45 protein-coding genes, 4 pseudogenes and 10 riboswitches (1 of these 59 running past the window's edge) are annotated in these 57,671 nt (G+C 62.2%); of the genes and pseudogenes, 30 read left to right on the forward strand and 19 right to left on the reverse strand.

Annotated elements, in window-relative coordinates:
- Nucleotides 1-501: HNH endonuclease signature motif containing protein (locus OQ789_RS19275; RefSeq protein WP_324687702.1), on the forward strand; the 501-nt coding region annotated here is incomplete at its 5' end.
- A 112-nt stretch (nt 502-613) separates the two neighbouring features.
- Here the strand turns inward: OQ789_RS19275 and OQ789_RS19280 are convergent.
- The 5 genes from OQ789_RS19280 to OQ789_RS19300 form a co-directional block, all read right to left on the reverse strand.
- On the reverse strand, nt 614-1,936 hold the full coding sequence (locus tag OQ789_RS19280) for an aromatic ring-hydroxylating dioxygenase subunit alpha (protein WP_324687703.1): 1,323 nt from the start codon (nt 1,934-1,936) through the stop codon (nt 614-616).
- A gap of 5 nt (nt 1,937-1,941) precedes the next feature.
- Entirely contained in the window at nt 1,942-3,702 is a 1,761-nt protein-coding gene (locus tag OQ789_RS19285) for an N-acyl-D-amino-acid deacylase family protein (protein ID WP_324687704.1), read from the reverse strand.
- Nucleotides 3,703-3,830: 128 nt separating this feature from the next.
- Nucleotides 3,831-4,967: a phosphotransferase gene (locus OQ789_RS19290; protein WP_324687705.1), complete on the reverse strand. Its 1,137-nt coding sequence runs from the start codon at nt 4,965-4,967 to the stop codon at nt 3,831-3,833.
- 215 nt (nt 4,968-5,182) lie between these two features.
- Entirely contained in the window at nt 5,183-5,617 is a 435-nt protein-coding gene (locus tag OQ789_RS19295; RefSeq protein WP_324687803.1) for an ATP-binding protein, read from the reverse strand.
- A 59-nt stretch (nt 5,618-5,676) separates the two neighbouring features.
- Nucleotides 5,677-6,054 carry an STAS domain-containing protein gene (locus OQ789_RS19300; protein WP_324687706.1) on the reverse strand — a complete coding sequence of 126 codons (378 nt, stop codon included), beginning with the start codon at nt 6,052-6,054 and terminating at the stop codon, nt 5,677-5,679.
- 527 nt (nt 6,055-6,581) lie between these two features.
- Here OQ789_RS19300 and OQ789_RS19305 point away from each other — a divergent pair.
- Nucleotides 6,582-7,475 (forward strand): fructose bisphosphate aldolase, encoded by an 894-nt coding sequence (locus OQ789_RS19305; protein ID WP_324687707.1) that lies wholly within the window; start codon nt 6,582-6,584, stop codon nt 7,473-7,475.
- Nucleotide 7,476: 1 nt separating this feature from the next.
- Here the strand turns inward: OQ789_RS19305 and OQ789_RS19310 are convergent, their stop codons facing one another.
- Both OQ789_RS19310 and OQ789_RS19315 read right to left on the reverse strand, forming a co-directional pair.
- Entirely contained in the window at nt 7,477-8,556 is a 1,080-nt protein-coding gene (locus tag OQ789_RS19310; RefSeq protein WP_324687708.1) for a DUF190 domain-containing protein, read from the reverse strand.
- Nucleotides 8,557-8,697: 141 nt separating this feature from the next.
- Nucleotides 8,698-8,997: a hypothetical protein gene (locus tag OQ789_RS19315; protein ID WP_324687820.1), complete on the reverse strand. Its 300-nt coding sequence runs from the start codon at nt 8,995-8,997 to the stop codon at nt 8,698-8,700.
- Here OQ789_RS19315 and eno point away from each other — a divergent pair.
- Nucleotides 8,903-10,135, forward strand: coding sequence for a phosphopyruvate hydratase (gene eno, locus OQ789_RS19320; protein ID WP_324687805.1), 1,233 nt, complete (start codon nt 8,903-8,905; stop codon nt 10,133-10,135). The two genes, OQ789_RS19315 and eno, sit on opposite strands and share 95 nt — an antisense overlap.
- 122 nt (nt 10,136-10,257) lie before the next feature.
- Here the strand turns inward: eno and OQ789_RS19325 are convergent, their stop codons facing one another.
- The 4 genes from OQ789_RS19325 to ettA form a co-directional block, all read right to left on the reverse strand.
- Nucleotides 10,258-10,500 (reverse strand): hypothetical protein, encoded by a 243-nt coding sequence (locus OQ789_RS19325; protein WP_324687709.1) that lies wholly within the window; start codon nt 10,498-10,500, stop codon nt 10,258-10,260.
- Nucleotides 10,501-10,917: 417 nt separating this feature from the next.
- A riboswitch (Fluoride riboswitch) is annotated at nt 10,918-10,978 on the reverse strand.
- 310 nt (nt 10,979-11,288) lie between these two features.
- The gene (locus OQ789_RS19330; RefSeq protein WP_324687710.1) at nt 11,289-11,786 is read right to left on the reverse strand and encodes a hypothetical protein; all 498 of its coding nucleotides are present in this window, start codon (nt 11,784-11,786) and stop codon (nt 11,289-11,291) included.
- 59 nt (nt 11,787-11,845) lie between these two features.
- Nucleotides 11,846-12,115: a DUF211 domain-containing protein gene (locus tag OQ789_RS19335; protein WP_324687712.1), complete on the reverse strand. Its 270-nt coding sequence runs from the start codon at nt 12,113-12,115 to the stop codon at nt 11,846-11,848.
- A 107-nt stretch (nt 12,116-12,222) separates the two neighbouring features.
- Nucleotides 12,223-13,899, reverse strand: coding sequence for an energy-dependent translational throttle protein EttA (gene ettA / locus OQ789_RS19340; protein WP_324687806.1), 1,677 nt, complete (start codon nt 13,897-13,899; stop codon nt 12,223-12,225).
- A 276-nt stretch (nt 13,900-14,175) separates the two neighbouring features.
- On the opposite strand from ettA, the gene OQ789_RS19345 reads away from it, so the two are divergent.
- From OQ789_RS19345 to OQ789_RS19405, 13 genes are all read left to right on the forward strand, one after another.
- Nucleotides 14,176-14,505, forward strand: coding sequence for a hypothetical protein (locus OQ789_RS19345; RefSeq protein ID WP_324687714.1), 330 nt, complete (start codon nt 14,176-14,178; stop codon nt 14,503-14,505).
- An 861-nt stretch (nt 14,506-15,366) separates the two neighbouring features.
- Nucleotides 15,367-16,035: an ABC transporter ATP-binding protein gene (locus OQ789_RS19350; protein ID WP_420716155.1), complete on the forward strand. Its 669-nt coding sequence runs from the start codon at nt 15,367-15,369 to the stop codon at nt 16,033-16,035.
- Between the two features lie 25 nt (nt 16,036-16,060).
- Complete coding sequence (locus OQ789_RS19355; RefSeq protein WP_420716153.1) at nt 16,061-16,675, forward strand: NUDIX hydrolase; 615 nt, start codon at nt 16,061-16,063, stop codon at nt 16,673-16,675.
- A 28-nt stretch (nt 16,676-16,703) separates the two neighbouring features.
- Complete coding sequence (locus tag OQ789_RS19360) at nt 16,704-17,192, forward strand: inorganic diphosphatase (RefSeq protein ID WP_324687808.1); 489 nt, start codon at nt 16,704-16,706, stop codon at nt 17,190-17,192.
- Nucleotides 17,193-17,308: 116 nt separating this feature from the next.
- Nucleotides 17,309-18,583 (forward strand): class I SAM-dependent methyltransferase, encoded by a 1,275-nt coding sequence (locus tag OQ789_RS19365; protein ID WP_420716156.1) that lies wholly within the window; start codon nt 17,309-17,311, stop codon nt 18,581-18,583.
- A 678-nt stretch (nt 18,584-19,261) separates the two neighbouring features.
- Nucleotides 19,262-20,215, forward strand: coding sequence for a respiratory chain complex I subunit 1 family protein (locus OQ789_RS19370; RefSeq protein ID WP_324687716.1), 954 nt, complete (start codon nt 19,262-19,264; stop codon nt 20,213-20,215).
- Nucleotides 20,212-20,892, forward strand: a complete 681-nt coding sequence (locus tag OQ789_RS19375; RefSeq protein ID WP_324687717.1) for a hypothetical protein — start codon at nt 20,212-20,214, stop codon at nt 20,890-20,892. The genes OQ789_RS19370 and OQ789_RS19375 overlap by 4 nt, the downstream gene beginning before the upstream one ends.
- Nucleotides 20,889-22,373, forward strand: a complete 1,485-nt coding sequence (locus tag OQ789_RS19380; protein WP_324687718.1) for a proton-conducting transporter membrane subunit — start codon at nt 20,889-20,891, stop codon at nt 22,371-22,373. Before OQ789_RS19375 ends, OQ789_RS19380 begins: the two co-directional genes overlap by 4 nt.
- A complete protein-coding gene (locus OQ789_RS19385; protein WP_324687719.1) occupies nt 22,370-23,902 on the forward strand; it encodes a nickel-dependent hydrogenase large subunit in 1,533 nt (510 codons plus the stop codon). Before OQ789_RS19380 ends, OQ789_RS19385 begins: the two co-directional genes overlap by 4 nt.
- Nucleotides 23,903-23,940: 38 nt before the next feature.
- Nucleotides 23,941-24,270, forward strand: coding sequence for a hypothetical protein (locus tag OQ789_RS19390; RefSeq protein WP_324687720.1), 330 nt, complete (start codon nt 23,941-23,943; stop codon nt 24,268-24,270).
- Between the two features lie 177 nt (nt 24,271-24,447).
- Entirely contained in the window at nt 24,448-24,981 is a 534-nt protein-coding gene (locus tag OQ789_RS19395) for an oxidoreductase (RefSeq protein ID WP_324687722.1), read from the forward strand.
- Nucleotides 24,978-26,999 (forward strand): proton-conducting transporter membrane subunit, encoded by a 2,022-nt coding sequence (locus OQ789_RS19400; RefSeq protein WP_324687723.1) that lies wholly within the window; start codon nt 24,978-24,980, stop codon nt 26,997-26,999. Before OQ789_RS19395 ends, OQ789_RS19400 begins: the two co-directional genes overlap by 4 nt.
- Nucleotides 27,000-27,045: 46 nt before the next feature.
- The gene (locus tag OQ789_RS19405; protein ID WP_324687724.1) at nt 27,046-27,732 is read left to right on the forward strand and encodes a PhzF family phenazine biosynthesis protein; all 687 of its coding nucleotides are present in this window, start codon (nt 27,046-27,048) and stop codon (nt 27,730-27,732) included.
- A 372-nt stretch (nt 27,733-28,104) separates the two neighbouring features.
- On the opposite strand, the gene OQ789_RS19410 is transcribed toward OQ789_RS19405, so the two are convergent.
- Both OQ789_RS19410 and OQ789_RS19415 read right to left on the reverse strand, forming a co-directional pair.
- Nucleotides 28,105-29,640 carry a MutS-related protein gene (locus OQ789_RS19410; RefSeq protein WP_324687725.1) on the reverse strand — a complete coding sequence of 512 codons (1,536 nt, stop codon included), beginning with the start codon at nt 29,638-29,640 and terminating at the stop codon, nt 28,105-28,107.
- Nucleotides 29,637-31,172: a MutS-related protein gene (locus OQ789_RS19415; protein ID WP_324687727.1), complete on the reverse strand. Its 1,536-nt coding sequence runs from the start codon at nt 31,170-31,172 to the stop codon at nt 29,637-29,639. The genes OQ789_RS19410 and OQ789_RS19415 overlap by 4 nt, the downstream gene beginning before the upstream one ends.
- 32 nt (nt 31,173-31,204) lie before the next feature.
- Nucleotides 31,205-31,265, reverse strand: a riboswitch (Fluoride riboswitch).
- A gap of 354 nt (nt 31,266-31,619) precedes the next feature.
- On the opposite strand from OQ789_RS19415, the gene OQ789_RS19420 reads away from it, so the two are divergent.
- The gene (locus OQ789_RS19420; protein WP_324687728.1) at nt 31,620-31,991 is read left to right on the forward strand and encodes a hypothetical protein; all 372 of its coding nucleotides are present in this window, start codon (nt 31,620-31,622) and stop codon (nt 31,989-31,991) included.
- Here OQ789_RS19420 and OQ789_RS19425 read toward each other — a convergent pair.
- Together OQ789_RS19425 and OQ789_RS19430 are read right to left on the reverse strand one after the other, a co-directional pair.
- Nucleotides 31,970-32,542: a histidine phosphatase family protein gene (locus OQ789_RS19425; protein ID WP_324687729.1), complete on the reverse strand. Its 573-nt coding sequence runs from the start codon at nt 32,540-32,542 to the stop codon at nt 31,970-31,972. The two genes, OQ789_RS19420 and OQ789_RS19425, sit on opposite strands and share 22 nt — an antisense overlap.
- Nucleotides 32,539-32,976: a universal stress protein gene (locus OQ789_RS19430; protein ID WP_324687731.1), complete on the reverse strand. Its 438-nt coding sequence runs from the start codon at nt 32,974-32,976 to the stop codon at nt 32,539-32,541. Before OQ789_RS19430 ends, OQ789_RS19425 begins: the two co-directional genes overlap by 4 nt.
- A gap of 27 nt (nt 32,977-33,003) precedes the next feature.
- A riboswitch (Fluoride riboswitch) is annotated at nt 33,004-33,078 on the reverse strand.
- A gap of 230 nt (nt 33,079-33,308) precedes the next feature.
- Here OQ789_RS19430 and OQ789_RS19435 point away from each other — a divergent pair.
- The 12 genes and pseudogenes from OQ789_RS19435 to OQ789_RS19490 all read left to right on the forward strand — a co-directional run bounded on the left by OQ789_RS19435 (nt 33,309) and on the right by OQ789_RS19490 (nt 45,194).
- On the forward strand, nt 33,309-34,184 hold the full coding sequence (locus OQ789_RS19435) for a metallophosphatase (RefSeq protein ID WP_324687733.1): 876 nt from the start codon (nt 33,309-33,311) through the stop codon (nt 34,182-34,184).
- Nucleotides 34,184-34,258, forward strand: a riboswitch (Fluoride riboswitch). (Overlaps the previous gene by 1 nt.)
- Before the next feature lie 64 nt (nt 34,259-34,322).
- Nucleotides 34,323-34,781: an NUDIX hydrolase gene (locus OQ789_RS19440; RefSeq protein ID WP_324687810.1), complete on the forward strand. Its 459-nt coding sequence runs from the start codon at nt 34,323-34,325 to the stop codon at nt 34,779-34,781.
- A gap of 35 nt (nt 34,782-34,816) precedes the next feature.
- Nucleotides 34,817-35,737: a respiratory chain complex I subunit 1 family protein gene (locus tag OQ789_RS19445; protein WP_324687734.1), complete on the forward strand. Its 921-nt coding sequence runs from the start codon at nt 34,817-34,819 to the stop codon at nt 35,735-35,737.
- A complete protein-coding gene (locus tag OQ789_RS19450) occupies nt 35,737-36,420 on the forward strand; it encodes a hydrogenase (RefSeq protein WP_324687735.1) in 684 nt (227 codons plus the stop codon). Before OQ789_RS19445 ends, OQ789_RS19450 begins: the two co-directional genes overlap by 1 nt.
- Before the next feature lie 3 nt (nt 36,421-36,423).
- Nucleotides 36,424-37,935, forward strand: coding sequence for a proton-conducting transporter membrane subunit (locus tag OQ789_RS19455; RefSeq protein ID WP_324687737.1), 1,512 nt, complete (start codon nt 36,424-36,426; stop codon nt 37,933-37,935).
- A pseudogene (locus OQ789_RS19460) lies at nt 37,932-38,249 on the forward strand (NADH-quinone oxidoreductase subunit C); the annotation flags it as partial. The gene OQ789_RS19455 and the pseudogene OQ789_RS19460, both read left to right, overlap by 4 nt.
- A gap of 162 nt (nt 38,250-38,411) precedes the next feature.
- Nucleotides 38,412-39,452, forward strand: coding sequence for a hypothetical protein (locus OQ789_RS19465; protein WP_324687811.1), 1,041 nt, complete (start codon nt 38,412-38,414; stop codon nt 39,450-39,452).
- Nucleotides 39,453-39,779 (forward strand): annotated as a pseudogene (locus OQ789_RS19470) (4Fe-4S domain-containing protein); the annotation flags it as partial.
- A 12-nt stretch (nt 39,780-39,791) separates the two neighbouring features.
- Nucleotides 39,792-40,256 carry an oxidoreductase gene (locus tag OQ789_RS19475; protein WP_324687812.1) on the forward strand — a complete coding sequence of 155 codons (465 nt, stop codon included), beginning with the start codon at nt 39,792-39,794 and terminating at the stop codon, nt 40,254-40,256.
- Nucleotides 40,250-42,283: a proton-conducting transporter membrane subunit gene (locus OQ789_RS19480; RefSeq protein ID WP_324687738.1), complete on the forward strand. Its 2,034-nt coding sequence runs from the start codon at nt 40,250-40,252 to the stop codon at nt 42,281-42,283. The genes OQ789_RS19475 and OQ789_RS19480 overlap by 7 nt, the downstream gene beginning before the upstream one ends.
- A 560-nt stretch (nt 42,284-42,843) precedes the next feature.
- Nucleotides 42,844-43,917: a DUF190 domain-containing protein gene (locus tag OQ789_RS19485; protein WP_324687740.1), complete on the forward strand. Its 1,074-nt coding sequence runs from the start codon at nt 42,844-42,846 to the stop codon at nt 43,915-43,917.
- A gap of 386 nt (nt 43,918-44,303) precedes the next feature.
- A riboswitch (Fluoride riboswitch) is annotated at nt 44,304-44,370 on the forward strand.
- A 128-nt stretch (nt 44,371-44,498) separates the two neighbouring features.
- Nucleotides 44,499-45,194 (forward strand): DUF732 domain-containing protein, encoded by a 696-nt coding sequence (locus OQ789_RS19490; protein ID WP_324687742.1) that lies wholly within the window; start codon nt 44,499-44,501, stop codon nt 45,192-45,194.
- A 572-nt stretch (nt 45,195-45,766) separates the two neighbouring features.
- On the opposite strand, the pseudogene OQ789_RS19495 reads toward OQ789_RS19490, so the two are convergent.
- From OQ789_RS19495 to OQ789_RS19510, 4 genes and pseudogenes are all read right to left on the reverse strand, one after another.
- Nucleotides 45,767-47,695: pseudogene (locus OQ789_RS19495) on the reverse strand (APC family permease); the annotation flags it as partial.
- Between the two features lie 355 nt (nt 47,696-48,050).
- Nucleotides 48,051-48,112, reverse strand: a riboswitch (Fluoride riboswitch).
- A 559-nt stretch (nt 48,113-48,671) separates the two neighbouring features.
- A pseudogene (locus OQ789_RS19500) lies at nt 48,672-50,612 on the reverse strand (APC family permease); the annotation flags it as partial.
- Nucleotides 50,613-51,445: 833 nt separating this feature from the next.
- Nucleotides 51,446-51,529: riboswitch (Fluoride riboswitch) on the reverse strand.
- Nucleotides 51,530-52,084: 555 nt separating this feature from the next.
- A complete protein-coding gene (locus tag OQ789_RS19505; protein ID WP_324687745.1) occupies nt 52,085-53,674 on the reverse strand; it encodes a Na+/H+ antiporter in 1,590 nt (529 codons plus the stop codon).
- 206 nt (nt 53,675-53,880) lie between these two features.
- Nucleotides 53,881-53,942, reverse strand: a riboswitch (Fluoride riboswitch).
- Between the two features lie 312 nt (nt 53,943-54,254).
- The gene (locus tag OQ789_RS19510; protein ID WP_324687746.1) at nt 54,255-55,973 is read right to left on the reverse strand and encodes an NAD-binding protein; all 1,719 of its coding nucleotides are present in this window, start codon (nt 55,971-55,973) and stop codon (nt 54,255-54,257) included.
- Nucleotides 55,974-56,410: 437 nt separating this feature from the next.
- Nucleotides 56,411-56,486: riboswitch (Fluoride riboswitch) on the reverse strand.
- Nucleotides 56,487-57,206: 720 nt separating this feature from the next.
- Nucleotides 57,207-57,269: riboswitch (Fluoride riboswitch) on the forward strand.
- A 383-nt stretch (nt 57,270-57,652) separates the two neighbouring features.
- Between OQ789_RS19510 and OQ789_RS19515 the strand changes: the two genes are divergently transcribed.
- On the forward strand, nt 57,653-57,671 hold the 5' portion of the coding sequence (locus tag OQ789_RS19515; protein WP_324687747.1) for a PPE family protein. It continues 1,355 nt past the right edge of the window; only the first 19 of its 1,374 coding nucleotides appear in the window; it begins with the start codon at nt 57,653-57,655; its stop codon lies off the right edge, out of view.

Raw genomic sequence — 57,671 nt, forward strand, 5'->3', positions numbered from 1 at the left:
GCCTTGCATCGGGGTGCGCTGCTCTCTGATGCCGAGCGCCGCTATGTGACCTGCGAGGCCACCGCGGAGGTGTGGTTCGAGCGGGCCGGTGAGCCCCTGGGTGCCGGGCGGGCGACGCGGGTGATCAGCCGGCGGCTGCGCCGGGCGCTGGAGTATCGCGACCGCAGCTGTGTGGTTCCGGGTTGTGGCGCGACCCGGGGTTTGCACGCCCATCACCTGCGGCATTGGGAGGACGGCGGCCCCACCGAGTTGGCCAATCTGGTGCTGGTCTGCCCGTATCACCACCGGTTGCATCATCGCGGCGCGATCACCTTGACCGGGCCCGCCGACGCACTGCTGGTGACCGACGATGACGGCCGGGTGCTGAGCCCGGGATCGCTGGCGCGTCCACCCACCCAGCCCCCGCCCGCGGTGGCGCCGTGCCCGGGGCCTACCGGCGAACGCGCCCAATGGTGGTGGTATCAACCCTTCCAACCCCAACCACCCCCGGCCACCAACTAGCCCGGTCACCCCACACGGTATCGAAGTCCAAAACCGCTGGGGTACAGAATAATTCGGGACGGCAGCCAAACCGCTCCGCACGAACCCAAGGCAGGCCCGCGCGCGAAAATCTTCAGCCGCCGGTCATCCGCTCCGACTCGGGCAGGTCGAGGTAGCGCTCCAGATTGCGGTGCATATTGATCACCCGGCGTTCCTCGTTGGAGAGCACCAAGTGGGTCAGCCCGGGCTGATGCAGCCCACGCTGCAGACCCGGCAGCACCTTGAGGTCCTGGGTCAGCACGATGCCGGGTTCGGCCTCATCAGCCGTCATCCGCATGTCGGCCGGCTTGTTGTACGGCGCACCGGGGGCCATCCGAGCGGTCAAAAACATCGTCAGCTCACCGTGATCCGGGTCCGCGCCGGGCCGCGAGGTCATGATCGTCAGGTGGTCGGCGTTGACCAGGAACGTCATGTTCGGGAACACATTGTATTGATGCAACCGGGTGACCCGGTCGGTGTCGGCCCAGCCCAGATCCACCCCGCGCCCGGCCGCGAACTCGCGGGTGCGCGAGGCGATCAGGTCGGGCACCGTCTGACCCGGCTGCCGGTCCGCGCGAATCGGGGTGCCCTCGGCCGCGCCCATCAACATGCCCTGGGTGTAAACGTAAGCGTCCCAGACCTCTTCGTCGCTGAGTGCGCCCTCGAAACGCGGGCTCGGCACGCCGTAGGGCTGGTCGGACTTGCCCGCATGAATCCAAATCTGTTGTGGCGCGTGGATATCGTCGACGCAACGTAGTAACTCCGGGTGCAGCGTCTGAATGTGGTAGGTCTCGCTGTAGCCGTCGGCGATCGTCTTCCAGTTGGCCTCGACGTCCACGGTCAGCGTTGCGTAGCAGCGGAAGTCCTCGATGTGGCACCAGGCGATGTCGTCGGGAACCGCGTCCAGGTAGTCCGTCAACGGCATCGCATCGACGTCGAGGTTGACGAAGACCATGCCCGCGGAGGTCTCGACCCGCGCCGGCAGCAACGGAAAGTCGGACATGCGCAGCGCACCGAACCCCTTGCGGTTGGGCACCCGTTTCAGCGTGCCGGCCAGGTCCCAGGTCCAGCCGTGATAGCCGCACTTGAGCTCGCGGAGCCCCGAGCCCGAGCCCACGCACAGCGAGTTACCGCGATGCCGACAGGCGTTCTGGAAGGCGCGCAGCACCCCGTCGTCGCCGCGAATTATCAGCACTCCGTATGGGCCGCAACGGTATTCGAAGTAGTCGCCCGGTTGCGCCACGTGGTCGACCATGCAGGCGACCTGCCACACCTTCGGCCACATCCGCTCGACCTCGAGCGCGGCGAACGCCGGCGAGTAGTACCGCTCGGCCGGCACCAGGGTCGGCGACGCGGGCGGGACGCCGATCGCGTCCTCCGGGACGTGGGCGCGCGCCGGATTTCCGGCAACAGGCATGTCTCTCAGCGCGCTCCGCGGACCAGGCGGCCCGGGCGCGCCCCGGTGTCTACGTCCTTCCGACGGGTGACGGTCCCGCTGACGATAGTGGCCGCATAGCCACTGGCACCCTGCAGGATTCGGCGTCCGCCGGCCGGTAGGTCGAAGGCCATGGCCGCGGGGTGCAGCCTCAGCGCGTCCATGTCGATCACGTTCAGGTCGGCCTTCTTACCGCGCTCGATGGTGCCGCGGTCGGTGAGACCGAACAACCGCGCGGTGTCGCGGGACTGTTTGCGGATGACGTACTCCAGCGACAGCTTCTCGCCCCGGCGGCGGTCGCGCGTCCAGTGTGTCAGCAGGAAGGTGGGATACGAAGCGTCGCAGATCATTCCACAATGCGCGCCGCCGTCGGACAGGCCCAGCACCCCGGCCGGGTGCAGCATCATCTCGCGAATCGCGTCGCAGTTGCCGTCCGCGTAGTTGAACAGCGGCAGCATCAGCATCGATGTCGCGTCCCGCTCGAGCATCAGGTCGTAGAGGGTCGACAGCGGGTCCTCGCCGCGTTCCTTGGCGATCGCGGCCACCGTGCGGTCGGGCGTGGGTTCGTAGTCCGGCGGGTTGCCGATCGCGTAGAGCCGGCCCAGTGAGTGCTGCACCATCGCGAACATGCCGTCGAATATCTGCGACGGGTCGACGGGCAGGTCGTCCTCGGCCAGGATCGCGGCTTTGACGGCCGGCTCGGCCAGCCGTTGGGCGAGTTCCTCGCGGCTGCATTCCGCCTTGAGCCTGCGGTAGGTGGGCCGATGCGTGAAGCCGTGGTGCCCTTGGAAGCCGATCATCATGCCGAACGGGCGCGACGCGATCTGCGGGTGCAGCCGAGCGCCCTCGGCGGCTGCGGCGGCCGAGACGTCGAGCTGCTCGCGCCACAGGTTCGGGTCGGCGTCCACCTGGATCAGCGCGAAGGACACCGGCCGGTCGATCTCGGCGCTCAGCCGCCGCATCCAGTCGAGTTCTTTCTTGGGTCCGACGATGTCCTCGCCCGCCGCACCCTGCGGTGCCAGCTCGAACACCGCCTGGCCGCCGGCCGCCATCGCGCGGCCCAGGCCGAACAGCTCCTCCTCGGCGGCGAACGTGCCGGGCACCGGTTCGCCGTCCATCGCGGTGTGGGCCAGCGTGCGCGACGTCGAGAAGCCCAGGGCGCCGGCCTCGATGCCTTCCCGGACGAGCCTGCTCATCGCCTCGATGTCCTCTGGCGTGGCGGGTTCGTTGCGGGCGCCGCGTTCGCCCATGGCGTACGCGCGGACGGCGCCGTGCGCGATCTGGCTGCCGACGTCGATGGAGAACTGCTGCTTGCCGATTGCGTCGAGGTATTCGGGATAGGTTTCCCAGTCCCAGGTGATGCCCTCGGTCAGCGCGGTGCCCGGGATGTCCTCGACGCCCTCCATCAGCTTGATCAGCCAATCCTGGGTGCCGGGGCGCACCGGCGCGAAGCCGACCCCGCAGTTGCCGGTGACGATCGTGGTGACGCCATGGCCGCTGGACGGTTCCAGCAGGCCGTCCCAGCTGACCTGGCCGTCGTAGTGGGTGTGGATGTCGACGAAGCCGGGCGCCACCACATGCCCTGTCGCGTCGATGGTTTCGGCCGCCTCCCCGCCCATCGTGGGGCCGTCGGCGGCGCGGCGCACGACGTCGACGATCTTGCCGTGGCGGATGCCGATGTCGGCGAGATAGCGTTGGGCGCCCGTTCCGTCGACGACCGTGCCACCGATGATCTTCAGGTCGAACATGAGACTCCTCTTCGCCGTCGTGGGATGTCTGCGAGGGCATGCCGGTCGAGGCGCCAGCATTTCGCTACGGTTAGTAGCGTAACTCTTACTGTGACGAAGGCAATAGCCTCGGCTCAATTGGGCCGGTGTTACAGGGAGCGCTTGAGGGCGGCGACGGTATCCAGGTCGTCGAGCGCCGCCACGCCACGCCGCAGGCCTTCCATCGCGATGTTTTCGACCTGCATTCCGCCCATTCCGGCCGTGATCAGGGGCGCGACGTATGCGTAGAGCGCGCCCTGGCGGAACCGCAGCCACAGGTCGTCGCGGTCCAACTCGGGTCCACCGGCCGCCCTCAGCGCCCGCCGGTAGTCGTCGAGCAGTTCACGCTGGCTGGCCTGGCGGTCCTCCGGCGTCAGGCTGGTGATCAAGGTGTAGGCGATTTCGCGCGAGGGGTGGCCCCGGCGCACTGCCTGCCAGTCCAGCAGCCCGGCCTTGCCGCCGTGGAAGTACATGTTGCCCGGGTGGGCGTCGCCATGCATGACGGTGTGCGGCGGCCGGTCGGTGATCGTGGCGACGGCGCGGTAGTTGTCAGCGATGAAGCGGCCCGTGCCGACCGGCATGGTGGTGCGCTCGGCGAGACGCTTGATGGAGGTGTGCATCAGGGAACCGGTCAACAGCGAAGTGACGTCGCCCGACGGCGTATACAGCCATCCCGTCGGACCCTGCCCATCGTGCCGCAGACGGCCCCAGAACGCGGCGTGCAGTTCGGCCAGCAGCTCAATGATCGAACTCGCCTGATCGGCCGACAACGGGTGCAAGGTATCCGGAAATTCGCATGATTCGGCCGGCAGGTCCTCCAGGACCAGCAGGTACCGGCCCGTCCAGGCGTCGAACGTTGCGCCGTAACAAGAGGGGACGCCGGAGACACGCCGAGCGAGCTCACGGTAGAACCGCACCTCGGTATGCCCGAGGCGTCCGAGTTCGCCCATCAACCGGGTGGCGGCAGTCTGGGCCGCGACCTTGACGAACACCGATTCGGGGACGTTTGTGCCTGTCAGCACCAGCCGGCCACGCGAGGACGTCCCCGCGTCCCGGCTCAAAACGCGGATCGACCGAACGGTGGTTCCCATGACCCGGGAAAGCACCGCGGGATCTATTCCGTCGACCGTGCGCGGTAGACCGAACCTGTCTCCCACGACCGCGTCGGCGGCCACCCGGCCCGCACCCCGAGCCAGGTGAGCGGCCAAGCCGAGGAGAGAAATGGCTTGTCCCACGGAAGGTTTCATATCGATCCATCCTCATTTACGAGTCCGTCGCGGTGCTGTGCTCTCAACAGCTTTTCGAGCGCGATGAATCACATTGCAGCACAACGTCTTGGGCGCCTCGCTACCGGCGCCGGGCTCACCGCACTCGGGATGGATGAATCCCCGACGATGCTCCGGTGCTGCCGCGCGAAGGATGTATCCAGCAGGTTCTGGCGAAGCCGGACTGAGCGGGCGTTCTACGCCGGCCGCGTTAGGCGGTTCCAGGTCAGCGTGACGCGGGTGCCTTGCTGCGTGCGGTCGATGGCGACGCCGTCGGCGAGCGCCTCCATCAGCGGGATTCCGCGGCCGCGCATCTGCTGCTGGTACTGGACCGGCATTTTCTGCCGCCACCGGCCACGGTCGTCGACGGACACCGCCAGGGTGTCCGAATCGACGTCGTAGGCCGCCCGGACGTCGACCGTCCCGCGCTCGGCGGCGTCGATGTAGGCGAATTCCGCGGCATTGGCGATCGCCTCGTTCACCGCCAGGAGCAGATCACTGAAGCGGTCGCCATCCAGCGAGAAATGTCGTTCGAGCCACACCCCGAACTCGGCGCGGGTCTGGGCCGCGTTGCGTGCATCGGCGGCCACTCGCGTCCGCACGAAGCGGGATCGGTCATCGATGTTCGACACGTTATGCGGCTGATCAGAGCGGCCCATCGTCCCCAGCTGTGTCTCCACCTCGTCGATGCTCACTCACCGGCAAGACCGCTCAGTGCACCGTCGAGGGTGCTGTAGAGCGAGAGCACGCTGTCGATTCCCATCAGTTTGATCGGACGGCTGGTGGCCGAGCCGTTGGCGACCACCGCGAACTGCGTCGGCGGCTCAATCTCGGCCTGAGCGGTCACCAGGACGGTCATCCCGGCCGAGGCCAGAAAACCGACCTTAGTTAGATCGACGATCAGGGCCGCGGGCTTGGTGGCTGCCGCGGTCTGAATGGCGTCGGCCAGCAGCGGCGAGCTGAGCATGTCGACTTCCCCGGACACGGTGAGCACAATAGCCTGGTCTACCTGGTGTTTGCCCACTTCAAAAGCGGTTGGATCGACGAAGTCGCCGGATTGCTCGCCCATGGTCTATCACTCACATTCGGTCCCGTGCGGGACACCGCTAGCTCTGAAACAGCCACTGCCATATCCGGGGGCTGCTGATTCAACCCCTCGGTAACACGTTTGCCTACGGAGGAGACGCACCCCGTCGATCCGCACTACTAAAAGCAGCTACAGATACAAGTGTTTAGTCAATGGTAGGACACGCGGTGCATCCCGCTCAAAACGCCGAACGATTTCCGGTGCCGTGGTGTCGTCCGCAGGTGTGACGGCCGGCGCGGAAGTTGGCCGTGATGTGCTCGGAGCACCTACCCTCGGGCGTGTTGCTGGTGCAGCCCGCGATCGCTTCTCGACCGCACGGAGCGGTGGTGCACCCAAAGCCGCCACCGGGCAGGCAGGCGGAGACTGAGGCCCAGATCGCAGTCTGACGACCTGCCTGCTCGGGCGCGACGTGGCCGAATATGATCGGCACGATTCTGACTTGAGCGTGCGCCTGGTCGCCGGCCGTGCGCGCTGTGCCCGTGAGGGCCACGAGGAACGGGGAGAGTCCAATGTCGAACCAGCAGCAAGCGGACCGAATGACGTCGGGGAAGGGCTTCATCGCAGCGCTCGACCAGAGCGGCGGCTCGACGCCCAAGGCGCTGCGCCTCTACGGCATCGAGGACGGTGCGTATTCCTCCGAGACGGAGATGTTCGACCTGATCCACCAGATGCGCTCACGGATCATCACGTCTCCGGCGTTCACCGGTGACCGCGTGCTGGCGGCGATCCTGTTCGAGCAGACCATGGACCGTGAGATCGCGGGCAAGCCATCGACCACCTATCTGTGGGAGACCAAGGGCGTGGTGCCCATCCTCAAGATCGACAAGGGTCTGGCTGAGGCGTCGGACGACGTCCAGCTGATGAAGCCGATCCCGGGCCTCGATGAGCTGCTGGACCGAGCTGCCGGCTTGGGGGTTTTCGGCACCAAGGAGCGGTCGGTGATCGGCGGCGCCAACCCCGCTGGCATCGCGGCGGTGGTCGCCCAGCAGTTCGAGCTGGGCCACCAGGTGCTCTCGCACGGATTGGTGCCTATCATCGAACCCGAGGTCACCATCTCGATTTCGGACAAGGCGCAGGCCGAAGGCATCCTGCGCGACGCGATCACCAAGCAGCTCGACGCGGTGCCCGAAGGCCAGCGGGTCATGCTCAAGCTGAGCCTGCCGACCGAGGTCAACTTCTACCGTCCGCTGATAGAGCATCCGAAGGTGATGCGAGTAGTCGCCCTTTCCGGTGGTTACTCCCGCGAGGAAGCCAACGAGTTGCTGGCGAAGAACACGGGTTTGATCGCCAGCTTCAGCCGGGCTCTGACCGAGGGCCTGACCGCCGACCAGTCCGACGAGCAATTCAACGCCACCCTGGACAAGGCGATCCAGTCCATCTACGAAGCCTCCGTCGCCGGCTGACCTAGTAGGGGTGCTGAGCCATGCGCGGCAGCCAGTGTCCGCTGTCGCCCTCGTCGGAGACCAGCGCCGGAACCATTTCACTGGTCACCAAGCCCTCGTTCGTCGTCAATTCGTCGATGATGTCGAAGGACGCGGCGATGTTTGCTGGAGTGTCGATGACGATGGTGACGACGGGTACGCGGCGGGTCAGCGACAGCAGTTTGTCGCCGTGAGGCTGGTGATCCCCGTGGAAACCCCAGACGCCGCGTAACACGGTCGCGCCATCGGCGGTCTTGGCCTGGAGCAACCGCTGGACGATCGCGCGGTGAATCGGTGCACCATTGTGGTGCGCCGCCTCGGAGGTGTAGATAGTCAACTTCTGCCACAGTGGAAGGCCATGTTCGTCCACGCCGGGCAGGGCATGCGGTCGTTCCAGTAACTGACCGTCGCGCTTGCACACGCGGACCCGCTCGAGGGTGAACATGGGTCTACGGAGTAGCCCACCAATCTCCGGCAGCACGCGACCGATGTGGCCGCCAGAACCGACGGCCATGATCATCATCGGAACGTCGGCATTGCGGCTGAGGAAGTGGGCGCGTTGCCGTTGTCCCTGAGATACGCCGTCGACCCCCAGCAGCACCGTCACACCGGCGATTCGTCGCCGATACAGCAAATCGCAGATCGCGATATAAGCCGGCACCCCGTAAACGCGTTCCTTGCGTCCCACATAAATCGTCAACTTGACGGCTTCGCGCAGATCGTCGGGTAGCTCGGCAGGCGCGATATCGTCGCGCAGCAACCGTGCGCGCTCCAGGGTCGCCAGGCCGCGTTGCTTGATGGACAGCACCGGGTTGAGCAGCGGCTCGATCTTCGTTCTGGTGTCGACCGCAATGATGGCGACGGGCGGATCCTCTGACAGCGTCAAGGACTCGTCGGTGCGTAACAGGCGCATGGTGCCGAACCCGCTGATGCCGCGCAGGACGACGCTACAAGCAATGCGGTGCTGCTCATACAGCCCGAGCAGCACATCTGAGACAAAGCCGTCGTCTGTCCGCCGGCGCTCGGCCAAATATGTGGTGAGTTTCAGACAGTCTTCATCCACTGCCGCTCCTCAAGTGTTGGTATACAAGCGCTTTCACATCGCCCCGATGGGGACAACGCTCGGGCTCGTCCCTTCGCCGAAATACTACGCCCCAGGATGCGCATGTGATGAGTCGTCGATACCCGATTGTGGTGGAGTTCGCTACAACTCCGCATCGTCGAGGTGTCTCCCGATGCCGTAACCGGCTACTTGCCCCCGCTGGTAGTGTTTGTGTCCGATGGCGGTGGGGCTCGCCAGAATCGCGGCGCCGCGGAAACTGCTGTGGTTGCGCGCCAACGGTCCCTGGTCGGCTCGATGCAGGAGAACCGTTATGTCGGTAAGGTTTTCGGCCGTTTCGGCGATGGAGATGCTCGATTCGCGCGGGCGTCCCACCGTGTCGGTACGGATGGTGTTGTCCAATGGCCGCGAGGTCCGCGCCGGTGTGCCGTCGGGGGCATCCACCGGCAGCGGGGAAGCGGTCGAGCTGCGCGACGGTGACGCGGCGCGGTACGGCGGCCGTGGTGTTACTCAAGCGGTGTCACATGTCGGCAGCGCGATCGCCGACGCGATAGTGGGCCGCGCGTTCGACACCCTCGAGCAGCTCGATACCGAGCTGATGCGGCTGGATGGTACGCCGAACAAGTCGCGGCTGGGCGCCAACGCGATCGTTGGTGTGTCGATGGCGGCAGCGCGCGCGTTCGCCGCCGAGTCTCAGCAACCGTTGTGGCGGTGGCTGACACCCGACGGCGTGACGCCGCGCTTGCCGGTGCCGCATTTCAACGTGATAAACGGCGGTGTGCACGCCCCAAATCCGTTGGAATTTCAGGAGTTCATGATCGCCCCGGTGGGTGCTCCCTCGTTGCCTGAGGCGATTCGCGCCGGGGCTGAGGTCTATGCGCGGTTGCGCGCCACACTGCATGAGCGCGGGTTCGGCACAGGTTTGGGTGACGAGGGCGGCTTCGCGCCTGATATCGCATCCCCGGAGGAGGTGCTCACGCTGCTCGTCGAGGCGATCACAGCGGCTGGCTACACGGCTGGGCTTTCCGGGGTGGCGATTGCGTTGGACCCGGCGGCCAGCGAATTCCACCGTGACGGCAGCTACGAGGTTGGTGGTCAATCGCTTTCGAGTGGCGAGCTGATAGACCGGTATGCGCAAATGGTGGAGGAATTCCCGATCTGGAGCATTGAGGACGGCATGGGGGAGTCGGACGCCGACGGCTGGCGCGCGTTGACCGAACGGCTGGGTGAGAGCATCCAATTGGTGGGCGACGACAACTTCGTCACCGATCCGGCGCTCATCCGTTCGGCGATCGGCGCCGGAATCGCCAACGCGGCGTTGATCAAGGTCAATCAGATCGGCACGGTCAGTGAGACGATGGAGGCGCTGCAGGTGTGCCGCGAAGCCGGCTACGGAGCGATGATTTCGCACCGTTCGGGTGAAACCTGTGACGCTTTCATCGCTGATCTAGCCGTCGGATCCGGTTGTGGGCAAATTAAATCCGGCGCACCGGCACGCGGCGAGCGTGTCGCGAAGTACAACCGGCTGGCGGAGGTTGCCGCCGAGGCCCCCGATTGCGTGTTCGGTCTGCTGCCGCGCTGACGGCTCGACCGTGGTCTGCAAGGAGTCGGATCCGACGCCGTGGTGCACGCTCGGCGACACCAACGGCCGATGCTCAACTGCCCCAGAGATCGCCGTCCTGACCACCCAAAAGCGGGGTCCAGTCAGAACTCACGCATGATGCGAAACCCGAACAGCGCCACGCCATCGACGTCGACGAACACCCCATCAGCGGCGGACACTTCCGCACCCGCCCTCGAGCAATGCCGCGTGTCAACCGTGAGATTGTCTACGGATGCCGACCCTCCGGCAGCCGCACACGCAGCCTCATAGCTGTCGTAGACCGAGACTGTGCGCGAACGGCCGGTGCAGGTGTCGGCGAAATTCGTGACGGTCAATACATACATCTTCGACGCGGTCTCCTTATGGACCCTGTTCAGACAGACGATGCGTATTGCATGGTCGCTGACGACCGGATAGCCGAATCCGCCAGTCTTCCTGTGGAATTACTGACATTGGTCGATGCCGGCGATGTGAACCGAGCTGCAGTCGCTGACTTGGATCTGCGCCGGCGCTTGCACCTGGCGTGCCCCACCACGACGCCGCCGGGCGGCTTCCAGCTAGCGATCGGACCATCCCGGGAACACGTGGATTCAATTCGTCGAGCAGGTTGACGCCGGTCAGCGCGGGGCGCGTTCCCTCCTGCCGCCGCAGTCGTCAGAGCCTCCTGCAGTGTCCTCGCCGACGTCGGTATCGGAAAAGCGCAAGTGTCCATGGCTGCCTCCCCTGCCTCGACGCAGACATTGTCCGCGCGATGCATGTGGTACAGGGTAGAAGCCATCAGCGCCTCAGGCGCGAGCGGCGAGCTTCATCGCCAACTGCGAAAATTCTTGCGGTCGTTGTCATTCTAGCAGCGCAGCACGTCAGTACACCAGATGCGGCCGGCAGGACAGTCGACTAACGGCCTCGAAGGGGAATTGACCGCTCAGCAGCCGGGGGCGAGATCGCATCTTCAAACAGAAGCTACGCAGTTGTCGCCCTCATCGGATGGCCTCGAGCCCTTCGAGCCCAAGGGTTTGGCGCGTGATGCCACTTGTTGTGGCAGAGATCAGAAAACAACGGAAACGGCCGGGTGCATTTCGCCTCGCGAACCTCAAAGCGGGCCGGTGATGTGGTGCGCGGACCGGGCATCTTGTCAAACGAGGTCCACCTGCACGCCGACGATCGTTACCAAAACGCCCGCGACGACGAGGGCGCCCGCCCACACGAGTCGACGACCGCCCACATGGGTTCCCAACACCACACCCAGGCCTCCCAAGGCAGCGACTGACACCACGAGCGCGATCCAAGAAAACCGCGGCACCATCGTCCCGACGATCAAGGGGAGTGCGGCACCGGCGAAGCTGGCCGCTCCCGCCACCGCCGCGGCAAAGGCCGATTCGCGAAAGACTGCCTTACCCAGGTTCGTAGCCGCCAATCGGCCGGATCGGGTGAACATCAGCTGGCGTTCGGCCCGCAACAACGCCAGTCGATTCTGCGTGTATTCCGCGACGAAGAGTGTCACTACAGCCGAAACAAGGGCGACAGTGCCGACTTGCAGGCTCAAGCCCAGGCTCAGGCCGACACCACGTAGCACTGATGCCGCCGCCAGGGTGAGCGCATTGAGGATTCCATCCGAGACGCCAAGCGCCACCGCGAAGACCAGCCTTCCTGAGCGCCGCAGGCGCGTCGCCCGACGGCGAAGCAGAGCATTCACCGGGTGCGAGGCACTCGTTCGATGATGCGGTCGCCCACAACGAGCTCGTCGACGCTGTGCACCGCCGCGCCCGCCTTCTCGATCTGCCTCATCAATTGCGCGGCGTCGATGGAATCACCTTCAACCGTAACCTCGAGACCGACCGTTTCCAGGTCAATCTCAGCGACGGTGATGTTGAGCGCCTCAACCCCGGAAACGTCGTTGATCGCCGCAGCCAATTCCAACAGATCCGGTCTGGTAATCGCCTTATCGACGTCCAACTGCATACGACGAATGTTCATCGCGGCTCCTCTGCTCGGCTGAGCCTCCTGACGACAGAGGCTCGATAGTGGTTGTGCACGTTCAGGTCTGAGATACCTTCTGATGCTTTGATTCAGTCGCGGGTGAGTCGACGATGGGTGACACGATGGGGCCGAGCCGCGTCCGGACCAAGCCTTGCAACCTTGCGCTGTTCGTAGCCGGCGAAGTTTCCCTCAAACCAATACCACTGTGCGGGGGATGTCTCGGTGCCTTCCCAGGCCAGGATGTGGGTGGCAACTCGATCGAGGAACCACCGGTCATGGGCAGTGACGACGACGCAGCCGGGAAACTCCATGATGGCGTTCTCCAGTGATGCCAGGGTTTCGGTGTCCAGATCGTTGGTGGGTTCGTCCAGCAGGAGCACATTTCCCCCCTGTTTGAGAGTGAGCGCCAGGTTGAGTCGGTTGCGTTCGCCGCCCGAGAACAGACGCGCGGGCTTCTGCTGATCGGCGCCCTTGAACCCGAACGCGGCGATGTAGGCGCGCGATGGCACCCGCACCGATCCGATCTGCAATACATCATCGCCGCCCGAGACAACTTCCCAGGCCGTCTGACCGGGATCGATGTTGGCCCGGTTCTGGTCCACGTATGAAATCCGCACCGTCTCACCGATTCGGATCGTGCCGCTGTCGGGCTCCTCGTGACCGGTGAGCATCTGAAACAGGGTGCTCTTACCCACACCATTGGGGCCGATCACGCCCACAATGCCGTTGCGTGGCAACGAAAACGACAAGTCGTCAAAGAGTTGACGGTCGGCGAATCCTTTGTTCACGTGTTCGACTTCGATGACCAGACTGCCCAGTCTTGGACCGGGTGGGATGTGAATCTCGTCGAAGTCGAGCCGGCGGGTCTCGGCCGCTTCGGCCGCCATCTCTTCGTAGCGGTTCAGTCGCGCGCTGCTTTTGGCCTGGCGCGCCTTGACACTCGCGCGTACCCACTCCAATTCACGCTGCAACTGGCGCAGCTGTTTGGCATCCTTGCGGCCCTCCACCTGTAGGCGGGCAGCCTTGGTGTCCAAATAGGTTGCGTAGTTCCCCCGGTAGGGGTAAGCATGACCGCGGTCAAGCTCGAGAATCCAACCGGCGACATTGTCGAGGAAGTAGCGGTCATGTGTGACCGCGATGACCGTTCCCGGGTAGGCAGCCAAATGCTCTTCCAGCCACTGCACACTCTCGGCGTCGAGATGGTTGGTTGGCTCGTCAAGTAACAGTAGGTTGGGCTCCTGTAATAGCAGGCGGCACAGCGCTACTCGGCGTCGCTCCCCGCCGGACAACTCTTCGATGCCGGCATCGGGTGGCGGGCACTGCAGCGCGTCCATCGCCTGGTTGAGACGAGTATCGAGATCCCACGCATGGTGGAGATCCAATTGCTCTTGCAGCGTGCCCATTTCGGCCAGCAACGCGTCATCGACTTCATCGGCTAACCGGGCGGTGATGTCACCGAAGCGCGCCAGCAACGCCTGGGTGTCGGCGACGGCCCCCCTAATATTGCCCAGTACATCCTGGTCCTCGTCTAGCACCGGTTCCTGCGCCAACAGTCCTACCGAGGCGTCCGGCGCCAACCGCGCGTCACCATTCGAAGGCTGCTCGAGTCCAGCCATGACCTTCAGCAGTGTCGATTTACCGGCCCCATTGGGGCCGACGACGCCGATCTTGGCGCCCGGCAAAAACGAGAGGGTCACATCGTCGAGGATGACCTTGTCGCCGCGCACCACACGCGCCCGATTTAGCTGATAGATCCACTGCACGATGGTCTCCTGCTACAAGTCGATGCTCGTCTCAGGAACCATTGGCGGTCGCCCATCACTTGTGACCGCAGTTGAGGAAGCGGGTCCCACCGCCAACTTTCTCCTCAAGCCTAGCCGGTGTTGCGCGGCTCCTGCTAGCGTCAAAGCCAGCCGCGATGACAGGTTTCGCGGTCGGCGATGAGGCTCCGCCCACTTCGCGTCGTTTGACGCTGATGGCTTCTACCCCGCACCAGATGCAGTGCGCAGAACCATGTCTGCGCTCGACGCGAGGGAGGAACCATGGATACCCGCCGTACCCCCGATATCGAGATCGTCAAATGCGCCGAACGCATCCTCTATCGAGAAAAGTGGCAAGTCTGCGAGGAACGTGCCGCAGAGCGGCTGGCACACACGACCTCGCTGGCGTGGACGCGGCTGTTTCCCAACAGCCCAGTCATCCGGGTGGTCGCCGTCAACGGCGTCGTGGTGGGTCGGGTCAGGCGCCACTGCGGGCGATGGATCGCTACCGGAGTCGGACAGCGGGGCCCGGTCGCCGACTGCAATGCCTTCGGCGCCGCGCTGGGAGCTTTGGCGACGGAGGCCAGTCGAGTCGTCGCCGTCGACTTCTAAGGGGTGCAGGACATGCCGGTGTAGCGACTCGCAGGCCTCGCCTGGGCCCGTGCGCTGAGTTTCTGCTACGGTCAAACATAGCCGTGAACCATAGGTTTTCCCGGTCGGCGATGAGGCTCCGCCCACTTCGCGTCGTCTGACGCTGATGGCTTCTACCCCGCACCAGATGCTGTGCGCAGACCCATGTCTGTGCTTGACGCGAGGGAGAGGTCATGGATATCCGCAGTCCCCCCGATATCGACGCGGTCAAGAACCGCGCCAAGACGCTTTCCAGGCAGGTGGCTGCCGGCGTGTATCAACGTCGTCCATGTCGAAGGGAGACGCGCTAATGCCTGCCCTCAGCGAGTCCGAAGTACTGCTGTTGTGGCGTGCCCTGCATCAGTTTCGCTCGGGCAGGGTTCCCGGCTGTGCAGCACACGGACGTCCGCCGAGCAGCAACTGCCCGCTCCACGCCGGCTGTGGACGCTGGAGCGAACCCGACGACTATCGACTAAGCCTGGAAGAAACCCTTGAAGAGACGATGCACCGCCGAGCGCGATGGCCATGTGGCCGCCTCCTCGAGTTGCTCGGGCCTGAAACGTCCCGAATCGGTTGAACCCATCGAGCTCAGGACGCTACCCGCGTCGTGCACATTGAATCGTTGGAACGACAACATATTCGGACTCAGCTGAGGAGACCGTGCCCATATCGAGCTGGTTAAAGCGCAATCACATACACTCCGGGCCAACGCAATTGACGCCGGTGAGTATTCGGATACGTAACGCCTGGGTCGAGTTCCCGATCTTCGACGCCAAGACACGGTCGCTGAAAAAGACCTTCCTCAGCAAGGCAGGAGGTACCGTCGGACGAACCGCGGACAACGTGCCCGTCATTGAAGCGCTGCGTGACATCACGCTCTCACTCAGCGCCGGCGACCGCGTCGGGCTCGTTGGCCACAACGGGGCCGGCAAGTCGACGCTGCTGCGGCTGTTGTCGGGAATCTATGAACCCACCCGCGGTTCGGCCGCCGTATGCGGCCGCGTCGCACCAATTTTCGATCTCGGCGTCGGCATGGATCCCGAAATCTCGGGTTACGAAGACATCGTCATCCGGGGACTGTTCCTCGGGGAGGCCCGCCAGACGATGCGGGTCAAGGCCCATGACATCGCAGCGTTTACCGAGCTCGGCGACTACCTGTCGATGCCGCTACGCACTTATTCCACCGGCATGCGGGTACGCCTTGCGATCGGAGTACTCACCAGTATCGACCCACAAATCCTGCTGCTCGACGAGGCCATCGGTGCAGTCGACACCGACTTCCTGCGAAAAGCCATGGCCCAGTTGGACAAGCTCGTCGAACGAGCAGGCATTCTGGTGTTCGCCAGCCACTCGAACGAGTTCCTCGCGCGGCTGTGTAAGACCGCGATTTGGATCGATCACGGCGAAATCAAGATGGCCGGCAGCGTCGAAGAAGTGGTACGGGCCTACGAGGGGGCTGAAGCCGCAGACTACGTCGCCCGAATCATGGCAGAGAGCAACTCGAATGAGTAAGTCAGACGAAGAGCCGCCTCGCTCAGTGGGGCAGAACCGGCCGGCCGGCCGGCCGAACATCCGCCGGATCAATGCCACGCCAAAGCCATTACCTATAGCGCGCGAGTTCTCTGCGGGCGGGCTTGTTATCCGCGATATCACCGCTGATCGGCAGTCCGCGGTAATCATCGGCCGGACCGATCGTCGCGGCCGCACCCGGTGGTCATTGCCAAAGGGCCACATCGAAATCGGGGAACGACCCGAACAGACCGCCGTACGCGAGGTTGCCGAAGAAACCGGCATCCGCGGTGACGTGCTGGCCCCACTGGGCAATATCGACTACTGGTTTCGCGCACATGCCGCCATCGTGCATAAGACCGTCCACCACTATCTGCTGCAGTTTCGCGAATGCGAGTCAGCTGCTGTCAATGACCATGAGGTCACCGCCGTTGCATGGGTGCCACTCGAGGCGCTGTCGTCGCGACTTGCGTTCGCCGATGAACGTCGGCTGGCCGAACTGGCAGTGCAGCTGACGCAGACGTTGCGCAACCATGGGCCGGCGGCGCTGCCCGCGATGCCGCGGATTGCGCCTCGGCGCTTCCCTCAAAGGCACTCGATTTCCGTACGCGCTGGCAACCAACCCAAACCTCGCCGAGGCTGACAAGAATAGAGATGAGGAAACGATGACCATGCGCTTCGACGTGACCATCGAAATCCCGAAAGGCCAACGCAACAAATATCAGATCGACCACGCTAGCGGACGAATCCGTCTCGACCGATACCTGTACACCTCGATGGGATATCCCATTGACTACGGTTTCATCGAGGACACCCTCGGCGAGGACGGCGATCCACTCGATGCGTTGTTATTGCTGCCCGAACCGGTCTTCCCCGGCGTCATCGTCACCGCACGGCCAGTAGGGATGTTGCAAATGACCGACGAGGCCGGAGGCGATGACAAGGTCCTGTGTGTCCCCGCCGGCGATCCGCGCTACGACGACATCACCGACGTCAGCGATGTGTCATCTTTCGAACTCGCAGCGATAAAGCACTTTTTTGTCCACTACAAAGACCTGGAGCCGAGAAGGTATGTGCAGGCGGGTGATTGGGTTGACCGGCGAGCCGCCGAGGCGGAGGTACAGCGCTCCGTTGATCGATTCCGGACCACGCAACACTGACAAGATGAATGCCTCAGCTGAATATCGCGTCCGTGCCGGTGATGATCGCGCCAAGCGGTCGACACTCGCGCGGCGCTGCGCCATGTAGGACTGTCGTCGTGCCCGTTAGCGACATTATGATGCCGTTGGTGCATGCCGTTTTGGGCATCGAGGCGCCGATCGCAGTCCAAGGATGGGACGACAGCCGCTCAGGACCCGTGGACGCGCAGTGGGGTTTGAAGATCAACAACCGGCGGGGACTGCGGCGATTGTTGTGGGCTCCCAACGAACTCGGCTTTGCCCGCGCCTACGTCTCGGGTGATATCGAAGTCGTCGGGGACCTAGTCGCGGGCCTGGCCACCCTCGAGCAGCTGTCAGACCCCACGAGTGGTCCTGGAGTGCGTATCGATTCCGAGACGAAAAGCGCAGTGATCAAAGCGGTACTGCGGCTCGGAGCCCTCGGCCTGCCCCCGAAGCCGCCGCCCGAGGAGGCCAAGCCGGCACGCGGCCGTCGGCACGCCAAGCAACGCGATGTCGCCGCGGTCCGGCACCATTACGACGTCGGAAACGACTTCTACCGCCTGGTATTGGGCGAAACCATGACCTATTCATGCGGCTACTGGGCCCGGCAGGACAGTGACCTGGACGTCGCTCAGTACGCCAAATGCGATCTGGTGGCCCGCAAGCTAGGTCTTGGTACGGGCATGCGGGTACTCGATGTCGGCTGCGGTTGGGGGACTTTCGCTGCCCACGCCGCGCGCCATTACGGGGCGCGTGTAGTCGGTATCACGTTGTCGCGTGAACAGGCCGACTACGCCGCCAGGCGAATGGCCGATGACGGTGTCGATGACTTGGTTGAGATTCGGGTACAGGACTATCGTGACGTCGCCGACGGACCTTACGATGCCATCTCGAGTATCGGCATGGCCGAGCACGTCGGATCTGGAATGCTGCCGTCCTACGCGGGGCACCTGTACGCATTGCTGCGTCCGCAGGGCCGACTACTCAACCACGCTATCTCCCGCCGCCCCGGTAAGTCCGCGTCGTTTTCGAAGACGTCTTTCATCGATCGTTATGTGTTCCCCGACGGCGAGATCGAGCCCCTGGCAACGATGATCGAGGCGTTAGAGGGAGCAGGATTGGAGGTTCGCGACGTCGAATCCCTTCGCGAGCACTACGCGCTCACACTTCGGGCATGGGTAGCGAATTTGGAAGCCGGTTGGGAGCACGCGATCGGGGTGAGTACCGCAGGCAGGGCAAGAATCTGGCGCCTCTACATGGCCGGCTCGGCGCTGGCCTTCGCGGCCAATCGGATTGGGATCAACCAGGTATTGGCAGTTAAGCCGACAGCACGAGGTGATAGCGGTATGCCGCGTAGCCGCGCCGAGCTACTCGCCGCGCCGGGAACATGAAACTTTAACAGCGCGCCGCTCGTCGGGCCGGTGGTCCGCGGAGTCCAGGTTCTCGTTTGACAAGGGGGGGCGTCGAGGCCCCCCGGGGTTCGTTGGAAGGCAGCCTGTACCCGGCCAACGACACGACGGGTAGAAGCCATCAACGCCCAAAGAGCGCATGTAACGGCGAGCCTCATCGCCGGCCGCAACCCGAATGGCGACGTGTTTTTGCGGTAGCAGCAACTCCGCCGGTGAGGCCAGCGTCAAACCGAAGCACTGGGCAATTGACGCGCCCTGGCCGGTGGTGCAAAGTCGCCCGGGAAGCCTGGCGTGTGAGATGCCGCGACGGGCCGTGTGTTTCGCCCTGGGATGCCCCCTCATTCGCACCAACCCTGTGGGGCGGAGAGGTAGCACGAACGCATCGCCCCAGACCCGTGGATACCCGCTGGCAAAGCACACACCACACCTCTCGGATCGTCGACGACCCGTCCCCTAACCGCGCGAATCGACGATCAGCAGATGCAGCCGTGCGGTGTCTTAGGCGCAGGTATGTGTGTAGAGTCTGGTGTACACGCAATACAGCGATGGGGCTCGCTCTACGCGCTATTGCCCGGTCTATCTGGGCCGGCCCGATGGCGCTAATGGCTTCTACCCGCGGGTTTCGACACCCGAAACCGCCCCGAAGGGTAGGAGCTGTTCATGAGTTCCGCTGTGGTCTTGCAGGTCCTGCAGAGCATGGTTGTGCTCGCGCTTTCGCCGCTGTATTCGGGGGCACTGGCACGCGCTGAAGCGGTCGTCGCGTCAAAGCGGGGCCCCAGCGTCCTGCAGCAGTATCGGGATCTCGCCAAGTGGCTACGCAAGTCCAGTGCGGTCAGTGATCAGGCTTCGTGGGTGTTCCGCGCGGCGCCGTTTGTGGCCTTTGCTTGCTACCTCACGGTCTCGGCGATCGTCCCGATTATCACCAATGAGCCTTTGCCGCTTGCCTTCCTTGCCGATCTCATCGGTGGCGCATTCGTGCTGACCCTGGCCTCGTTTGTTGTTTCACTCTCAGGGCTGGATACGGCCAGCCCGCTCGGCGGTCTGGGAGCCAGCCGCGCCAGCTGGATTGGCAGCCTGGCCGAGCCCGCCCTGATCTTGGTTTTCTTTACGGTGGGCGCCGTATCTGCCTCGGACAACCCATATTTGATGAATCACGCGGTCGCGAACTCCCCGTATGTTCTCGTCCTGCCCACCCACTTGCTGGGCACTGTCGCCTTCTTTTTGCTGGTCTTGGTCGAAAATGGACGCATCCCGATCGATAGCCCGACGGGTTCGATCGAGATCTCGATGATCGAGGAAGGCCGCGTGCTCGAATACTCTGGCCGGCCCTATGCGCTAATCAAGTGGGGTTCCTGGATGAAGCTCCTCTTGCTGTCGTCGATATTCATGAATGTCTTCGTAATGCCTTGGGGCCTAGGTGATGCCAAGTCGATCGCCCACGGCCTGCTGGCGATTCCGGTGTTGCTCGGAAAGCTCGCGATTTGCGGCTTGGTCATCATCATTATCGATACTTCGTTTGCCAAGCTGCGGTTCTTCCGAATCGCGGAATTCCTAGGCGCCTCCTTCCTGCTGGCGTTGGTGGGTATCGCGACCTCGTATGTGATCGGAGCATGAGTGTGGAGAGCCTGACAGCGACCTCGGGCGCGGGTGTGGCGCTTGACCTGTGTAGCGTGTTGATGCTGTTGTGCGCCTTTGCTTGTCTGGGCTCTAAGCTGTTTAACCGCTACCTCGCTTATTATGGCGCACAATCGTTTCTGCTTGCGATCGCCTGCGCGGTAGTCGCCTACAACTTCGGCCGCATAGAACTGTGGGTATTGGCCGTCATCACCTTGATCGTCAAAGGGATCGGGATCCCCTTGGCCGCACGACGGCTCCTTATTGAGCGGCTGGAGCTTCAGCGCGACGTCGCGATGTCCACCGGTTTATCGACCGCCATCATCCTCGGCGGTGCGCTGACTGCGTTCTCATACTTGGTGATTCGTCCCCAGGTGTTGCCACAGGGGCTGGTGGCCTCTGCGGTGGTCCCGTTGTCGACCGCGATGATTTTGCTCGGTTGCGAAGTCATGGTGGTACGACGCCACACCGTCGCTCAGCTTATCGGCTGGCTGCTGGTGGAAAATGGAGTCTTTTTGGGCGCGATCACCCTGGTAGCCACCTTCCCCTTCATCGTCGAAGCCGGCGTTTTTCTCGACATTGTCGCGGGCGTACTCATCATGGTGGTTTTTGTCTCCGGCCTGACTCGCCAACTTGCCGAAGCAAGTTCAGCCGAACTGAAGGAGTTGCGAGGATGAGTCCGCTCGTGGTGCTGCTCGCAGCATTGCCCCTGGCGACGTCATCGGTTGCGGTGGCAGGAGCCAAGGCCAGATTGGCGGGTTACGTAGCCATCGGAGCCGCATGCGGTTCGCTCGGTCTGTCAGTGTGGTTACTCTTGTGGATTCACCATCACCACGTGGTTTCCGCCCTGTCTGGATTTATCTACCTCGATGACACGAGCGCGTTCTTTGTATTCACCGTAGCCGTGGTGATATTATTGTCCTCCCTTGGCTCTGCTGCTTATATTCGGGCACAGGAGGATTCGCGGCAGCTCAGTCCGTTCCAGGTTCGGATGTACTTCGGATTCTTCGGGGCGTTTGCAGCGCTGATGTTGGCCTCGCTGAGCACGGGCAACTTGGGGATGCTGTTCGTGCTCATCGAGGGAAGCACCCTCGCGAGTGCTGCGCTGGTCGGCTTGGAAGCAAAGGCCAGTTCGCTGGAGGCCGCGTGGAAGTACATCATCATCTCCTCGCTCGGTGTCACCATTGCTCTGGTTGGCACCATGTTTCTCTTCTACTCCGGCACCGGCCTGGCTCTAACCGATAACCTCAGGCTCACCTGGCCCTACTTGTTCCAGCATGCATCCGAATTATCCCATCCTGCACTGCGATTGGCATTCCTACTCGCTGTGGTCGGCTACGGCACCAAGGTGGGACTTGTGCCGATGCATACCTGGCTACCCGATGCCCACTCCGAGGCCCCAAGCCCAACCAGCGCGATGCTCTCGGCGGCGTTGCTCAACACCGGTATGTACGCGATCATTCGCTTCCTGGCCATCGCCAGGATCGGTCTGGGAGCCCACTACGTGCGGGTGGTAATGCTGTCCTTTGGCTTCGCATCCGTCTTGATAGGTGTGCTATTCCTGGTTACCACAGCCAATTTCAAGCGCCTTTTCGCGTATTCATCGGTAGAGCACATGGGTATCATCGCCATCGCGCTCGGTTTCGGTGGACAACTGGGTTGCTACGGCGCCATGCTGCATACTCTTAACCACGCGATCGGCAAGGCGGTACTTTTTCTCACCAGCGGTGACATCGTGCTGGGATATCGCACCCGCGAAGCGACGAAAGTCCGCGGACTGTTTACGACGCTCCCGCTCAGCGGGACGGTGCTCATGCTCGCCACCTTCGCCATCCTCGGATCACCCCCGTTCGGACTGTTCCTGTCCGAATTTACGATTGTTCGAGCGGGTTTGGACCGCAGCCCCCCGTGGCTGCCTTTCGCACTCCTGCTATTGCTGGTGTTCGCGTTCGTCGCCTTCGCGCATCGTACTGTCCCGATGATTGTCGGAGAGCCGCAGGCACAAGTCCACGTGTCGAGCCCCTACGCGACTGGCGAGCAGCGGGTACTGGCGGCGGTACCCATTGTCACGGGCGTGACTGTCCTACTGGTGCTTGGCATCTGGATCCCCGCCGGGTTACACGCGGCGATCCTTGGATCAATCGGGGTCCTGACATGACCAGCGCCGATCTCGCCACCTGGCAGGCGATGCTTCCTGACCAAGCACGAACCGTCCAGGAAGATGGCGTCGTTCGCGTGCCCGTCTCCGTCGGTGAACTGCCGGCCACCGTGCAACAGCTGGGCGCCAATGCTCGCTTGGCCGATATGTTCGCCGACCACCAACCTGGCGCGGATCCAGTCTTGCGATCGGTGTGGGCACTCGACGGCAGCACGAATCGGTACCTGGTGACCGAAACCGCATGCTCCACCGATGAGTATCCCTCACTGTCGGTCGTTGAGCCGGCAGCATTCGTGGAGGAATGCGAGATTTATGAGCAATTCGGACTACGTCCTGCCGACGGCGGGCAGCTCAACCGGATCGCTCTGCCTCCTTATGCAGAAGTGGATTTTCCCCGCTTGGGCCGAATACCTACTCGTGAAGCCGCAGGTATCCGGGCCCCACATACCGTCGGGGGAGAAGCGTTCGAGTTCCCCTTCGGGCCGGTACGCGCGGTGGGCTTCGAATCGTTGTACTACGGCCTGGTCACCAGCGGGGAAGAAGTGGTCGACCTTTACCTGTTCACATGGCACAAATATCGCGGCATCGAATGGCGATTGCGCGGAATGCATCCGCGGCAAGCGCTATTCCTCATAGAACGGGCCGAGGGCCTGTCAGCGGCATCGCATGCGTGGGCGTTCGCGGCTGCCATCGAGACCGCGCTTGGCATCTCGGTAGCACCGGCAGCCAGCCGAATACGGGCCGCGGCAGTAGAACTCGAACGGATCTACAATCACGTCGCCGCGATCGCGGCATTGTGCCAGTCCACTGGACTGGCAGTGGCCCAGGCGAACAGCGAAATCATACTGGAAAGCCTTCTCAGGGTAGGTGCGCGGTTCTTCGGGCATCGCTATCTCTTCGGCGTCATCGATATCGGCGGGGTCGCGCGGCGAGCCGATCTGCGCGGACTCAGCGCCGAAACCCGAACTGTATGTGCCGATTTGCGACATGTCACCGACGGGCTCGACTCCACCAACTCCTTCCTCGACCGTTTGGAGGCGACCGGCATCATCACCGCTGCACAGGCAGCCTCGCTCGGCCTTGTCGGACCGGTGGCGCGGGCGAGCGGGCTATCTCTCGACACGCGCCGCGACCATCTGCAACCGCCGTATGACAACCACCCGGTGACTGTCGCACGTGCAAGCCGCGGCGACGTTCGGGCCCGCTATCACGTCTTTCTGTCCGAAATTAACGAAGCGGTAACACTAATCGACGAACTCGCTCTATCCGATTGCAGCATCGATGGTCAACCGGCACCAATCCCGCGGCGAGCCGGATCCGGGCTCGGCTGGGCAGAATCGCCGCGGGGCGAGGCGCTGGTCTGGGTCGAACTCGATCCCGATGGACGAATCAGTCGATGCAGGTTGCGCCCAGCGGCCGTGCGCAATTGGCGCGCTTTCGGAGACGCGGCCCGCTCCCAAAATGTGTTCACCGATGTCCCGATCATCGAAGCCAGTTTCTGGCTGACCGCAGCTGGTCGAGCGCGCTGATGGCCTGGTGGTTCCTTCGCGGATTGCGGCGTGGAGTGGTGACGACCCGTTACCCGCGCGTCGCACCGGAACCCTGGGCGCGTGACCTGCCGACCCCTCCGGTGTTCGACGTCTCGCTGCTGGACACCGCCATCGCCGATGAGCTCGTCGCAGCATGTCCGAGTTCCGCACTGCGACGTGAGGACCAGGCTTTGATTTACGACATCGGCGCCTGCACCGCGTGCGGACGCTGCTGGGCTGCGGCGCCCGCCGCGGTGCACCCCAGCGGTGTCTTCGAATTGTCCACCACCACTCGCGAACATCTTGTCAAGCGCATTGTGTTGGTTAAATCTGAGCCGCCGGAGGGACTCTCATGGTCCAAGGAGTGAGCGTCTCAGCTGCCGGCGTGTGCGGCCATCCCGGGCATGCACAGGCCTGCTGCGCATTGGTACGCGCGGTGGCGACAGTTCCGGCCACCAGCACGAGCACCGGCAACACGCATCACGCGGTGAACGCGGCCGGATCGAAGCAACCTTCAAGAAGACCCGCGAGGTGAGGATGTTCCCATGATGGAAGCCGTAAGCGCGATACGACCGCACCCGTTAGCCGAAGGGGACACCGGGCAGGCCGCGGAGGACCTGCGCCGCGCCGTCCGCAGGTTGTTCGGCCGCAGTTTGCATATCAGGACTGTCGACAGCGGATCTTGTGCGGTGTGCGAACAGGAGATTCGGCTGTTGACCGCACCGCACTACGATCTGCACCGGCTTGGATTCTTCTTCACTCCTGCCCCGCGTCACGCCGACATCCTCATGGTGACCGGGCCCGCGGTGCGCGCATTCGATGTGGCATTGCACAAGACCTACGATGCCACTCCCGAACCCAAGCTCGTTATGGCAGTCGGCGCCTGTGCGCTCGGCGGCGTATATCCCCCGGACCAGATCACGCACGGTGCGCTCGATGCGGTGCTGCCCGTTGATGTCTACGTGCCAGGCTGCCCACCGAGTCCCTTGGCGCTGCTGCAGTCACTGATGGTCGCTGTGGGTCGTCTCGCCGAAAAGGTCTCCGCGATACCGTTCGTGCAAGAAGGTGCATTGCCATGACCGAATGGGCCGTCTTCGGTACGGCGGCCATGCTGTGGGCCGGCGCGGCAATCACGGCTGTGATCTCGAATACCGGCGCAAGGCGTATTTCACCTACATTGGGCGGCGTCGGCGGCCTGGCCGCGTTCGTCGGCGGGGTCAGCCTGCTGTTCCTGCATTCGGGGACGGTGTCGAAGACATTGAGCGGCAATGACGTGGTCGGCCCGGTGACGCTGCGGCTAACCCCACTGGCGGGCGTGTTCGTCGTGGTGTTGGGCGTAGTCGCGATGGCAATCGCCTGCTATACACCCCGATACCATGCGTCGGGCCGCGGCACCTCGCTCTACCTCGCGACTTATCATTTGGCGCTGCTGGCCACGCTCACCGTGCTGATCGCGGGCACCGTCGTGGTGTTCCTGGTGGCGTGGGAATCCATGGCGCTGTTGAGCTACCTGATGATCTTGCGTCATCAACGCCGGGACGACGTCGCTGCGGGCGCATTCTGGTTTCTTGCGCTGTCCGAGATCGGCTTCGGGCTGATCGTCGCGGCCTTCGTGCTGCTGTCCGCCCGCGCCGGCAGCACGGATTTGGCCGTGATCGCGAAATCCTCAGCCCATCTTTCGCCGGGAACCCGAGACGCGGTATTCATGCTGGCGCTCATAGGGTTTGGGTTCAAAGCCGGACTAGTACCGCTGCATGTGTGGTTACCCGAGGCGCACCCGGTGGCACCTGCCGATGGTTCGGGCTTCTTGTCCGGGATGGTGGTCAAACTGGGTATCTACGGGATCCTGTTGTTCAGCACCACGCTCCTCAAAGATGGGCCGGCATGGTGGGGTCTAGCCACCATGGGGATGGGCGCCCTCACCGCGGTGGTAGGTATCCTGTACGCGCTCACCGAGCGCGATATCAAGAAGTTTCTCGCCTACTCGACGATTGAGAACATCGGAATTATCGCCATCGCGGTCGGGGCCGGAATGACGTTCACCTCCTATGGACAAGCCGCGCTAGGGGCATTTTTGCTACTGGCCGCCCTGTATCACGTTGGCAACCACGGCATTTACAAAACATTGCTGTTCTTGGAGGCTGGCGTGATCGAGCACGCCACAGGCACCCGCAATATGGATCGGCTTGGCGGGCTGATCCACCGGTTACCACGCACCGCGGTCATCAGCATGATCGGCACACTCGCGATTACGACGCTACCTCCGCTGAACGGTTTCGTGTCCGAATGGTTGATTTTCCAAGGGCTGTTTCAGGGCTTCCGCATCCCTAGTCATTTGGTGGGCATCTTGATCGTCGTGGCTGCCGCATGTCTGGGACTCACCGGCGGCCTAGCGGTGTGCGCTTTCGTTCGCGCCTATGGGATCCCGTTTTTGGGCATGCCGCGGACCAAGGCCGCAGCCGAAGCTACCGAATCGGGACAGCCCGTCTTTGGCGCGGCGCTCTTGGCGTCAGGCTGTCTTGCGCTCGGAGTCGGTGCCCCGCTGGTGATCACAGCGCTCGGATCCGCCGTCCGCAGTGTCACTTCGGTGGACGTGTTGCCCCGGATACTGATCGACAAATTAACCATCATCCCGGCGAACACCGACTTCTCGGCATTCTCTCCCACCTACCTCGCGGCATGCCTGTTCGGTGCGTTGATCGTGCCGATCGCGGTCCACATGGTGGGACGCCCCAAAACGCCGGGCCGACGGACCCCGGTATGGGACGGCGGGATCGTCACGTTCAAGCCGCGGATGCAGTACTCGGCCATGACCTTCGCTGCGCCCGTCAGAGTGACCTTCGATCGCCTCTACCAACCAAGCGTCACCGTGCAGCGGGCATCCGACGAACCCGCGGGGCGATCCGGGCCAGTGCACTACGAAGCGGAGGTCACCCCGCTATTCCAGCGTTACCTGTATCGTCCCACCGTAGTCGCCGTGCAGTATTGCGCGCGCCTGGTGACTCCTATCCAATCGGGCGATGTCAATGTCTACCTCCTCTACGTATTTCTGGCTGTACTGATCGCGTACCTGCTTGGCGCACTCGGTACCCGATGACCGCATACCGATGAGGTAACCGATCGATTCAAGGATTCTGGCACTGATGTCTATTGACGTGACCGTGTTGCGAGTGTTCACCGACAATGACGGCAAATTCGGCAATCCGCTCGGCGTGATTGATGCCGCGGCCGCCCCAGAAGCCGCACGTCAGCAGGTTGCCACCCAATTAGGCTACAGCGAAACGATTTTCGTTGATCTGCCTAGGAAGGGGCATCCGACAGCCGCGGGGCACATCTTCACCCCTAGCGTTGAATCGCCCTTTGTCGGCCATGCCGTCGTGGGGGCCGCGTGGTGGCTACGAAGCCGCGACGCGCCCGTTCGAAGCCTGCGGCTCCCAGTCGGCGTCGTAGAAGTCGATTGCACCGCGGAACTGACCGCCGTCCGGGCTTTCGCTGAATGGACGCCCGATTTCGTTATGCACGAGCTTATTTCGCCCAAAGACGTCATCGATGCCGATCCCAGCGACTATTTCGACGATTTCCCCCACTACGTGTGGGCATGGATCGACCGCGACGCCGGGCAGCTACGCTCGCGATCGTTTGCACCCGAGCTTGGCGTGCAGGAAGACGAAGCAACCGGCTCCGCGGCCATACGTCTTAGCGAGCAGCTCAGCCGCGATCTGTCCATCATCCAGGGCAAGGGATCGGTGATGCATACATTCTGGAGCCCAGTGGGCTGGGTAAGCATCGCCGGCCGAGTTAGTCATGCAGGATTGGCCCACGTCGGCTAGCCCGGTTAGGTGAGAGACGTGACCGCTGATGGCAACGACGGGTGTCGCGACCGCGACGCCGAAGCCCAACAACCGTGGCTCACAACGGTGTTGACGCGGCTACCGCGCACCGCGATTACTGTGGCGGCCCGAGAGTCGGTGCCGGCATTGGATATGCCACGCCGAGGGAGTCGGCCGCGATCTCGGAACTTCTTCCAGATAGCTTGCGCGGCTCCGGCTCCGGTCTTACTTGGCCCGGTTCGGGCGATTGGCGATCTAGTGGCGACGGCCGTCGGCAGCTTTCACGTATCTGGCTGCGCGCGGATGGCAATTGCCGTCGCCCTCGTCGGTATGTGCGTCCATCGCGGCGAGGATAACCAATCTGTCAGTGAATCAGCCGAATCCAACGGATTCGCGGCTCACGCCGCGATCTGGGGCGTGGCCGAATACCCTCTGAAATGAGTCCTGGCCGTAGCTGGTGGGCCGGGGTCGCCCTGGTTCTAATCGGAACGTCCGAACGCCATCGTCACGGCGCTGGGCCCGCAGGAACAGATAGTCAGGATCATTGCGTGAGTGCAGATGGTGTGCGAGCTCGTACAGATGGGTGACGACGACGACTTTGACTCCGCTTTCGACCATCGCTCGCACCACATCGCACGCGATCTGCGACCCTTCCCGCTCATTGGTCGAGGCGAAGGACTCATTGCACAACAGTGTTGAGGTCGAGCCGATCACGTCGGCGATGTCACTCATCCGAGCGAGCTCCTCATCGAGCTTGCCGTGGGTATGGGTGTCGTCTTCCTCACGCTTGAAGTGTGTGAAAACGGCGTCACGGACGTTGGCGCAAAACGATGTGGCAGTGACGAACATGCCGGCCTGCATCATCACCTGAGCAGCGCCCATGCTGCGAAGAAACGTCGACTTCCCCCCTTCATTGGCCCCGGTGATCACCATCAGCGACTTGCCGTCAGCATCAATGTCATTTCCGATCACCGGCTTGTTGGTGGTCAGGCAGAGGCCGATGTCGCGCAGATCGCGGCAGCAGAAACGCGCCTGATCTATAGGTGTGGGTATCGGAAAGCAGATGGGCACATCCCTTTTCGTGAGCTGTTCATGAAGGTTCGCGCAAGCCAGATAAAACCCCAACTCGGTCCGTAGCCGGCCGAAGAATCCTTCGACGTGATCCGCAGATCGAGTGACGGTGTTGGCGACCTCGTTGATCGCACGGCCGGCTAGCTCGGTAAGCGCTCGCGCGCCGGTCTCGTCACGGTCGTCAATGACGAATCCCGGAGCACCACTGTGGCTTCCGGTTAGTTTGTCCCACCAATTGCGGTAGGGCGGTTGGTGAAGAAGGTAGCCGGTGCCCTTATTGCCCAGCCCCAGAGAAGCACTGAGCATCACACCTCGGGGAAGATGCAGCTCGCGCAGGTCGGCATCGAGCTGTTCGAGGTACTCATCGCAGATTTGGTCGCCGACCATATCAAGAAGCTGCCGAAAGCCCGGCGAGCTGAACGCGGTGCCGTGTTCGTCGCACAACGTCCGCAGCTGACGCAGGTTACCGACCAAAAGTTCAAGGACCCTGACGGAACGACGCAGAATGGCCTGTGGGTCGCGAGACATCAAACCCCCGAGAAATACCTTTCGCCGAACTTCTACGCCGTCGACCGCGACATCATACAGCTGCCGTACGGCGGCACGGTTTGCCAGACAATCTGCCAAGACTTGCTGACGGTAGACGACGACACCGGGATCCGTGACCGCCAGTGGCACAATCTTTTTGGCTGTCTCGAGTAAGAATTCGTCACCGGCAGCCATGGCTTGGTAGACCCGCCTGAGCTCGAGGTCCTGATCGGCGAGATCCTGCTGTCGCCACGGAAGTCGTGGCGACAGGTCGGGGTCATCGACCGGGTGTAAAAGCCGGACTTTCACAGGCTGATCCTCCGCCCTAGAACATCGTAACTAAGCCCATATTTTTCGGCTAACGCCGCGGCATACGCCAGCCCGTCGGCGGGCCGACGAGTGAACTTGAATGTCCGCCGGGTCGGATCATCAGAGGCGACTTCGCCGACCATACTCACGCATGCCGGATCCAGCGCGGAAAGCTCGTCAAGGAAGCTGACATAGACCGCGACGCAGCGCAGCTGGATGATTCGCTCGAGCACTTCGCGGCCGATTGTCAGGGCATCGTTGATGGTGGTTGATGAGAAACTCTCGTTCATGATGATGATGCTGGCATCGGTTGCACGCGAAAGGATGTCATGGATGCGTACCAGTTCGTTGTCGAGCTTTCCATGCAGCGTTGACAGGTCCTCCTGCCGTTCGAAATGTGTGTAGATCTGATCGGGCAACGTCAGCCTGGCGCTAGCGGCAGGAATGGCGCAGCCGATCGATGCGAGGTAGGCGCATTGCCCGATGGTCCGTGCAAAGGTTGTCTTACCCCCCTGGTTCGGGCCGGTAACCACGAAGATCCGCTGTGTCCCCGATAGGTGAAAATCATTGGCAACAGGCCGATGGTGTTCTTGCACCGTGTTTATCGCCAGCGCGATGTCGAAAGCGTTGCCGACGTCCACCACACCAGGCTCGTCGGTGACGTCTGGATAGCAAAAAGAGAGTCCAGCGGCCGTGAATCGGCGCATGAAGGCCAAATATGCTAAGTAAAATTGGATCTCGTGCTCGAACCTTGCGATCGTTGGTTCGATGAAGTGTTCGTGGCGCCGGCAGAACTCATCGAGTCGCCCAAACGCCTCTGGATGAAGTTCGGCGACACATCCGAGAATCTGCTCCTCTACGTGGTTCATATCGTTGAATTCCGGAAGGGCAACACGATAGTCCCGGTTTGACTCGGTTGCGAAACGCTCGAATGTCTCGGCGATTGCTGAACTGTAATCCGTTTGCTCGTCGTATTTTTCGACGTGGACCTGCAGTCCTTCCACATGCACCATGTACCGCACTTTGCGCAGCTGCTCGTGCACCGATGTGGTCTCGCTTGTCAGCGTGGTGAACGCCTCGCTGGCCGTGTAACTCCTGATGTGTTGGATGAAATTGCGCAGGCCTGAAGACTTCACCGGGGTGTGCGTGGTCTCGTGGCGCAACAGGTCTATTGTGCGACAATAGGTTTCGATCGCATCGATCAGCCAGCCTTGTCGCTGTAGCCGATGCCAAGCGTTTCTCGCCACGTTGAGGCGACCACGCATCGCGCGCATGCCCTCAACGAAGTGCTGGATCGGCGCCATTGCCTGCTCGTCTTCCAGGTCACGAAAGACCTCGTGACGGTATTGCACCGTGCGCACGTCGTGCAGGGGAGTGCAGAAAATACCGGCGACGTCGCTGTCGTTGTGTCCAGCGGTCACCGCGTCGACGAGCTGGTCAAGGTGAAGGTCAGCGAAGAGGTCCGGCGATGGTTGTGCGGTACTCTCTGTGCCGCCGGCACCGGGATGGAGGATGCTGGTGAAGCCCGCCATTTTTCGCTCACCCGCCTTCTACCGTGAGTGTTCGCCTGGTAGAAGCCATCAGCCGGTGCGGCAGTCGGGGCGAGCTTCATCGCCGTGAAGATCATGCTACCGGAGATCGGTGGGATGTGCGTCCCGTGATTCGGTTGCGTTTCGGGCCCGGAGAGCTGGGAGGGGCGCGCCTGCCCACGCTCGTAGTCCGTGGGGGCTCTGCGAATGGCCATCAGCAGCCGGACGCGCCAGGCCGGCAACGCCGCAATGAACGGCATGCCGTGTTGCCCTGCTCGATAGTTGGTGGGGCATGCTTCATACGCCGAGCCCGTCACGTCCTATGAATATTCGATCTGCCCATGCACGAGGCTGGTGGACCCGTCATCAACGCGTCATGATGGATCATGGCGGTGGAGCTCGCCTGAGTTGCGGATGTCGCCGATAGCTCCTGCGCAACGACGAGCGAGGATGCATGCTCAGTTCAATGCCGGAGAAATTCTCATGAGCTCACCGTGGCGGCCGGTCGTGGATCCGGCTCAGTTCGACGTTGCGTTTTGGTTGCCACCCGGCGGTACCGATAACGGAGTGTTCGCCACCTATTGGGCGGAATTGGCCGATCTCGAGCCCGGCGACGTCACCGCTGTACTGGCGCTGCTCGCCGGGGCTGATGTCGGCGGGTACGTGGCGACGCCGGGCGGTCAAGTGAACCGCCGTGCACGCACGCCGGTACACCGTTTGTGGGTCGATTCGCTGCAATATCATCGCGCCGAAGATGTCCTGATGGCCTACCTCAACCGCAGGGGCCACACCGGCCACGATCATTCCGCGACAACGTCATAGGAATCCACTCGCCAACTGCCGGCGACCAGGCTGAGCTGATTCCAGCACGCCGTGCGCTGGCCTATGTGATTCAGTGACGGGTCGATCTGCCCCAGCAAAGCGGTGTTGAACGCGTCGTGTGAGACCAAGACGAGCGGGCCCTGCCTGAATTCGCTGACGAGCTCGAGAAACGCTCGCCGAGCCCGATCGGCGAGAGCTGTCCGGCTTTCCACCCCCGGGGCGGAATCAACACCGCCGTAACGGTGTTCGACGTCTTCGCGCCGGAGACCGGTGACAGGTCCGTAGTCGCGGTCGATGAGACGCGCGTCGATTGTGACCGGCGCGCTCGCGGCGGCGCCGATTGCTTCCGCGGTCGCGACCGCTCGCTGCAACGGGCTGCAGATCACTGCCGCAGGGTGCCGTGGAGCCAGCGCGTCGGCGAGTCGGGAGACTTCGGCCATACCGACTTCGTCCAGCGGTGGGTCACTAAGTCCTCGCAAACGCCCATCCGCATTGAGTGCGGTACGCCCGTGCCGGGCCAGGTAGACCCGGGTCACGCTCTCGGCGTTCACAGGTTGTCCGCGAACTCAGGGACCACTGCAACCGGGCGGGTGCTGTGACGCAGCAGGTTTCGCGCCACGGCGCCGGTCACAAGATGACTGACCACCGACCCGATGCCATGCTGTGGCCGGCCAACCACTATCAAGGTCGCGGCACAGTCATCTGCGGTCTTGAGGAGCGCCGCGACGGGATCGCCGTCCAACAGGTGATAAGTCCACCGCACGTGGGTCGCGTCGAGGATTTCCCCGACATGCCGGCGCTCGGTGCTCAGCCGCCTCTCGACGGTGTCGGCTGCGTCGGTCGACGTGGCAAAGAATGCGCTGTCGGACCTGTCCACGACATGCACGACATGGACAGGCACGTCCATTGCGTTGGCGAGTCCACCGGTGAAGAGTACGGCCGCCCGGCTGGCCGGGTGGCGATCATATCCGACGACCAATGCCATAGCGGGACTCCTGCCCAGTGGTTGCCGCGTGGCACAGGAGCCATTAGCCGGGGTGGCGGTTCGGGTGCAATACCCGGGCGGAGATCCATCGCCTTACCGATCAGGCTAGCCGGTTCGAGCACATAAGGACCACAACTGATGCGATTGACCTGGCGCGAAAAAGGCGCGTAGCCTGAACAACAGAGCAGGCGGTGGGGCTCGCGTAATTTGCGACCGCGATAAGGGGTGATCACAGAAGAGCGGCGGTTGCCAACGGTCCCTGGATTCGACAGGTGCCGTTCGCGTGTGCGTTAGAGCATGGCGCGAATCGGAAGTGAACCCAGGAGCCGACCATGAATCGATCACGACTTCCTTCCCTGCCCCCGCTGCCAAGTCAGGTGCTGGCACATTCGGTGCTCGCTCCTCCGTCACGGATCGCGATCGCGGGTGACTGGCACGCCGACACCGACTACGGGGTCGCAGCCATCGAACATGCGGCCAAGCGAGACGCGGCCGTGCTGCTGCATCTCGGAGACTTCGGCTACAACTTCACCGATCATTACCTCGATTCGCTTGACGACGCGCTTGATCGCTGCGGGATCGTGCTGGCCTTCGTCGACGGCAACCACGAGAACTTCGACCGGTTGTCCAGCTGGCCCGTCGACGCCGATGGCTTACGACATCTGCGCAACCGCATTGTCCACCTGCCAAGAGGATTTCGCTGGCAGTGGGGGCACGTCCGATGCCTGGCATTGGGCGGCGCCTATTCCATCGACCGCTTCCTACGTAAACCCGGACGGTCGTGGTGGGCCCAGGAATGCCTCACATCGCAGCAAGCTCGTGACGCCGCGGCCCGCGGCCCTGCCGACGCCATGTTTTGCCACGACTGTCCGGCTGGAATCACGGTGCCGGGTGCGGCCCGTGACCGGTTTGGGTTTCCTGCGCAAGAGTTGCGACGTTCCGAGCTCTACCGGGTGCGGCTGCGGTCGGTCGTTGATGCGGTTCGTCCGGCTCGGCTGTGGCACGGGCACTTTCACCACCGCTACCAGTCGGTGCTCTACGGTGACGGATACCGCACGGTGGTCGACGGGCTGGGCAAAAATGGTGATCCCATCGACAACAACATGGTGGTGGTCAATTTGTCGGAGCTGGGATCGCACCGGCTCAGCAGCGGAGACCCGATCCGACCAGCCCGTTCTGACTTGACCAACCGAATTGCCGTTGGTTAACTGACATCGGCGATGGAGTCCGCCGGAAAGCGATGCTTTCGAACCGCCGTGAGGCTGATGGCGCCTGCGAACCTTTGAGGAGTCGCAGGTGATTTGTGTCGATTGGCGCGCAGGGCCGGTGCATCCGTCGGCGGCGCGATGAAATCAGCAGATGATTCGTTAGTCGAATTACGTTGCGCTGTCGCAATCATCCGCAGGGACGCCGTGCTTGTCTTGCAGCGCGATTCGGGGGATTGGGTGTTGCCGGGTGGTCGCCCCCACCCCCACGAGAGCATGGGTTCGTGCGTGCGCCGGGAGACTCGCGAAGAGACGGGCCTAGACATCCAGCCCACCGACTGCGCTCTGGTTTTGGAGGTCAACGATCCCCGAAGTCACCGTCGGATCGTCGAATTGGTTTTCGTGGCAGATCAGTTCGACCCTACGGCCCCTACGATGGGTGAGCCCGGTCGCACGCCGATGTGGGTGGCCTGGGCCGACCTGAAAGACCTTGCACTGCGCCCGCCCATCGCCGGCTTCCTGAGGGACCTGTCGCGCGGCGGCGGTAAACACGCTCGATACCTGGGCAACTTGTGGCGCCCGGGGCCGGTTGTCTCATGACAAGCTTGCCGTTACCGGTCATTCAGGGGTTGCAGGTGACCACGGTCGCCGTTGGCGCACCTGGCATCAGCGGCTTCGTCGCCTGGTTCGAAGCGCGTCTGCAAGGCCGTCGCGGACCACGAATCCTGCAACCGTATTTCGATCTCCACAAACTGTTTGGCAAGGATACCCTGGCGCCGCATGGTGCGGGCCCATTCTTTCGACTGGCGCCGCTGGCGTCCTTGGCCTGCTACCTCACCGTGCCAATGCTGATCCCGGTGCTCACCAGTTACGCCTTGCCGCTGGGCTACATGGGTGACATTCAAGGCGGGGGCTTGATTTTGGCATTTGCCAGCTTTCTGGTCGCGGTCGCCGCCGCCGAGACCGGTGATGCATACGCACAGCTGGCATCCAGTCGCGCCAAGACCTTCGCCGCTATTACCGAACCGGTGGTTCTGCTCGTTGTGTTCACGGTTGCGTTGATCACCACGACGGACCTGCCCTACGTCCTGGGCGCCACCGTGCGCAGCGGCCCCGCCCAGATCGTACGTCCCGCTCACCTGTTGGCCTCAGCGGCGCTGTTCATGGTCATCTTGTATGAGACCGCACGGATACCCGTCGAAACACACAGCGGTACAACCGAATTTGGAATGATCGAAACGGGAAGATCGTTCGAGCATTCCGGGCCGGACTTGGCTTTGCTGCATTGGGGCGCCGCCGCCAAACAATTCGTGCTGTACGTGATCTTGCTCAATGTCTTCGTCGCCCCATGGGGGATGGCGTCGAGCACCGACCCGGCCGCGGTCGGATTGGCAATCCTTGCTCTATTGGCCAAGGCCGCGTTGTTGGGTTGCGTGGTCGCCGTGATCGACAACAGCTATGCGAAGCTCAGGCTATTCAAAATCACCGAATTCGTCTCGGCCGCATTACTGTTGGCGATCCTGGCGGTATTCACCCTCTACTTGGGAGGCGGCTGATGATCGCGCTGGCGAGTACGGAATCCGTTCCGACCGTCTATGAAGGCGTAGCGAACACGGTGGCACTCATTGTGCTGCTGCTTGAGTTCGGGATGCTGCGTGCGGCGCTCCTGCGTGGGCAGGTGCGGTTGTATGCGGGGCAGTCGCTCGCTGTCAGCGTGCTGGCAGCTGTCGTCGCCTTCGGGCGCGATGTCCCGGAACTGTACGCGCTGGCGGTACTTTCGCTGCTACTGAAGGTCATCGTGGTACCGCTGCTTGTGGTGAGTCTGTTGCGGGAGGCCAATCAGGAAATTGCCGGCAGCGGCGCCCTGGGGGTGGCCAACGAGGTGCTCATCTCGATTGCCGTGGCGGCATTCGGGTTTTTCGCCATCGGCGTGCTGGGAATCCATTCACCAGTTTTGCCCACTGTAGCGCTGAGTCTTTCGGTAGCAGTGATCTTGGTGGCGTTTATTCTGATGATCGTACGGCGCGATGTCGTGAGTCAGGCAATCGGATTCTTCTCGTTGGAAAACGGTGTCTCGTTGGCCAGCCTGGTGGTCGCTGCCGGAATGCCCCTCATCCTCGAAGTAGCCTTCCTGTTCGACTTGTTGGTTGCGGTAGTGGTTTTCGGAGTCCTGATGCGCACTCATCATCGACGAACACGATCGCTGTCCACCCAAACGCTCGACCGGCTACGCGGTTAGACCATGTCGACAGTCGTTGTGCTGCTCGTGATCTTGCCACTTATCGCAACGTTGGTGTGCTTGCGCGCCTCGCACCGCGTTGCGGCCGCGGTGACCGCGACAACCGGTATCACCACGTTCATCCTGGCGGCCGCACTGGTGCCGGCCGGAGTCGATCACACCATCACCGCGCTACGTTACCTGCGCGCCGACTCGCTTTCGCTTATCTTTCTTTTGGGAACCTGTTTCCTGTACGCAACCGTCGGGATCTATTCGGTCGGATACCTCGCCCATGAAGAACGCGAAGTGCGTACCGGCACAGTCGAGCAGCAAGCCCTATTCGCCCGACACAGTGCGCGGTTTTACGCCGGCCTCAACGCTTTCGCATGGTCGATGATTTGCGCGCCGCTGGTGAACGGTCTCGCACTATTGTGGATTGCAGTCGAGATTACGACAGTCATTTCGGCACTGCTTGTGGCGTTGGATGACACGGAGGGGGCCACCGAGGCCGCATGGAAGTACGTGCTGATCGCTTCCTCTGGACTCGGAATCGGTTTGCTGGCAACAATTTTCATGTACTATGGGGGCTCTCAGGCGCTGGGGGAGTCCTATGATCTGGCATTTGACCCGCTGATTGCTGTGGCTGGTCACTTACCCCAGACATCGGTGCGGCTGGCATTCGTGCTCGCGGTGGTGGGCTATGGCACCAAGGTGGGTTTCTTTCCCGTCCACACTTGGTTACCTGATGCACACGCAGAAGCGCCCACCCCCGTGTCGGCGCTGCTCTCAGGGTCCCTGCTCGCGGTGAGTTTTTATGCGATCCTGCGGTATTACCAAATCAGCGTCGCGGCTTTGGGACCCCGCTTCCCGCAGATGGTCCTGCTGGTCTTCGGGGTGCTCTCGCTGCTGTTGGCTGCGCTGTATCTGCTCGAGCAGCGTGATATCAAACGGTTACTTGCCTATTCGAGTGTCGAACACATGGGCATACTGGCGATCGGCGTGAGCTTCGGCGTGCCGATTGCGTTGTCCGGCGTACTGCTTCACGTGCTGGCTCACGCCGCAGCCAAGGGCAATGCGTTCATGGGCGCCGGCGTCTTGGTGCGCAAATTCGGAACCAAAGAACTAGCCCGGATGGCCAATGGCATCGGGGCCCTACCCTGGTCGGGTCCGCTGTTTTTGGTTGCCGTGCTGGCGTTATCGGCCATGCCACCCTTCGGCCTGTTTCGCAGCGAATTCCAGATCGTCGCCGGCGGCTTCGCCCATCCCCGCAATGTGGCCGCGGCAGCGCTGGTCTGCCTGGTCACCCTGGCTTTCCTCGGCTTGACCCTCGCGACGACTCGAATTCTGTTCCGCCCCAGCATGGTCGACTCGGCCGACGCCGAAGCTACTCAGCTTCCAGGTGAGCCCAGCCGGTGGATGGTGGTTCCGGTCGTCGCCGGTGTCCTGGCGCTGCTGGTGCTGGGACTTGCGCCGCCCTCAGACTTGGTCGATCTACTCAACCATGGCGCCAGCGAACTAGCGGCCGGTGCCCGATGACCTCGACAACCACGACCGAGGCGGTTGACCTGCCGCTAGAGCGGTGGCGGGAGCTCGTGATCGAACACGTCGCCGCCGGCTATCGCTTCGCCGGCGTGTACGGCGCCCACGATATGGAGACGGCCCAGCTACATGCACTATTGGTGGGAGGCGCTGGGGTCAGCTGCATTAGGGCTCGTCTGGTTCCGGATTCCGATGGCACAATGTCTTATCCAGCGCTGACACCCGACGTGCCGGCGGCGTTTTGGTATGAACGCGCGCTGCACGACCTGTCCGGTGTGGTGCCCATCGGGCATCCTCGGCTCGACCCGTTGTTGTTGGCCCGCCAACCCGGACAACCGTCGCCGCGGCCCGGCTACATCAACCACGCAGCGCTCGATAGCCACATCCGCTCCAGTGCCACCGAACCACGTGGACCAGTCGATGTCGGTGGCGGAGGCGTCTTCACCCTGCCGCTAGGCCCGGTGCGGTCCGGAGTGTATGAATCGATCGAATTTCTCATCGAAACACCCGGCGAGGATATACCGCACCTCAATATCCGACCGCACTATAAGCACCGCGGCATCGCCAAACGCTTCGAGACATTACCGCTCGCCGACGGCATCCTGGTGGCCGAACGTGTCGAAGGGGTCTCGTCTGTGGCACATGCCTTGGCCTTCGCGCATGCCGCCGAAAACCTCACCGGCACGACCCCGCCACGTCGGGCGCGCCTCGTGCGGGTGATCCACGCAGAACTCGAACGGATCGCCAACCACCTCGACGTGGTGACGCGGCTGTGCGATGCGGCGGGGATTGCCGTCCCCTTCGCCAGATTCGGCTGGCACAAAGAAGACATCATGCGACTGACCTCTGCCTTGTGCGGCAACCGGTTTGGCCGCTCCGTTGTGCGTGTTGGCGGGATCGGCGCCGAGCCCCGATTGGCGCCTGCCGAGATTTCCGCCCGACTGGCGCCGGTGATACAAAGGGTCCGTCGTGACCGCGATGCGCTTATGGTGAACGCGTCGTTTCTCGACCGGCTGCGCAACACCGGGCATCTGGAACCCTCGCTGGCGGCCTCGCATGGGGCGCTAGGACCGGTGGGCCGCGGATCCGGCTGTGACGATGATGCGCGCAAACGTCCTTACGATGGCTACGCGGAGCTCCCCGGTGTGGATGGCACGGTAGTCGACGATCACGGCGACGCGCTAGCCCGGTTGCGGGTGCGCTGGGGTGAGATCGATGTCGCCGCCGAGTTGATTCGCCGCACCTGCGACCGGCTCTCCCCTATCTCGGATGCCGCGATCGCGGTGCCGGTTGAGGTTGTCGACGGATTTGCGCTGGGCTGGGCCGAAGCGCCTCAGGGTGAGGTCCTCTATGGCCTGGAAGTCCGCGACGGAACCATCCGCAGGTGCTTCGCCCGCACGGCCTCCCTACACAACATGCTGCTGTTCCACGACGTGTTCGGCAGTGACATCTTTACCGACTTCCCGTTCATCGAAGCAAGTTTCGGGCTGTGTTATGCCGGGGTGGCGATGTAGATGCCGTGGGTATTGAGAGGGCTACGCGACGGCATCATCACCAGCCGGTGGCCGAAGCGCGCCGACGAATACTTCGATCAATTTCCCTCGGCAGTAGCCGTCATCGGTGATGCCGCCACCCACCCGCCGTCGCCTGCGGTTCCCGTCGCTGCCGATGCTTGTCCTACCGGTGCCATCTCCGTTGACCCCCTGCCACGGGTAGACCGCGGACGTTGTATCGGATGCGGGCGCTGTGTGGAAGTCGCGCCTCGGTGGTTCGGGTGGGAAAAGGGCTGTGCCACCGCACAATTGGATCGTACTTCACTAGTCGTCGGAGATGTTGATGAGAGCGACGAGGCGTTGATCGGGCTGCAAACCGCCCTGTCTAAGCGGGTGCGGCGGCTTCGGCGTTCGGTGCATCTTCGTCACATCGACACCGGATCCGATGGCAGCGACGAATGGGAGATCCAGGCTCTGACCAACCCCGTCTATGACCTGCATCGGTTGGGCATCTTCTTTACCGCCAGTCCCCGCCACGCCGACATCCTGTTGGTTACCGGGATAGGCGCTGCGGGAATGCTTGAACCGCTGCGACGAACCCTGGATGCGATGCCTGCGCCGACCGTGGTGATCGCAGTCGGAACAGACGCTGTCAGTGGAGGATTGATCGGCGGCGGCTACACAGGTGGCGTCGGGATCTCGGATGTGGTGCCCGTCGATGTGTGGGTGCCGGGAGCGCCGCCGTCTCCGTTCAGTATCCTGCACGGCATCTTATTGGCGTTGGGTCGTGTCCCGGTGCCCGCGGCCGGGAGCGCACAATGCTGATCGCCGGTCTCGCGTTGTTCGCCGCAGCAGCGTTGTTCAGCGCATGCGCCGGACGCGGTCGGGCTCGGGGCACCCGGGACCGATTGAGTGCTGCCGCATGGATAGCCAACATCGCCGGAGCGGCTGTCTTGGTGGTCGCCGGCGCAGCCGCGGTGGCCGGTAACCGACAACAGATTTCCCTCGACGGGTTGGCGGGCTTTGGGCCTGCCGCGCTGCGCGTCGACCCCCTCTCGGGGCTGTTCCTCATTGTGTCGTTCGGGGTGGCCGTCCCCGCCTTGATCGCTGCCGCCGCCCCGGCCAATCAGCATCGCCCACGACTGCCCGGAGCGATCGCCGTGGCTCTGATAGCAGTTGCGACAATCATCAGCGCCGACCACCTTTTCGTCCTGCTCTTCGGCTGGGAACTGCTCACTGTGGCCTTCTATCTGATAGCGGGATACGACCGCGACCTACCCGGTCGGGCACGTGGATCCGTTATCACCGTGATTTTCGGCAGGGCCAGCGGCGCGGCACTTTTCATCGGGGCTTTACTGCTCGCCGCACATACCCATACGTTCGCGTTCACCGCCGGTTCGATCGATCCACACAGTGCTGCGGGCCAGACCTCCTATGCGTTCTTACTCTTGGGGTTCGGCATCAAAGTCGGGCTCCTGCCCGCGCACATATGGATGCCGCGGGGATATTTCGCTGCGCCTGGACCCGCGCGGGCAGTGATCGCCGGTAGCGCTGTAAACGTCGGGTTTTATGGCATGTGGCGCACACTGAATGTCTTTGGCGCCCCGCCGGTTTGGCTGGTTTGCGTCGTACTGCTCGTCGGTGGCCTGACCGCAGTCCTGGGAATCGCCCACGCCGCGGTCAATCCCGACCTGGCGACGTTGATCTCGTGGTCCAGTGTGGAAAACGCCGGGATGATCACCGCCGGTTTCGGAGTGGCGTTGGCAGGGGCCGCGGCGCACGAGCCCAAGCTGGCCGCTGCCGGACTGGTGGCCGGCACCGCCCAGGTGATGGCCCACGCATTGGGCAAGACATTGATGTTCGTATCTACCTCAACAATTGAGCACACCACCGGAACGACTGAGCTCGACCGGCTTGGCGGTATCGTGCGCAGTCTGCCCTGGGCCGGCGCCGGCCTCGTGATCGGCTCGCTGACGCTGGCCGGGTTGCCGCTCACCGCGGGCTTCGCCTCGGAATGGTTCACCCTGGAATCTCTGATGCAACAGTTCCGGGTCACGAGCCTGGCAATGCAACTCTCCACCGCGGCCACCGGAGCGTTGATCGCGCTGACCATCGGCATCGCCGGGGTGACCTTTGTGCGGGTCGTTGCCCTCACCGCATTCGGTCCGTCCCGCATCAACGAGCCCCGCCTGGATCCCTCGGCCGCACGAGTAGATCGCCAGTGGCCCTACCGATTTGGCGTGGCTGTCCTGGTAGTTGGTTGTCTGGGAGTTGCGGCTGTGGCGCCGCTGCAGGTCGGTTTGATCGCCCGTGGCCTGCGCCCGATCGTGGGCGATCATGCCGCCGGCGCCAACGGCGATCCGTGGGTGTTGCAGCCGGTATTCGCCAAGTTTTCCGCATTGTCACCGAGTTGGCTATGGATTGTGTTGCCCGCGATGACCATGCTCATCGCGGCGTTCGCTACTGCGTTCGCCGGCCGCAACCTCTTCCGGGCTCGGGTGGTCTCGCCGTGGTCCTCGGCATCGCCCGGAGTCGACCGCGGCGTGGGCTATACATCCTCCGGTTACGCGAATCCCGTGCGCAACGTCTTAGCGACCGTGCTGTTGACACGAACCGCGCTTCTCGAAGCCGAGGAGGAACCCGACAATCACGAAGATTCAGCACACCGGTACACCTACCGCATCGATGTCGTCGACGTTGTCGAGCGGTACTTTTACCGCCCGTTGTCCCGTGGTGTGCTCGCTGTATCGCGGTCGGCGAAAAAGCTGCAGTCGGGTCGTCTCGACGCATACATGGCGTACATGCTCATCGCAGTACTGGCCGTTCTCGCCGTGGTGATCGCAACTTCATGATCCCCAGCAATGAGGGTCATAAGGTTCGGCGATGAACGGGAATCAAGCAAAACGGCAATTCTGCTGCGGCTGCTCTGGTTTCCCATCACTGGCCCCACTAAGCCTTGCATTTATCCCGGGGCGGGCACCACATTGGACCTGACAGCACCCCGACGCCACGGCAAGGACGGTGATGAAGGAACCGCCGCTTTTCCCGGACCGGACTAGGGCGCTGCCGCGCAACCTCACTCATGACACGGGGTAAGTATCCCAAGGGTTTCCGACACTGCTCTGGCTTGACTGACTCTCATCAGCTCGGTAGGTCGCACACGGATCGCAGACCCCGGCCGCTTCCGATTTCATCAGCTAGTTCTTGTTGCCGGCCGGCTGCGCCCGGGCGCGCGGCGCGCGGATCTCCATCCCTGTATTCCGCAGGGATTTCGCGGCCGACGTTTAGCACGCAATATGGGGAGCCCCAACGACGTCATGCATTGCCAATTCGTTGGCGAACACGGATCGCTCTTGGCTGGTACTCGCTGAGGGTCCTGAAAATGCCTGGGCGGTAGCAGCAAGGAGGAACCATGAACGAGGACTCTCTTAAGCTCAGTGCGTACTTTGACGAACGCAGACGCAGCGATGACCGTTTTCTCTCTGAAAAGGTGCTCGAACTTCTCGAAGAACGGTGCATCGCAACCAGCATCGTGCTGCGCGGTATCGGCGGCTTCGGGTCGCGGCACCATCTCAGAACCGACCAGTCGTTGACGCTGTCTGAGGACCCCCCAGTCGCGATAATCGCGGCAGACACCAAAACGCAGATTGAAGGACTCCTCGACCCCATCCTGGCGATCAAGCAGCGAGGCCTGGTCACCCTCGAGCGTGCCCGGCTCCTGCGCGACGATATCGGGCCCATGCAGCTAGCGGATGAGCTGCACGAAGCCGTCAAGCTGACGATCTATGTCGGTCGCAAGGAGCGCGTATATGGTGTGCCCGCCTATGTGGCCATCTGTGACCTGATGTACCGGCGCCGGTTCGCGGGGGCCTCAGTATTCCTCGGAGTCGACGGCACTACTCACGGACATCGGCAACGGGCCCAATTCCTAGATCGCAACACCGACGTCCCGATGATGATCATCGCTGTCGGTTCGGGCACGCTAATCGGGCGCGTATTACCGGAACTGGGAGGGCTGCTGCGACGGCCCCTCATCACGGTTGAACGGGTGCGCGTCTGCAAACGTGACGGTGAACTACTGGAACGACCGCATGCGTTGCCGGGAACCGACGAACATGGTCTTCCGCTATGGCAGAAGCTAATGGTCTACACGTCCGAAGCGGCACGCCAGGAGGGCGCACCCGTTCACCGCGCCCTCATCGAGCAACTCCGACGGCGTAGAACGTCCAATGGAGCAACCGTGATACGCGGAATCTGGGGCTTCCATGGCGATCGCGAGCCCCACGGGGACAGGTTCTTCTCACTCGCGCGTCATGTGCCCGTCGTGACCCTCATCATCGACACCCCAACCAATATCGCCGCGTCCTTCGACATCGTCGACGAACTAACCCAAGGCCAAGGATTGGTTACCAGCGAAATGGTGCCCGCCGTTGTGCCGCCTGACGGTGGCAACCAAGGCACACCCTTGGCCCGCCACCGTTACTAAAGCACTTCAGCCAACCGCGAGCCCTCCCGGCATGCGCGCTGATCATGCGCGAGGACAACATTGATGAGTCAGTAGGTGCCGTTGCTCCCGCATGGCTCCAGCGCATCCGGACACCCATCGGGCTATGCCCATAGTCATGAACCTCAAGCATCCAAGCAACGACTACCGCCAAAAGAATTTCACTACACCGCAGGCTTTTCGAGATCTCCCGAGATCACGGAAGGTGAGAATCACAATCGGATGCAACTAACCTACTATCGGTCGACCGGGCCAGCAGTCTCCAAATAGCGCTGGCTATTGTCAGACTCACCGCTCACCTCTGGCGCCGAAGCCTGGTATGCCGCCCCGAGCCTCTGCTATCGTCAGAGATTACCGCGGAATTCAACTTCGCGGCCGGCGATGAAGCTCCGCCACCATATTGCGCCGTCGGGCGCTGATGGCTTCTACCTTGCACGCTGCCCGCTTTCGTAGATCAATCTCTGCGAACAAAGCAAGGAGATTAGCCGATGCAGGTCCGCAGTTCCTTGTATGGCGTAGCGCCTCAGGATGGCAAAAGTCCGCCTTATCAAGAAGCTTCGCGGATGACTGAGGAAAATCGACGGCACACTTCTGACGGAAGAATTCTCGCTGAGATTGAAGGGCTTCTTCTTCAAAACCCTTGGGGTCCGCGCGGTGGCGCGCCGACCCCGGCGTCGTGGATCAATATCAAGGCTGGATGGCCACCCCGAACCGATACGCCCCGTGCGGCTCGCGGTCCTCGAACGCGGCGATCTTTACGGGTGCACAGTGCGGTGCTCGCCGAAGGACCATCTCCGAAATTGTTAGGCGGCCTGAGCAGGCCCTCCTTCGTGGCTTGGTCGAAGAAACTGTCATCGGCGACGGCCGAGCCGTTCGGTACGGGCGGGGAACAGATAGGTGAAGGAGAAGGCGATATGGAGAGCAAAAGGCGCTGCAGCAAATTCCTGGGCGTGGCACTCGCAGGCGGACTGCTGATCTTTGGGATCGTCTGTTCCGGGCCGGCATTGGCCGACGAAAATGCTTATCTCAATGACCTCCACAACGACGGGGTGCATGCAATGTCGGGCGGTGATCCGACCCTAGTTCAGCTGGGATGGAATATGTGCGGTGAACTTTCTAACGGCGTGGCTCCCGAGCAGCTAAAGTCCGAGATTTTGCAACAGTCCGATACAGAACAGGGAGCTCGCGGGATTTCCGACAAGCAGGCTAACGACATCGTTAAGTACGCGATGACCGATCTGTGTTCCGCGGGGACGTAAAGTCCATCGCCACCGGTCTTTACAGAGGTCGGTATGCCAGTACGAAAGCTCTGTCGGCATGAACGGCAGCCCGATGCGATGAAACATGCTGCGGTGGGACGTGTTTCACGTCTGGCTAGCCGTGGGAAAGCGACAGGGTAAGGTCGTCGCACACCACCTGATCACCGTGTTCGACGCGAATACGATCAAACTGACAGATCCAATCCATCGCGGTCCTCTCATCGATCGTGCGTTATCCGTTGGGACCCTTGGCGACTGCTGGGCGCAGGCCGCGGTTGTGGCGGGTTCCACCGCCTGCTGCGCCGTCATCGAAGCAGCGGGCTTCGAATGGAACGTATTCGTCAAGCCCGAACGCCGAGGGTGTTGCCAAGGGAGTACCGCGATGATTCGTTGCTGAGTAGAAGTCAAGGGTTGACCTTTCACGAACTCGCGACGAGGGATGGGCGATTGATTCGGACCAGTTACCCGAGAGTCGAGGCGACGTGGCACCGATCAAGAGAACACGGTGCCGGTTAGGCGAGCTTCTTTGGTGGGGCAGCCAATCGAATTGTGCGGTCGTCTTGCGTGGCGCGCTGTGCGATTCGGGACTCGACGTCGTAGGCAACGATCTGTGCAGTCGCGCCTGCGATGCGGTTCACCGCTGCGGTGATCTTGTCTGCGGTGCGGTCATGCAATAGTCGCCCCACCAGCGGACGGTAGCTTCGACGCGGCAATAAGACAGTCAGTTTGGTGTCAGGGTGGTCGTCAAGCGCCTCGCGTACCAGCTTCTCAGCAGCCCTTACGAGTTGGCGATCAGCGCAGTCGGCTAAGCGCAGCGAGGTTCCTGTGCCGAAGCTATCCCAGACGTCCCGCAGCCGTGCGGCATAGGTCGCGTCCAGGACGAAGTGCACCGCGGTTAGATCCTCAGCCTGCAGGCCCATTCCGTACCGCAGGGCTTCGATCACCGCAAGGTCGACCGAGTCGACGAAAACCAACACTCGATGGCGGGTGTATACGGTCACGTCGGGACGCTCGGTACGTGACGTTTCCAACACCGACGCCTCGACGCGGTACTGGCGATTGAGCCTCATCAAGAAGAACACGAGGATTGGGAAGACAACGACGATCAGCCAGGCTCCTTCGGTGAACTTTGCCACCGCGAAGATCCCCACAACGATCGTCGATAAGATTCCCGCCGACAAGTTGATTGCCATCTTGTATCGCCAGCCCGGCTCTCGGTGTGTCAGATGGTATTTGGTCATCCCATAGCCGCACATCGAAAACCCAGTAAAGACCCCAATCGCGTAGAACGGCACCAGGGCATTGACCGACCCGCCGGTGAAAATCAACAACGCCACCGCCAACACCGCCAGCGTGATGATGCCATTCGAGAAAACGAGACGATGGCCACGCTTCATCAGCGGCCGCGGCAAAAAGCGGTCTCCCGCAACAAAATTAGCTAATGTGGGAAAGCCATTGAAACTGGTGTTGCCACCGGTAAACAAGATCGCCGCCGTCGCCGTCTGCACCAAAAAATACAAGGCGTGGCCGACCATGCCACTACCGAACACCGCCCGGGCAATCTCCGACAGCATCGACGGGTAGCCATTGGCGTAGGGGGTCGCGTGGGTGACATACGTCAGATAAGCCACACCGGCCAGTAGAAACGCCAAGATGCACGCCATCACGGTCACGACCCGACGAGCGTTGACCCCTTCGGGCTTGCGAAAACTACTGACAGTGTCAGAAATTGCCTCCACCCCGGTCAAGGACGAACCACCGTTGGCGAACGCACGCAAGACCACCAGTACCGAGGCGCCCATAACGAGCCCACTCCCCTGATGAACTGGAACTGCGCCTGCAATATTTGCCGGTTCGAACTTCGGTAGACCCCAGAACAATTCACGAACAACCCCCACCACGATCGTCAACGACACCATGACGACAAACGCATACGTCGGCACTGCAAAAGGCCTGCCCGCTTCCCGCAGACCGCGGAGATTCGCGTAACACGTCAGCAACACCACTCCAACCGTGATTTCCAAGCTATAAGGCCCCAATACCGGGATCGCCGACGCCACCGCTACTGTCCCCGCAGCCGACTGCACGGCTACTGTCACCACATAATCGATCAACAACGCCGCTGCGGCCACTTGCGCGACTCGCGGTCCAAAACTGTCCCGCGTCACCACATACGATCCCCCGGCCCGGGTATAGACCATCACTACCTGGCGGTACGACGCGGCCACCAAGATCAAAATCAACAAGATCACGCCGGTTATCGGCAGCAGTAGCGTGAAGGCTGCCATCCCAGCCGCCGGCAGCAACTCGATCATGACTTGTTCGGAACCGTAAGCGGTGGACGAGATCGCGTCCGGTGAAAGCACGCCTAATGCAACAGGATTCGATAACCTCTCCGCAGCCAACTGGCTGGTCGTCATAGGCCTTCCCAACAACGCCCGCTTGTATACCTCGGGTAAGGACCGGGGTATCCGATGCTTGTCGTCAGCGGCATTTGTCATAGCGACACCCCTCATGACTCATCAGCCGAGAGCAGTAACGCGAAGGCCTCGCAATGAGGTCACGCCGATGACCGCAGCGGAAACTGCTGAATATCAACTGGTTATCGGCGCGAACGACGCGGTGCTCAAACCAACGCCAATGGCGCGCTGCGGAGTGGCTCCCCGATGTCGGCGTCGATAAACGGTCGACACGGTCATCGACGGGCCCAGCCATCATCGTATTGACGACTTGCTGCGGCCAGGGCGGGGAATGCGGCACCGCGCCTAAGAAGATTCTGCATCGATAGCTCGTGCAGCTCAAGATGCTGTCCGCGCAGACCACCCACATGCACACACCGCTTTCTACCCGAATTGTCTACGGGTAGAAGCCATTAGCCTTGCAGGCGGTTAGAGGCGAGCTTCATCGCCTGAACGCGATGTTAACCTAGAGTTAAACGGCTATGCAACTCTCCGCGCAAGCAAGCTCCCGTCGAGATGTTCTGAAGGGACCACGCTGTGCGGCCACACGGCAAGTGGCTCCCGGCCATTGCGTCTTGCCTAATCAACATCGTTCTTGGACCGCTGACGGCATACATCGCGACGGCAGCAGGCGACGCGCGCAAGTGGCGTGATGGGCATATCGATCAGCGTGTTGGTCCAGTCATTAGGCGCACGCCACCGAGGCACTGCGGACCCATCCATCGAAAAATTCGACGGTATGGCGAGGTGTTCGGGGATCAAGGAGAGCGTATGATGCACAGCGACAGGTTGTTTCACGCAAGTGCCAGGGGTAGCGAGTATCGTAGGTGCGCCCAAGCCGGTCGTCTGTACCTTGTCCACATCGGCGGGGCAGTCCGCCGGCTTGCGCACTGTGCTTTCACAGCCGTCACGTTTAGACCGCTGGCTGGCGCAAATCGGATAATGTCGCGTGCTCACGTGAGATCGGGCCCTAGTCAGCGGGCGCACTCTGAGTGTTCACTACGACGTGCCCGGGTGTGATCCGCTCCTTGAAGCCTTCGGGCGCGAGACGGCCGATGCGAGATCCGACGTCATAAGGGACGATGATCGCGGTGGCTCCCGGGATGCGGCTGACAGCGCGCGCCATCTTATCGGCAGTGCGATCATGAAGTAATCGGCCCATCAGCGGCGAGTAGGTTCGTCGCGGCAGCAATACGGTCACTTTGGCTTCCGGGTGATCATGCAGCGTTCGGAGAACCAGTTTCTGCGCTGCGGCGCTCAGATGGCGATCCGGGCAGTCAACCAGCTGCAGCGGTGTCTCGTCGTCGAAGTATTCCCAGAGCTCTTTTAGCTGTGCGGCGTGTTCGGTGTCGATTACAAAGTGCACGGCGTTCAACGCCTCGGCGCGCAACCCTTTTCCATAACGCAATGCCTCGATCTCCGCAAGATCAATTGTGTCGACGAAAGCGAACACCCGGTGGCGCACATGCTCGCCGAGCTCAGGCCGTTCGATGCGTGACGTCTCCAGAACAGAAGCCTCAGCCCTGTATTGCTTATTGAGCCGGATCAGCGTGTACACCAAGATAGGGAAGACGACGACAACCAGCCAGGCTCCCTCCGTGAACTTTGCGATGACGAAGATGCCTACCACGATCGTCGATAAGACTCCCGCGGAGAGGTTGACCACAACCTTGCGACGCCAGCCACGACCACCGTGCGTGAGATAGTGTTTGGTCATACCGTAGCCGGCTATTGCAAATCCAGTGAACACCCCGATCGCGTAGAACGGCACCAGTGCAGTGACCGATCCCCGGGTTACCAGCAGCAGGATCACGGCCAGCGCAGTCAGCAGGATGATGCCGTTTGAAAACACCAGACGATGGCCCCGCTTGGTCAAAGGTTGCGGCAAAAAGCGGTCCTGCGCAACGAAACTCGCTAATGCGGGAAATCCGTTGAAACCGGTGTTAGCGCCTGTCAGCAGGATGGCCGCACTCGAGGCCTGAACCAGGAAGTACAGGACTTTCCCAATCACGCCGTCGCCGAAGACAGCCCGGGCAATCTCGGACAACATCGACGGATACTCATGCAAATAGGGTGCGGCATGCGTGACATGCGCCAGCCAGGCCACACCCGCCAGCAGGAAGCCGAGGATCAAGGCCATCTGGGTCAAAACCCGACGGGCATTAGGCCCCTGCGGCTCGCGAAAGACGTGGACTGTGTTGGAGATCGCTTCGATACCGGTCAACGATGTACCACCGTTGGCGAACGCGCGCAGCAGCACCAGGACCGTTGCGCCCATGATCAGACCGCCGCCGTGATGGACGGGCACTACCCCAGCGATGTGATGTGGATTGAATTTGGGCAAGCCCCAGAAGATTTCTCGGATAACCCCGACCACAATTGTCAGCGTGATCATGACGACAAAGGAGTAGGTGATGGTCGCGAACAGGCGGCCCGATTGGCGCAAACCGCGGAGGTTGGCAACGCCAATTATGATCAGCAGCGTTATGGTGAGCTCCAGGTGATAGGGACGCAGCGCGGGTATGGCCGATACCACCGCAACGGTCCCGGCCGCCGGTTGCACCGCAACGGTGACTACGTAATCGATCAACAGTGCCGCTGCCGCGATCTGCGCAACCCGAGGCCCAAAGTTGTCGCGCGCCACCATGTATGCTCCGCCGGCTCGCGTGTAAAGCATGACAACCTGGCGATAGCACGCAGCAACCAAGAACAGGATAAACAAGAGCACGCCGGTGATAGGAAGTAACAGAGTGAACGCCGCCATCCCGGCGCTTGGCAACAATTCGACCATGATCTGCTCCGGCCCGTAAGCAGTAGAGGAGATCGCGTCGGGCGAAAGTGCGCCCAACCCCACGGGGTTTGACAGCTTCTCTGTTTCCAGTTGCTCGTTGGTCAGCGGTTTACCCAGTACGGCCCGCTTGTAGGCGTCGATAAACGACGTATTATGTCTGCCAACCACGTGACGTGCCTCCGTAATCTCTGCGGTTTCTAGGGATTCCCGAGAAGCCCCGGCCGATGACGATCGCAGCTTGAGCCTGCAGCGCAGAGACGTTTCACACCGGGCGGCCAACGCACCACAGGTCCCAACTGATAATCATGTTCATCGGGGCACCGCGCGGCCAATCCAAGTTCGCAACCACTTTGGCCTGTCCGCTACGGCCCGTAGTCTGGCGCCTGCAAATCTTCTGAGTCCCACTTCTTGGGGTGGTCAGCGCCCACTTCTCCTTTGCTGGAACGTATCTGAGGTCGGCGTGCGCATCGACGACGCAGGCATGCGACGGACCAAATACCCTGACGCGGAGGCCTGCATAGAGTTGGCGCGACAGCCGTCGAGATGCGTTCAAGTGGATACCCCGCCCTAGTTGCGACAGCCAGACGTCTCAGAGCACCAAGAGTGCGTGCGGTTTTCGTCGGAGGCCCAGCCCTGCTGACTCGGCCCAAGGCGGAAACGTGGCACCGATACAGGCGTGTGGAACTGGCGGAACCACAGTCGGTTTCGTAATCACCGCGTCACCGTTCGAGGCATCGCGATGCTGATCAGTAGAGTCAGACAGCTCTGGGCCGAGATTCCAAGAGGCTTGGCCGCTGGGTGCGGCGAAGGTAACCAGCCACCTCGATGGGCCCCAGCCAGCGGTGCCGCTCGACACGGATACGGACCTCCGCAATCTGGAAAAAAGCGTTGCTATCCGCCCGCGCGGTGCATCGACTGGTCGCTCAATAATGAGCCGGAGCACCCGCCATGGAACGACTGTGCGCATTACCACTTCTACCCTCTCGACACGTCGAGGCACTACAGGGGTAGAAGCCATCAGCACCTTGATCCAAACGGCAAACCGGTCAAAGGTGCGGTAAGCGAGCTTCATCGCTTGTTCAATTACGGCCAGTGTACAACAGACATACAGCAGCTGAACACGACGGTGATAGAGGGCGGCTGCTTGGGTGGCAAATATCGCAGACACGTAAATCATTCGAGTACCCAATTGCAGGTGTCCACCCATGAAACCGGCCGACCGAGCCGGAGCTCATTCAACGCGGCGCATGCCGATGCCGACCAGTGCAGGATCCAGCCCTGTCCGCAGACTACGCTGAGGGATCGTCCCGGCGCCATGGCGATCCACGCCGGATTGTCAGCCGACCAACCCTACAAACGCTCCCCTGGGCCTCCGGATAGATAATGGCACAACAGATTTCGCGTCGCGGCAGCACTGACGGCGTGACCGAAGTAGCTGTTTGCAACCTGATGCCGACGACCGCTGTCATTGTCGCGGTGGGCCTCGCCTTGCGGCTGGGATGAGCTAGATCGGCGCGCCGTAGGTCCACGATGAGACAGGCCCAAACGGAAATTGCCCTGTGCCCGTCCAGGCATTCGGCGGTTGCAGACGACGGTCGAAACAGGTGCGGGTCAACGAGCCGGCGATCGCATGGCGGCTATCAGAGACGACGGCCAAGCCGAGATTCCTCGAGGTCGAAGCCCCGTTCGATGGAGCGCAACACGGATGCGTTTATGCGGCCTTCGCGCCGCAAAGTCAGCACTGCTGAGCGTTCAACACCCAACAGCTGCAGCCGCAACGCCACGTAGCTTTCCAGTTCGTCGATGTTGTATTCGGCATCGCTCGATCCCTCATGAGTAGGGGCCGTGATCTGCAGGCGCCGCACTCTGGCCTGATATAGGGCGCGGACTGATTCGGCAGCATCACCGGTGTTCTCACCACCACCTGGTCGCTGGTCCAGCCACTCCAACGCGGCGCGAGCCGCACGCAGTCGGGCTTGGTTCTCCTCGCTTCGGAAGTCCTCTGGCCGTAGTCCGAGTCGGCGCAGCAACCACGGCAGGCTGACGCCCTGCACGACAAGTGTGGTCAGGACCACCGCCCCGGCGATCAGCACCACAAGTTCACGATCGGGAAAGGGCGAGCCATCAGCACTGCGCAGGGGAACGGCCAGCGCCGCGGCGAGCGATACACCTCCCCGCATGCCGGCCCACCCCACGACGATGCGTTCCCGCCAGATATTCGGTCTCACTGGACGGCCGCGTAATTTCGCCAGGGCGGGGCCGCCGAGCGTGAATGCCAGTCGCGTCACTACTACTACGGCAACCACTACCGACAATGTGACAACGAGGTGCAAGATCGGCCCGGTCGGCGCCCAGTGCACTTGTCGGTGAAGTTGTATGCCCACCAGGATGAACAGCACCGCGTTGAGCAAGAAGACCAGCACGTCGAGGAAGGCGAGAGCTTGCAGTCGGGCTGCCGGCGAGTAGATGTCGCTCATGCGGGAGCCCACATAAAGCCCGGCGACGGCAGTAGCCAACACCCCCGACATGCCGGCGGCATCGGCGGCGGCGTAGGTGAAATACGGGGTGGCCAACGAAATGGTGATTTCCAGCGCGGGATGATCCATCCGTAGTCGCACCCTGACCATCAGCCAGGCGATGACGAAGCCGAGCGCCGCTCCGCCCACCGGGCCCAAAATGAACGTCATCGCGAGGTGGGCGGGATGTATCGCCCCGGCCACTGCTGTACCCACCGCACCGGTGTAGAGCACCAACGCGCTGCCGTCATTGGTAAGACCCTCACCCTCGATGATTGTCGAGAGTTCCTCCGGCGCGTCTAGGCGCCTGAAGATGGATGTGGCCGAAACGGTATCGGTCGGCGCCACGATCGCGCCGATCACTATCGCTGCAAACCAGGACAAACCCATGAGGCTGGTCAACACACCGGCGACCGCAGCCGCGGTTACCGCTACCAATCCCACCGCCAGGATGCCAACAAGACGGGCATGCCTTCGTAAATCGTCCGGTGCAACGAATAACGCCGCGTAGTAGACGAGGGGCGGCAGGAACAGATAGAAGACGATTTCGGGCGGTATTTCAGGTGACGGCGTCCAGGGGAACCAACTAAGGAACACACCGACGCCAACGAGCAGGATCGGAAAAGGCACGCCGATTCGCTCAGCTCCCCAAACTGCAGCGATTGCTGTTGCCGGGCCGCAGAGCAACAGAATGGTGTAGGTGGTCGGTATCAAATCGCTACTCCCGCAGTACGGCTCGTTGCGAACGAAAGGTAGGTCTGACTAACGGTGGATCCCATTGCAACGATCGAGCTGCGGTCGAACGGTGGACGCATATGCGGGCCTGAAACGGGCGTGACAGAGGATCGCTTGATGTTTACCAAGGACAACCGGCTGCCTGCCACAGACCCCATCGTCTTCGTGCCTTCTACCGGAATCGCTCACGGGTAGAAGCCATTAGCCGGTCCGGCAATTCGAGGCGAGCTTCATCGCCTTCCGGCAGGTTAACGCAGGCCCGGCGGCGAACGCAACTTCAGTCTCGTTCGGGATGCCCATCGGTTGTGCCTGCGGTGTGGACACCATCGACCGGCGTCGGTTGACGAGCGCAGACTAGAAGTGATGGAAATCCCGCGTGTTGAGAATGCCAATGCTCTTTGGTGTCCCACGATCTTCAGAGCACGAAGACAAAGAGCTGATGACGACATGGATTGGAATTAAGCCGAAGCTACTAGTCGTGAATACAGCTTGGCTTGGTAGGACACCGCGAGAGTGAGGGATGGTTGATCGTCAAACACGGGCTACCGGCCGTAACCATTTATCGACCAGAAATGTCCGAGTCGCCGGGAGGCTGTCCTTTGCGCAGCGTTTCGAGCAACTCGCGATATGGGCCAACGAGATAGACAGTGTCGTGGGCGCGTAACCGGGCATCGCGGCGAGGGTGCAGTCTAACCGGGGCACCCGGCCGGGTGATCGCGATTACTCGAGTCGTGGTGGAAAGCTCGAACATTTGCATTCCGTCGAGTTCGCTGCCGACCATCACCCGCATTGCGCCGACCACAAACGAGCTCTGCCCGACTGAAAACGTACCGAGTACGTCGAGGCCGATCGCGGCGCTGATGAACCAAGGTGCGGCGAGCTCAACGGTAGAGCGAACGTTGATGAAGCCGAACCGCTTTGCGATCACGCGGCCTAATGCTCGGTCGTATACCCGCAACACCAGCGGCACGTCGGGTCGGGTGACTTCGGGCGACAACGGACGGCCCAACATCCTGGCCGCCACAATGCCTGTTTCGATGTTGACTACTTCGCTGCGGGTCATCACCGCCACTGCGCGGGCTCGGCTGAGGCATGCCAACTCTAGCGTCTGGTGCATGGTCGCGTCTCCGAAGATCACCGGAATGTCGAGTTCGATCACCGACGATATGAAACGATTGTTCTGGTCGCGCTCGATCACCACGACGTCGTACCCGGCGGCGGTCAAGTCATTCACTACACGGGTGCCGAGAGCACTAAGCCCGACGACAATTATGTGATTGTGAAGATGCCGTACTTGGGGCCGCCCAGCGGAATATACGAAGCGACGTGAAAGCAGCACGTCGGCGATGAAGGAGACGATCAAGGCGGTGTTGATCACGCCACCGAACATCATCATTACGGCGAAGAATCGCAGCCAGTTGCGCTGCTTAAGAAAGCTGAAGTCGCCGTAGCCCGTCGTAGTGAGAGTTTCAGCCGTGAAATACAGCGCATCGATCCACGACATCGGCGTCGCTGCCTTAAAGTTCAAGTGCAGCAGGGCTGTTGAGCCGATCACCAAGACCACCAGGGCGCCCATGATCGGATAGAACGCCGGGTTCACGTCGTGCCGTAGAGCGCGAATGGCGTCGAAGAATCGACGCACAGTTGTCCGCCGGGGGCGTGGCTTGGTCGGGCGCGGAACCTTGGTACCACCCGCGCTGAGCTCGTCGGCAGTGCCAATCATTATCACCCAGTCCCCGGTGTGCACCCGCAGGTCGCGACCAGGGCAGGGGGATGTCTTTCCAGGGGTCGGTGAGTTTTCGCCGTGAATCACTGCCACTGGAGCCAGGTCGCCGTACAGTTCACGCAGCGTGTCGTCGCGGGGAGCCTCGCTACCCGACACCAGGAAATTGATGCCCGCAGCGGTGAACGCGTGCGCATTGCGCGCCAGACACGCCTCAACGATCGACGTCGATGCAAGCTCGGCGACGTCAAGTATCGAGCCGATCTGGGTATCGTCGTTGAGTGCCTCGCGGAGCACATCGTTGGCCACACGTGCGACTACGTGAATGTCGGGGTTGGCTTCCTTTGCGAGCAAGGCGATTTCGAGGTTTACCACATCGTCATCGCCCGTGCACACAACAGCCGCCGCGTGGTCGACGCCGGCTTCCGCAAGATCGTCGGGTGTATCGGCGACTTCATCGTCGACGAGTCGGACGACGCGCGCCCCAGCGCTTTCCAGCCCCTCGATGATCGCGGCCGTGAGCCCGCCGTTACCAGACACGATGATGGTTTTCATGCGATTGCCACCATGGCTTCGCTCGCCGCCGCGGTAGCCGGCTCGCCACCGATTGTTGGGTTTCTGGCAGCGCCGGGTCCGGCTTGATACCGGTTCGAAACCGTTGGCGCGGACCGGAAGCAGCGATTCCACGAGGCACGATGCTCGTGGCGGTGATGGCCCCGCTCGTACAGGCCGGCTGTCTTAACGGGCAGGAAACCATCGCTCATGCGGATGCGTTCGTCGAAATGCACCCTATCTGTATGCATTCTCCGGTCCCGAGCGTCCTCACCTGGTGCACGTGAATGATGAACAGTCGGTAGATCAGTCGTCCGCCGGCTGACAACGGGAAGGGTTTCTGTTTGGCCAACCCGAGTGATGTATTGGTTCTGTTGCGATGGCGCACAACTTCTAATCGGATAGAGGCCTACGTCGGCGCGCACCACCCGCGACTCCTCGAGTTCGCAGGTGCCATCAGCCCTATTAGCGGTTGGGAGATCGATTCTCCGGGCGGGCGCCATCGCCACCGTCAGTTAACCAACGACGGCTCGAGTTGGTCAAGTGAAGTACCGCATGTCCGCTGGCCGGTGCCCCTTTGTAGAGCGACCGACAAATATCCGGCATACATCTCAACGGATGCAGATCACATCCTTCTCGGTTTTCGTGAGGTCGCACGAAATCTATTGCGCTGCAATCAACGAACGGGCGTGGTCGATTTTGAATGGGTGCACTGGCACTACAAGAGTCCGCCCGGCGCCAATGCCGGCCGCAAATCAAGTGACCCGGACGCCGGACGAGCTTTGGCATGATCCGGCCCGCGCGGCTGTGCGCGCATTCTCCCAAGGACATGCCGGGGTCGTCCCGCATCGGCGGCGGTCCACTGTAGCCAAGGGTGGCGACCGTGCGGGCAATCCGGCCACCCGTCCCGGCTCCCGGCCGCGACCGCCGTGCGGCTCATCGATTGCCGCGCGCAATCAGCGGGCTGTCGAGATTAAGGGACAGACACGAGCGCCGATCTTCAGTAGCGAGGGCACCCGCCCTCGCCGACATACCTGTAAACCGTTGGAAACAGTGCCAATCGACGCCCGCGGGGCCGCGTGATACCGGCGTGGTGCTTGGCTTGCGCGCCTTGGACAGCCAGAAGCCCCCGGTGGGCTGCCTCACGGCCACCGATCTCCTTGGTCGTCGGCGTGGAGAAGCTCGGTTGGAGGTTTCACCCATTGCATTGAACTAAATTTTCAGCCACCATTAAGATTACGTTCAGGTGATGAAGCTCGCCTTTAACCGCCGGCACCGGCTGATGGCTTCTACCGCAAGTGTGTTTGGGGTAGGAGCGGAGGGTCGTGACACGAACGCTGGTCATTGGCGGCGTCAATACTGATCACTTACAACCTGGGGACCGCCCTCCGCGTCGAGCACGGTCGCATGACCTTGGTCCGCGTGGGCGGCCGCGCCAGCGACGCGTCGAGGTTGCTGGGCTTGGCGGATAGCAGTTCGGCGATGAAGGGCCAAAGCGGCATCGCTGAGCAGATCACCGGCGTCACTACCGCCGGGCCCGACCTTGTGTTGGCGCTGAGGGCCTTGCAGTTCGCCCGCAACTGGATCAGCAATTTATTACCGCCTGGGGAAGTCGTGCGGACTGGCACACGGTATCCCGCGTCGCCAATGCGTCAGCCGTCGGCTAGAGGAGGAACCGGATAATGGACTTCGCGGCGCTAC

This window comes from Mycobacterium sp. 94-17 (assembly GCF_035617725.1).
Taxonomy (GTDB): Bacteria; Actinomycetota; Actinomycetes; order Mycobacteriales; family Mycobacteriaceae; genus Mycobacterium.

What these genes read in the sequence shown, in the direction of transcription:
- eno (WP_324687805.1), top strand. Translation starts at nt 8,903, where the DNA reads ATGCTCGATTCGCGCGGGCGTCCCACCGTGTCGGTACGGATGGTGTTG.
- OQ789_RS19405 (WP_324687724.1), top strand. Translation starts at nt 27,046, where the DNA reads ATGTCTATTGACGTGACCGTGTTGCGAGTGTTCACCGACAATGACGGC.
- OQ789_RS19430 (WP_324687731.1), bottom strand. Translation starts at nt 32,976, where the DNA reads ATGGCATTGGTCGTCGGATATGATCGCCACCCGGCCAGCCGGGCGGCC.
- OQ789_RS19510 (WP_324687746.1), bottom strand. Translation starts at nt 55,973, where the DNA reads ATGAAAACCATCATCGTGTCTGGTAACGGCGGGCTCACGGCCGCGATC.
- OQ789_RS19380 (WP_324687718.1), top strand. Translation starts at nt 20,889, where the DNA reads ATGAGTCCGCTCGTGGTGCTGCTCGCAGCATTGCCCCTGGCGACGTCA.
- OQ789_RS19435 (WP_324687733.1), top strand. Translation starts at nt 33,309, where the DNA reads ATGAATCGATCACGACTTCCTTCCCTGCCCCCGCTGCCAAGTCAGGTG.
- OQ789_RS19455 (WP_324687737.1), top strand. Translation starts at nt 36,424, where the DNA reads ATGTCGACAGTCGTTGTGCTGCTCGTGATCTTGCCACTTATCGCAACG.
- OQ789_RS19370 (WP_324687716.1), top strand. Translation starts at nt 19,262, where the DNA reads ATGAGTTCCGCTGTGGTCTTGCAGGTCCTGCAGAGCATGGTTGTGCTC.
- OQ789_RS19485 (WP_324687740.1), top strand. Translation starts at nt 42,844, where the DNA reads ATGAACGAGGACTCTCTTAAGCTCAGTGCGTACTTTGACGAACGCAGA.
- OQ789_RS19490 (WP_324687742.1), top strand. Translation starts at nt 44,499, where the DNA reads ATGACTGAGGAAAATCGACGGCACACTTCTGACGGAAGAATTCTCGCT.
- OQ789_RS19360 (WP_324687808.1), top strand. Translation starts at nt 16,704, where the DNA reads ATGCGCTTCGACGTGACCATCGAAATCCCGAAAGGCCAACGCAACAAA.
- OQ789_RS19440 (WP_324687810.1), top strand. Translation starts at nt 34,323, where the DNA reads ATGAAATCAGCAGATGATTCGTTAGTCGAATTACGTTGCGCTGTCGCA.
- OQ789_RS19300 (WP_324687706.1), bottom strand. Translation starts at nt 6,054, where the DNA reads ATGGGCGAGCAATCCGGCGACTTCGTCGATCCAACCGCTTTTGAAGTG.
- OQ789_RS19365 (WP_420716156.1), top strand. Translation starts at nt 17,309, where the DNA reads ATGATGCCGTTGGTGCATGCCGTTTTGGGCATCGAGGCGCCGATCGCA.
- OQ789_RS19385 (WP_324687719.1), top strand. Translation starts at nt 22,370, where the DNA reads ATGACCAGCGCCGATCTCGCCACCTGGCAGGCGATGCTTCCTGACCAA.
- OQ789_RS19395 (WP_324687722.1), top strand. Translation starts at nt 24,448, where the DNA reads ATGATGGAAGCCGTAAGCGCGATACGACCGCACCCGTTAGCCGAAGGG.
- OQ789_RS19280 (WP_324687703.1), bottom strand. Translation starts at nt 1,936, where the DNA reads ATGCCTGTTGCCGGAAATCCGGCGCGCGCCCACGTCCCGGAGGACGCG.
- OQ789_RS19420 (WP_324687728.1), top strand. Translation starts at nt 31,620, where the DNA reads ATGCATGCTCAGTTCAATGCCGGAGAAATTCTCATGAGCTCACCGTGG.
- OQ789_RS19325 (WP_324687709.1), bottom strand. Translation starts at nt 10,500, where the DNA reads ATGTATGTATTGACCGTCACGAATTTCGCCGACACCTGCACCGGCCGT.
- OQ789_RS19285 (WP_324687704.1), bottom strand. Translation starts at nt 3,702, where the DNA reads ATGTTCGACCTGAAGATCATCGGTGGCACGGTCGTCGACGGAACGGGC.
- OQ789_RS19335 (WP_324687712.1), bottom strand. Translation starts at nt 12,115, where the DNA reads ATGCAGTTGGACGTCGATAAGGCGATTACCAGACCGGATCTGTTGGAA.
- OQ789_RS19345 (WP_324687714.1), top strand. Translation starts at nt 14,176, where the DNA reads ATGGATACCCGCCGTACCCCCGATATCGAGATCGTCAAATGCGCCGAA.
- OQ789_RS19400 (WP_324687723.1), top strand. Translation starts at nt 24,978, where the DNA reads ATGACCGAATGGGCCGTCTTCGGTACGGCGGCCATGCTGTGGGCCGGC.
- OQ789_RS19305 (WP_324687707.1), top strand. Translation starts at nt 6,582, where the DNA reads ATGTCGAACCAGCAGCAAGCGGACCGAATGACGTCGGGGAAGGGCTTC.
- OQ789_RS19450 (WP_324687735.1), top strand. Translation starts at nt 35,737, where the DNA reads ATGATCGCGCTGGCGAGTACGGAATCCGTTCCGACCGTCTATGAAGGC.
- OQ789_RS19415 (WP_324687727.1), bottom strand. Translation starts at nt 31,172, where the DNA reads ATGGCGGGCTTCACCAGCATCCTCCATCCCGGTGCCGGCGGCACAGAG.
- OQ789_RS19480 (WP_324687738.1), top strand. Translation starts at nt 40,250, where the DNA reads ATGCTGATCGCCGGTCTCGCGTTGTTCGCCGCAGCAGCGTTGTTCAGC.
- OQ789_RS19290 (WP_324687705.1), bottom strand. Translation starts at nt 4,967, where the DNA reads ATGAAACCTTCCGTGGGACAAGCCATTTCTCTCCTCGGCTTGGCCGCT.
- OQ789_RS19375 (WP_324687717.1), top strand. Translation starts at nt 20,212, where the DNA reads ATGAGTGTGGAGAGCCTGACAGCGACCTCGGGCGCGGGTGTGGCGCTT.